This is a genomic window from Jiangella endophytica (assembly GCF_003427025.1).
In the GTDB taxonomy this organism is placed as follows: Bacteria; Actinomycetota; Actinomycetes; order Jiangellales; family Jiangellaceae; genus Jiangella; species Jiangella endophytica.
This window is the reverse complement of sequence record NZ_QVAI01000005.1, coordinates 54,915-111,711: the sequence shown is the minus strand read 5'-3', so window position 1 is coordinate 111,711 and position 56,797 is coordinate 54,915. Positions and strand designations below refer to the sequence as shown.

Annotated in this window: 54 protein-coding genes, 1 tRNA gene and 3 pseudogenes (2 of these 58 only partly in view); 30 read left to right on the top strand and 28 right to left on the bottom strand. The window is 71.2% G+C overall.

Annotated elements, in window-relative coordinates:
• The 6 genes from DZA62_RS12305 to DZA62_RS12280 form a co-directional block, all read right to left on the bottom strand.
• Positions 1-580, bottom strand: the 5' portion of a protein-coding gene (locus DZA62_RS12305) for a DUF6807 domain-containing protein (protein ID WP_116949202.1). Its footprint begins 353 nt before the window's first position; the window shows 580 of its 933 coding nt (coding positions 1-580); it begins with the start codon at positions 578-580; its stop codon lies beyond the left edge, outside the window.
• A gap of 292 nt (positions 581-872) precedes the next feature.
• Positions 873-1,934, bottom strand: coding sequence for a GDSL-type esterase/lipase family protein (locus tag DZA62_RS12300; RefSeq protein ID WP_157987623.1), 1,062 nt, complete (start codon positions 1,932-1,934; stop codon positions 873-875).
• 40 nt (positions 1,935-1,974) lie between these two features.
• Positions 1,975-2,907, bottom strand: a complete 933-nt coding sequence (locus DZA62_RS12295; RefSeq protein ID WP_157987622.1) for a C-terminal binding protein — start codon at positions 2,905-2,907, stop codon at positions 1,975-1,977.
• Positions 2,908-2,926: 19 nt separating this feature from the next.
• A complete protein-coding gene (locus DZA62_RS12290) occupies positions 2,927-3,856 on the bottom strand; it encodes a zinc-dependent alcohol dehydrogenase (RefSeq protein WP_198663685.1) in 930 nt (309 codons plus the stop codon).
• Positions 3,857-3,995: 139 nt separating this feature from the next.
• Complete coding sequence (locus DZA62_RS12285) at positions 3,996-4,700, bottom strand: SDR family NAD(P)-dependent oxidoreductase (RefSeq protein ID WP_269813871.1); 705 nt, start codon at positions 4,698-4,700, stop codon at positions 3,996-3,998.
• Positions 4,697-5,545 carry an SMP-30/gluconolactonase/LRE family protein gene (locus DZA62_RS12280; RefSeq protein ID WP_198663684.1) on the bottom strand — a complete coding sequence of 283 codons (849 nt, stop codon included), beginning with the start codon at positions 5,543-5,545 and terminating at the stop codon, positions 4,697-4,699. The genes DZA62_RS12285 and DZA62_RS12280 overlap by 4 nt, the downstream gene beginning before the upstream one ends.
• A 336-nt stretch (positions 5,546-5,881) precedes the next feature.
• Here DZA62_RS12280 and DZA62_RS12275 point away from each other — a divergent pair, with 336 nt between their 5' ends.
• Together DZA62_RS12275 and DZA62_RS12270 are read left to right on the top strand one after the other, a co-directional pair.
• Complete coding sequence (locus tag DZA62_RS12275) at positions 5,882-7,012, top strand: Gfo/Idh/MocA family protein (protein ID WP_116949197.1); 1,131 nt, start codon at positions 5,882-5,884, stop codon at positions 7,010-7,012.
• Positions 7,009-7,911 carry a sugar phosphate isomerase/epimerase family protein gene (locus tag DZA62_RS12270; RefSeq protein WP_116949196.1) on the top strand — a complete coding sequence of 301 codons (903 nt, stop codon included), beginning with the start codon at positions 7,009-7,011 and terminating at the stop codon, positions 7,909-7,911. The genes DZA62_RS12275 and DZA62_RS12270 overlap by 4 nt, the downstream gene beginning before the upstream one ends.
• Before the next feature lie 45 nt (positions 7,912-7,956).
• On the opposite strand, the gene DZA62_RS12265 is transcribed toward DZA62_RS12270, so the two are convergent.
• Complete coding sequence (locus DZA62_RS12265; protein ID WP_232827428.1) at positions 7,957-8,997, bottom strand: LacI family DNA-binding transcriptional regulator; 1,041 nt, start codon at positions 8,995-8,997, stop codon at positions 7,957-7,959.
• A 146-nt stretch (positions 8,998-9,143) separates the two neighbouring features.
• On the opposite strand from DZA62_RS12265, the gene DZA62_RS12260 reads away from it, so the two are divergent.
• From DZA62_RS12260 to DZA62_RS12220, 9 genes are all read left to right on the top strand, one after another.
• Entirely contained in the window at positions 9,144-10,418 is a 1,275-nt protein-coding gene (locus DZA62_RS12260; protein ID WP_157987619.1) for a polysaccharide pyruvyl transferase family protein, read from the top strand.
• Positions 10,415-11,407, top strand: coding sequence for an ABC transporter permease (locus DZA62_RS12255; protein ID WP_116949193.1), 993 nt, complete (start codon positions 10,415-10,417; stop codon positions 11,405-11,407). Before DZA62_RS12260 ends, DZA62_RS12255 begins: the two co-directional genes overlap by 4 nt.
• 89 nt (positions 11,408-11,496) lie before the next feature.
• Positions 11,497-12,300: a carbohydrate ABC transporter permease gene (locus tag DZA62_RS12250; RefSeq protein ID WP_198663683.1), complete on the top strand. Its 804-nt coding sequence runs from the start codon at positions 11,497-11,499 to the stop codon at positions 12,298-12,300.
• A 167-nt stretch (positions 12,301-12,467) separates the two neighbouring features.
• Positions 12,468-13,958, top strand: coding sequence for an extracellular solute-binding protein (locus DZA62_RS12245; RefSeq protein WP_157987618.1), 1,491 nt, complete (start codon positions 12,468-12,470; stop codon positions 13,956-13,958).
• Positions 13,959-14,000: 42 nt separating this feature from the next.
• Positions 14,001-15,620 carry a right-handed parallel beta-helix repeat-containing protein gene (locus DZA62_RS12240; protein ID WP_116949190.1) on the top strand — a complete coding sequence of 540 codons (1,620 nt, stop codon included), beginning with the start codon at positions 14,001-14,003 and terminating at the stop codon, positions 15,618-15,620.
• Positions 15,621-15,675: 55 nt separating this feature from the next.
• Positions 15,676-16,692, top strand: a complete 1,017-nt coding sequence (locus DZA62_RS12235) for a glycoside hydrolase 5 family protein (RefSeq protein WP_116949189.1) — start codon at positions 15,676-15,678, stop codon at positions 16,690-16,692.
• 87 nt (positions 16,693-16,779) lie between these two features.
• Positions 16,780-17,757, top strand: coding sequence for a 5-dehydro-4-deoxyglucarate dehydratase (locus DZA62_RS12230; protein WP_116949485.1), 978 nt, complete (start codon positions 16,780-16,782; stop codon positions 17,755-17,757).
• Complete coding sequence (locus DZA62_RS12225) at positions 17,754-19,022, top strand: glucarate dehydratase family protein (RefSeq protein ID WP_116949188.1); 1,269 nt, start codon at positions 17,754-17,756, stop codon at positions 19,020-19,022. Before DZA62_RS12230 ends, DZA62_RS12225 begins: the two co-directional genes overlap by 4 nt.
• Positions 18,997-19,911: an NAD-dependent epimerase/dehydratase family protein gene (locus DZA62_RS12220; RefSeq protein ID WP_116949187.1), complete on the top strand. Its 915-nt coding sequence runs from the start codon at positions 18,997-18,999 to the stop codon at positions 19,909-19,911. Before DZA62_RS12225 ends, DZA62_RS12220 begins: the two co-directional genes overlap by 26 nt.
• Here DZA62_RS12220 and DZA62_RS12215 read toward each other — a convergent pair whose 3' ends face one another.
• From DZA62_RS12215 to DZA62_RS12200, 4 genes are read right to left on the bottom strand one after another with little or no spacing between them, the layout of a single operon-like run.
• Positions 19,912-20,694: an SDR family oxidoreductase gene (locus DZA62_RS12215; protein ID WP_116949186.1), complete on the bottom strand. Its 783-nt coding sequence runs from the start codon at positions 20,692-20,694 to the stop codon at positions 19,912-19,914.
• 6 nt (positions 20,695-20,700) lie between these two features.
• Positions 20,701-21,531, bottom strand: a complete 831-nt coding sequence (locus tag DZA62_RS12210) for a 5-deoxy-glucuronate isomerase (RefSeq protein ID WP_116949185.1) — start codon at positions 21,529-21,531, stop codon at positions 20,701-20,703.
• Positions 21,528-22,595: a glycoside hydrolase family 88 protein gene (locus tag DZA62_RS12205; protein ID WP_116949184.1), complete on the bottom strand. Its 1,068-nt coding sequence runs from the start codon at positions 22,593-22,595 to the stop codon at positions 21,528-21,530. The genes DZA62_RS12210 and DZA62_RS12205 overlap by 4 nt, the downstream gene beginning before the upstream one ends.
• A complete protein-coding gene (locus DZA62_RS12200; protein ID WP_116949183.1) occupies positions 22,592-23,425 on the bottom strand; it encodes a FadR/GntR family transcriptional regulator in 834 nt (277 codons plus the stop codon). The genes DZA62_RS12205 and DZA62_RS12200 overlap by 4 nt, the downstream gene beginning before the upstream one ends.
• A 31-nt stretch (positions 23,426-23,456) precedes the next feature.
• On the opposite strand from DZA62_RS12200, the gene DZA62_RS12195 reads away from it, so the two are divergent.
• The gene (locus DZA62_RS12195) at positions 23,457-24,107 is read left to right on the top strand and encodes an RraA family protein (protein ID WP_408618757.1); all 651 of its coding nucleotides are present in this window, start codon (positions 23,457-23,459) and stop codon (positions 24,105-24,107) included.
• Between the two features lie 148 nt (positions 24,108-24,255).
• Positions 24,256-25,359 carry a lactonase family protein gene (locus tag DZA62_RS12190; RefSeq protein WP_157987617.1) on the top strand — a complete coding sequence of 368 codons (1,104 nt, stop codon included), beginning with the start codon at positions 24,256-24,258 and terminating at the stop codon, positions 25,357-25,359.
• 165 nt (positions 25,360-25,524) lie between these two features.
• Here DZA62_RS12190 and DZA62_RS35670 read toward each other — a convergent pair whose 3' ends face one another.
• From DZA62_RS35670 to DZA62_RS12180, 3 genes are all read right to left on the bottom strand, one after another.
• Entirely contained in the window at positions 25,525-25,680 is a 156-nt protein-coding gene (locus DZA62_RS35670) for a hypothetical protein (RefSeq protein WP_157987616.1), read from the bottom strand.
• Positions 25,681-25,909: 229 nt separating this feature from the next.
• Positions 25,910-26,953 carry an alginate lyase family protein gene (locus DZA62_RS12185; protein ID WP_116949180.1) on the bottom strand — a complete coding sequence of 348 codons (1,044 nt, stop codon included), beginning with the start codon at positions 26,951-26,953 and terminating at the stop codon, positions 25,910-25,912.
• A gap of 96 nt (positions 26,954-27,049) precedes the next feature.
• A complete protein-coding gene (locus DZA62_RS12180; RefSeq protein ID WP_116949179.1) occupies positions 27,050-27,289 on the bottom strand; it encodes a hypothetical protein in 240 nt (79 codons plus the stop codon).
• A 369-nt stretch (positions 27,290-27,658) separates the two neighbouring features.
• On the opposite strand from DZA62_RS12180, the gene DZA62_RS37205 reads away from it, so the two are divergent.
• From DZA62_RS37205 to DZA62_RS12170, 3 genes and pseudogenes are all read left to right on the top strand, one after another.
• The gene (locus DZA62_RS37205) at positions 27,659-27,781 is read left to right on the top strand and encodes a hypothetical protein (RefSeq protein ID WP_269813870.1); all 123 of its coding nucleotides are present in this window, start codon (positions 27,659-27,661) and stop codon (positions 27,779-27,781) included.
• 32 nt (positions 27,782-27,813) lie between these two features.
• Positions 27,814-28,668, top strand: coding sequence for a class I SAM-dependent methyltransferase (locus DZA62_RS12175; protein ID WP_157987615.1), 855 nt, complete (start codon positions 27,814-27,816; stop codon positions 28,666-28,668).
• Between the two features lie 296 nt (positions 28,669-28,964).
• Positions 28,965-29,368: pseudogene (locus DZA62_RS12170) on the top strand (GNAT family N-acetyltransferase).
• A gap of 20 nt (positions 29,369-29,388) precedes the next feature.
• Here DZA62_RS12170 and DZA62_RS12165 read toward each other — a convergent pair.
• Both DZA62_RS12165 and DZA62_RS12160 read right to left on the bottom strand, forming a co-directional pair.
• The gene (locus DZA62_RS12165; protein WP_157987614.1) at positions 29,389-30,204 is read right to left on the bottom strand and encodes an alpha/beta fold hydrolase; all 816 of its coding nucleotides are present in this window, start codon (positions 30,202-30,204) and stop codon (positions 29,389-29,391) included.
• 65 nt (positions 30,205-30,269) lie between these two features.
• A pseudogene (locus DZA62_RS12160) lies at positions 30,270-30,470 on the bottom strand (TOBE domain-containing protein); the annotation flags it as partial.
• A gap of 180 nt (positions 30,471-30,650) precedes the next feature.
• Between DZA62_RS12160 and DZA62_RS12155 the strand changes: the two are divergent.
• Complete coding sequence (locus tag DZA62_RS12155; protein WP_116949175.1) at positions 30,651-31,304, top strand: response regulator transcription factor; 654 nt, start codon at positions 30,651-30,653, stop codon at positions 31,302-31,304.
• Here DZA62_RS12155 and DZA62_RS12150 read toward each other — a convergent pair.
• Positions 31,282-31,443 carry a hypothetical protein gene (locus DZA62_RS12150; RefSeq protein ID WP_157987613.1) on the bottom strand — a complete coding sequence of 54 codons (162 nt, stop codon included), beginning with the start codon at positions 31,441-31,443 and terminating at the stop codon, positions 31,282-31,284. The two genes, DZA62_RS12155 and DZA62_RS12150, sit on opposite strands and share 23 nt — an antisense overlap.
• A gap of 191 nt (positions 31,444-31,634) precedes the next feature.
• Between DZA62_RS12150 and DZA62_RS35665 the strand changes: the two genes are divergently transcribed.
• The 4 genes from DZA62_RS35665 to DZA62_RS12130 are packed head-to-tail and all read left to right on the top strand — an operon-like array spanning position 31,635 to position 35,412.
• Entirely contained in the window at positions 31,635-32,060 is a 426-nt protein-coding gene (locus DZA62_RS35665; RefSeq protein WP_157987612.1) for a hypothetical protein, read from the top strand.
• Between the two features lie 16 nt (positions 32,061-32,076).
• Entirely contained in the window at positions 32,077-32,469 is a 393-nt protein-coding gene (locus tag DZA62_RS12140) for a response regulator (protein WP_116949172.1), read from the top strand.
• A 13-nt stretch (positions 32,470-32,482) separates the two neighbouring features.
• On the top strand, positions 32,483-34,438 hold the full coding sequence (locus tag DZA62_RS12135) for a sensor histidine kinase (RefSeq protein ID WP_198663677.1): 1,956 nt from the start codon (positions 32,483-32,485) through the stop codon (positions 34,436-34,438).
• Between the two features lie 23 nt (positions 34,439-34,461).
• A complete protein-coding gene (locus DZA62_RS12130) occupies positions 34,462-35,412 on the top strand; it encodes an aldo/keto reductase (RefSeq protein WP_198663676.1) in 951 nt (316 codons plus the stop codon).
• Positions 35,413-35,423: 11 nt separating this feature from the next.
• Here DZA62_RS12130 and DZA62_RS12125 read toward each other — a convergent pair whose 3' ends face one another.
• Together DZA62_RS12125 and DZA62_RS12120 are read right to left on the bottom strand one after the other, a co-directional pair.
• A complete protein-coding gene (locus tag DZA62_RS12125; protein ID WP_116949169.1) occupies positions 35,424-36,308 on the bottom strand; it encodes a serine hydrolase in 885 nt (294 codons plus the stop codon).
• On the bottom strand, positions 36,305-37,177 hold the full coding sequence (locus tag DZA62_RS12120; protein WP_116949168.1) for a LysR family transcriptional regulator: 873 nt from the start codon (positions 37,175-37,177) through the stop codon (positions 36,305-36,307). Before DZA62_RS12120 ends, DZA62_RS12125 begins: the two co-directional genes overlap by 4 nt.
• 84 nt (positions 37,178-37,261) lie before the next feature.
• Here DZA62_RS12120 and bla point away from each other — a divergent pair, with 84 nt between their 5' ends.
• Positions 37,262-38,203 carry a class A beta-lactamase gene (bla, locus tag DZA62_RS12115; protein WP_116949484.1) on the top strand — a complete coding sequence of 314 codons (942 nt, stop codon included), beginning with the start codon at positions 37,262-37,264 and terminating at the stop codon, positions 38,201-38,203.
• 108 nt (positions 38,204-38,311) lie between these two features.
• On the opposite strand, the pseudogene DZA62_RS37555 reads toward bla, so the two are convergent.
• The 3 genes and pseudogenes from DZA62_RS37555 to DZA62_RS12100 form a co-directional block, all read right to left on the bottom strand.
• A pseudogene (locus DZA62_RS37555) lies at positions 38,312-38,491 on the bottom strand (SIS domain-containing protein); the annotation flags it as partial.
• 302 nt (positions 38,492-38,793) lie between these two features.
• Complete coding sequence (locus tag DZA62_RS12105) at positions 38,794-39,522, bottom strand: NIPSNAP family protein (protein WP_116949167.1); 729 nt, start codon at positions 39,520-39,522, stop codon at positions 38,794-38,796.
• Between the two features lie 37 nt (positions 39,523-39,559).
• A complete protein-coding gene (locus tag DZA62_RS12100) occupies positions 39,560-40,438 on the bottom strand; it encodes an alpha/beta fold hydrolase (RefSeq protein ID WP_116949166.1) in 879 nt (292 codons plus the stop codon).
• Positions 40,439-40,497: 59 nt separating this feature from the next.
• Between DZA62_RS12100 and DZA62_RS12095 the strand changes: the two genes are divergently transcribed.
• Genes DZA62_RS12095 through DZA62_RS12085 form a run of 3 tightly spaced genes read left to right on the top strand, consistent with a single transcriptional unit; the run spans position 40,498 to position 44,145 of the window.
• The gene (locus DZA62_RS12095; RefSeq protein ID WP_116949165.1) at positions 40,498-42,456 is read left to right on the top strand and encodes an AfsR/SARP family transcriptional regulator; all 1,959 of its coding nucleotides are present in this window, start codon (positions 40,498-40,500) and stop codon (positions 42,454-42,456) included.
• Between the two features lie 9 nt (positions 42,457-42,465).
• Complete coding sequence (locus DZA62_RS12090) at positions 42,466-43,845, top strand: pyridoxal phosphate-dependent decarboxylase family protein (RefSeq protein WP_116949164.1); 1,380 nt, start codon at positions 42,466-42,468, stop codon at positions 43,843-43,845.
• 39 nt (positions 43,846-43,884) lie between these two features.
• Complete coding sequence (locus tag DZA62_RS12085) at positions 43,885-44,145, top strand: hypothetical protein (RefSeq protein WP_157987611.1); 261 nt, start codon at positions 43,885-43,887, stop codon at positions 44,143-44,145.
• Positions 44,146-44,158: 13 nt separating this feature from the next.
• Here the strand turns inward: DZA62_RS12085 and DZA62_RS36320 are convergent, their stop codons facing one another.
• The 4 genes from DZA62_RS36320 to xylA form a co-directional block, all read right to left on the bottom strand.
• Positions 44,159-44,539, bottom strand: a complete 381-nt coding sequence (locus DZA62_RS36320) for a hypothetical protein (protein ID WP_198663674.1) — start codon at positions 44,537-44,539, stop codon at positions 44,159-44,161.
• Between the two features lie 26 nt (positions 44,540-44,565).
• Positions 44,566-44,640, bottom strand: a tRNA-Ser gene (locus DZA62_RS12075).
• Between the two features lie 10 nt (positions 44,641-44,650).
• Positions 44,651-45,535, bottom strand: a complete 885-nt coding sequence (locus DZA62_RS12070) for an arginase family protein (RefSeq protein ID WP_198663673.1) — start codon at positions 45,533-45,535, stop codon at positions 44,651-44,653.
• A gap of 10 nt (positions 45,536-45,545) precedes the next feature.
• Positions 45,546-46,703, bottom strand: a complete 1,158-nt coding sequence (xylA, locus tag DZA62_RS12065) for a xylose isomerase (RefSeq protein ID WP_116949161.1) — start codon at positions 46,701-46,703, stop codon at positions 45,546-45,548.
• Positions 46,704-46,866: 163 nt separating this feature from the next.
• On the opposite strand from xylA, the gene DZA62_RS12060 reads away from it, so the two are divergent.
• Genes DZA62_RS12060 through DZA62_RS12050 form a run of 3 tightly spaced genes read left to right on the top strand, consistent with a single transcriptional unit; the run spans position 46,867 to position 50,533 of the window.
• Complete coding sequence (locus tag DZA62_RS12060) at positions 46,867-48,597, top strand: IlvD/Edd family dehydratase (protein WP_116949160.1); 1,731 nt, start codon at positions 46,867-46,869, stop codon at positions 48,595-48,597.
• Between the two features lie 23 nt (positions 48,598-48,620).
• A complete protein-coding gene (locus DZA62_RS12055) occupies positions 48,621-49,544 on the top strand; it encodes a fumarylacetoacetate hydrolase family protein (RefSeq protein ID WP_116949159.1) in 924 nt (307 codons plus the stop codon).
• The gene (locus DZA62_RS12050) at positions 49,541-50,533 is read left to right on the top strand and encodes a LacI family DNA-binding transcriptional regulator (protein ID WP_116949158.1); all 993 of its coding nucleotides are present in this window, start codon (positions 49,541-49,543) and stop codon (positions 50,531-50,533) included. The genes DZA62_RS12055 and DZA62_RS12050 overlap by 4 nt, the downstream gene beginning before the upstream one ends.
• Positions 50,534-51,072: 539 nt before the next feature.
• Here the strand turns inward: DZA62_RS12050 and DZA62_RS12045 are convergent.
• Positions 51,073-51,732: a haloacid dehalogenase type II gene (locus DZA62_RS12045; protein WP_116949157.1), complete on the bottom strand. Its 660-nt coding sequence runs from the start codon at positions 51,730-51,732 to the stop codon at positions 51,073-51,075.
• A gap of 39 nt (positions 51,733-51,771) precedes the next feature.
• Here DZA62_RS12045 and DZA62_RS12040 point away from each other — a divergent pair, with 39 nt between their 5' ends.
• The gene (locus DZA62_RS12040; protein WP_116949156.1) at positions 51,772-54,513 is read left to right on the top strand and encodes an ATP-binding protein; all 2,742 of its coding nucleotides are present in this window, start codon (positions 51,772-51,774) and stop codon (positions 54,511-54,513) included.
• Positions 54,514-54,666: 153 nt separating this feature from the next.
• Positions 54,667-55,980, top strand: a complete 1,314-nt coding sequence (locus tag DZA62_RS12035; protein ID WP_116949155.1) for an FAD-binding oxidoreductase — start codon at positions 54,667-54,669, stop codon at positions 55,978-55,980.
• Between the two features lie 89 nt (positions 55,981-56,069).
• Here the strand turns inward: DZA62_RS12035 and DZA62_RS12030 are convergent, their stop codons facing one another.
• On the bottom strand, positions 56,070-56,797 hold the 3' portion of the coding sequence (locus tag DZA62_RS12030; RefSeq protein ID WP_116949154.1) for an o-succinylbenzoate synthase. It continues 274 nt past the right edge of the window; only the last 728 of its 1,002 coding nucleotides appear in the window; the start codon falls outside the window, past its right edge — the gene reads right to left on this strand; its stop codon occupies positions 56,070-56,072.

Genomic DNA, 56,797 nt, shown 5'->3' with positions numbered 1-56,797 from the left:
CGCCGGTGAATGCGCGCGGGCCGCGCCAGAACAGTCCGCCGTAGCCGGCGTTCTCGCGTCCGGCGGTGGTGGGGCTGCCAAGCAGGATTGTGGCGTTTGTGCGGTTGGTCATGGCGGTGCCGAACCGCAGCGTCCAGGCGTCCTGGCCGAGCCGCGTGGCGACGGTGACATCCCTGTCCTCGTCGACGATGTGCCGGCCGGGCTCGGTGATCCAGGCGAGGTCGTGCCGCCACGTCACCCCGCCGGGCTGGGAGTCCAGCGTGCTGAACCGCCGGTGCCGCATCGCCCCGTTGTTCGGGAACTGGACGTAGCGCTGCTCGTCGCGCACGTAGGTGCCACCGCCCCAGAAATTGTCCGCACCCACGTGGGGCAGCGACCACGCCAGGCCCTTGTGCCACACATGGTCGTGCGGGCGGTTGACGGTGACCAGCTCGCCGGTGAGGGTCCGCAGCGGGTGGAAGTACGGCCGCGGCGCCTCCCGCTGCGGGTCGCCTGGCCCGTAGACGTAGCGCACCAGCTCGGCCCCGTCGTGGGTGACGGTCACCGACCTCCCGATGTCGTGCACGCAGCCGAGGTTCATCCACGTTCCTCCTGATCGGTTGCGGGATGGCGGGACAGCGCTCTAAGAATCGGCGGGGCGGGGGATGCGAAGGGGCCCCGGGCGCCGGACGAGACGAGATTGGACGAGTACTCGAACCGCTCGTCGCCCGTTGGGCCGCGACCTGGCCGTCCGCCGTCAGCGTTGTGGTCGCGCCACCCTCGTGCTTGAGCCGGCGCGGCCCGCTGAGCTTCTGGGCGTCGAGAGCGGGTCGTAGGGGTCAATCTGGCAGACCAGCGCGTCCATGTGCGTTCCCGGTGATAGTTCGGGGGCATCAGGGTCGTTGTTCGGGCGCGGCCACGGATGTTGCGGCGTGGGCATCCCGTGCCGCGAGTCCGCGCAGGCGCAGGTAGTGAGCGGTTCTCGCCGCCATCTGCCGATATCCGTCGGCGTCCGGATGGAGTCCGTCATGGAGGAGGTGGGCGTCTTGCTCTCCTATGAGGGCGAGGCCGTCGAGGACGTGGAGTCGGGTGTCGCCGTGCGCACGAAGATCGCCGCCCACGGTGTGGACCATCTCCCGGATGTCGCGGAGCGTCAGCTGGACTGGGTTCGGCGATGTCTCGCGGCGGGGGGAGTGGATCGGCGAGCTGACGACGATGTCGGCGGTTGGATGGGCGAGCCGGACTCGGCGTAGGAGTTCGGCGATCTGTCCTGGAAGTGTGCGCGCACCGTAGGTGGCTCTTCCGTAGATATTGATCCCCAGGCAGAGGCTGATCACGTCGGCGTCGAGGCTCTCGATCGTCCTGGCCGCCGCGGGGTCGAGGTGGCAGTTGCCCCCGAATCCCATGCAGGTCAGATCCCAGCCCAGTTCGCGCGCGACCAGAGCTGGCCAGGTCTCACTGGGGCCGTCGCTCGCCGCGCATTGGGTGATCGAGCTCCCGTAGGTGATCCACCGTGTCCCGGCTCGGGGAGGCGGCTCGACTGCGGCCGCACCGACCACGCCGGCCGCGGCGACGGTGACGGTGCCGTGATGGGGGAGCCAGACGTCGACTTCCGATCGGCGCCGCGGCAGATCGGCTATCACGTTGGTCGGGCCCGCAACGGGGTGTCGAGTGAGCAGTTCACCGTCCGCCAGGATGTCCACGGGAGCGCAGGGCCCCTCGCCCGTCTCCAGTTCGATTTCCAGGGTGCCTCCATGGATCACGGCAGACAGGCGCACACCCGCCGCCATGCGAGCCTTGTCGTACAACGGTTCGGCGTACGCGTAACGCTCCTCCTCGGGGAGCAACCGCCACGGCTGCGAGCGATCGCCGTGGATCGTCCACGCCACCGCACCACGCCAGAACTCTGGTCGCTTGCTCGGATCGAGGTCGAACCCCTGATGTCCGCTGCGCACAGCAGTCTCCGTTCCGGAATCGAGTACCTGATGGGTCGAGCTAGGCCTGTTTCGCGCTCGGCCTCGCATCGAGGAGGTCCACGAGCGTCGATGCCGCACGCGACCGCAGTTGCCGAAGCGAGTCAGGGCTGTAGTAGGCGACGTGTGGAGTGACGATCACCTGGTCGAGGTGGGCGATGCTGCTGTGCTCGTTCGTCTCCACGACATCCAGGGCTGCCGCAGCGAGATGCCCGGACACCAGGGACTCCTGCAGGGCGGGCTCGTCGATCAGCGCGGCCCGGGAGGTGTTGACGACGACCGCTCCCGGCGGCATAAGGGCCAGGCGGCTGCGGTTCACGAGGTGCCAGGTCTCCGTCGTCGCCGGGAGGTGCAAGGACACGATGTTCGAGGCCCGGAAGGTGTCGTCCAGCGACATCGGCTTGTACCCTGCGGCACGGATGGCCTGATCATCGATCTGCGCATCACAGATGACGACGCGGGCGCCGAAGGCACTGAGGCGCTGAGCAACGGCCCGGCCGATGCGCCCGAACCCGACGACTCCGGCCGTCATCGACGACAGCGTCGCCAGTATGCGCAGATCGGCCGGCGGCGGCCACGTTCCGGCTCGAACGAGCGCGGCCGCGCCAGCCACGTCTCGTGTGACCGAGAGGATGAGGGCGAGCGCGTGATCGGCCACCTCGTCCGTGCAGTAGTCGGCGACGCCCGACACCGCGACACTTCGGCGCTTCGCGGCGTGCAGGTCGATGACATCGAGTCCCACCCCGTATCGGACGACGGCTCGAACTGTCGGCGCTGCGTCGAGAACCGCAGCGGTCACGGGTGCGTACTGCGTCAGGAGGCCGACGGCACCGTCCGCAGCCGACATCGCATCGTCCTCGCTGTTGGCGGACGCGATTCGGCAGGCGTAGCCGGCGCCGGCCAGGATCTCGCTCTCGATCTCGCCTCGACCGAAGTCGCAGTCGAGGATCGCCACGGTTCCACGGTGAGACACGTCATGCTCCTTGCGCTGAGTCGAGCCGGATAACGACCTTTCCTCCGGCGGATCCGCCGCGTACACGCTCGAACGCCGCCTCCCACTCGTCGAGGGTGAAGACATCGGTGACCAGCGAACCGGGCCTGACCCGTCCGGACTCGACCAGCGAGATCACGTCGGGCCAGACACCCGGGCTTCCCAGCGAGCCGAGCAGCCGATGGTCATTGACGACGAGGGCGTCGACATCCATCGCCACTGTCTCGTGCCCGGTGAGCCCGACGACGACGAGCGTGCCGCCGGGTGACAGCGAGGCGTGTGCCAGCTCGAGGCCACCGGCCGATCCGGTCGCCTCGACCACCCAGACGTAGGTGCGTCCCGGATCGTGCGGACGCGCGCCGAGGGCGGTCGCTCGCTCGACCCGATCGGCTCGCCTGTCCGCCACGGAGACGTCACAGTTCAGGGATCGCGTCAGGACCGCGATGGCGAGCGCGCCGATCGTGCCGGCGCCCACGACGAGTACCGATTCCCCGGGCGGGATCCCGGCCCGCCTGACTGCTCGGTAGGCGACCGCGAGCGGCTCGATCAGCGCTGCATCGAGTGGGTCGACGTGGGGAGCTATGACGTGCGTAGCGCGGGCCGGCAGCCGCAGTTCGGTCGAGAGAGCACCGTCGAGACCGAGGATCCCGGTCTCACGCCGGCTCGGACACTGGTGGTACGCACCGGCCCTGCAGATGCCGCACACCGCGCAGCCGATCGAGCATTCGCCGACGACGCGATCACCCGGCCGGACTTCTGCGACCTCCTGGCCGACTGCGAGGACCCTGCCGGTCCACTCGTGCCCGGGCACAACCGGGTAACGCGAAGCGCCGGTGCGCAGGTAGATCAGCGTTCCGTCCAGTATCTCGAGGTCCGTGGCGCAGATCCCGACGGCCTCCGGCGCGACGACCACCTCTTCCGCGCCGAGTCGCGCCGGCTGCGATCCGGACCGGATCAGTGCTGCCGACCCCGCCGAGCTGACCTGAAGCTGCCGAATCAACGTTCACATCCTTGTCCGTCGTTCACGCGGGACTCGTCCTGGCGTGCCGGCGTCAGTCGGTGAGCCGGATGCCCGACAGGCCGCCGTCGACCGGCAGATCGATACCGGACACCTCGAGATCGGGGTCGGCTAGATAGGTGACGGCTCGCGCGACAGCACCGGCGGAGATCAACTGACCCAGTGGCTGGCGGCGACGCATCGATCGCAGGAATTGCTCGGGATCGCTGCTCAGACCGGCGTTGCGTCGAACCCACGGGCCGTCGACCGTCGCCGGGGAGACACTGTTGACACGGATGCCGCGTCGCGCCTCGTCGGCCGCGATGGCGCGGGTCATGGCGAGCAACGCACCTTTGGACGCGCTGTAGACCACTCGGTCGGCGAAGCCGACACTCGCGACGATCGAGCACGTGTTGACGATGGCGCCGCTCCCCGCCGCCCGCATGCTGGGCAGCACAGCAGCCGTCATGTGCGCGGCGCCGAGTACGTTGACTGCGAATACGAGCTGCCAATCCTCCGGCTCGGCCGACACCACATCGCCCGCCGCGCCGACGCCGGCGTTGTTGCAGAGCACGTCGACCCGGCCGTGCCGATCGAGGATCTCGCGAGTGGCCTGTCGGCAGGCGGCGGGGTCGGTGACGTCGAATCCGGAGGCGATGTCGAGCCCCACGACGACGTCACCCAACTCCTCGAACGCCTTGGTGATCTCCGTGCCGATGCCTCCCACGGCACCGGTGACGACGACGACACGCGCGTTCACACGCCCTCCTGGATGGTCGGACCCGACGCCGATGCGCCGAACAGGGTCACCGGTCTGCCGCGGTGGCCCGTCCTGGCGGAGAAGATGTGACCGGCGCCCGGCTGGGAGCGGAGTTGTTCCGCCGTGAGGTTCTCCCGCGAGGTACTGATGTAGAGCTGATCGAGTTCGGGCCCGCCGAAACAGCACGACGTGACCAGGCGCGCGCCGGGAACCTCGACGATCAGGTCCAACGCGCCGGCCGCGGTAAAGCGGCGCACTTGCCCGCCGCCGTACAGAGCGACCCACACCCCGCCTTCGGCGTCGACCGTGAGTCCGTCCGGCAGACCCGCCCCGTCCTCGATAGTGGCGAACTCGCGGCGCCTCGACAGCTCTCCGGCGTCGAGGTCGTAGTCGAAGGTATCGATCCTGAGGGTCGGGCTGTCCACGTAATACGCCGTTGCTCCATCCGGAGACCAGTCGATGCCGTTGCTGATCGTGACGTCGGTGAGGACAGTCGTCAGCTGCCCGTCCGTGTCCAGTCGGTACAACCTGCCCGCGCCGTCGGCGAAGTCGTAGGCCATGGTGCCGACGAGGAGCCGGCCGCGCGGGTCGACGTTGGCGTCGTTCATCCGCGCCCCCGGAGACTCGGCCAGCGGCGCGGCGAGCATCCGCAATGACCCGTCGCGCACCATCGCCACACCTTCCCTGACCGCGACCACCAGACCGCCGCCGACGGCCGGATGCCCGTAGCTCAGCTCATGCTGGAATTCGGTCGTGGAGGTGCGACCGTTTCGCGGATCGTGACTGAACAGCCGGCCGGTCGGAATGTCCACGAAGAGCAGTCGTTGCGCGATCGCGTCCCACACGACCGCCTCCGCATGCTCCGCGCCGACCTGGACTGCGATCGCCGCTGGCAGAGACGTGCTCAACGTCTTGCCTCAGAGCGTGTCGGGCGCGGGCCGGGGACACCGCGGGACCGTGGTGGGGGAGTCGCGATCCGCTTGACAGCGGTGATAAATCCATTAATCATGTCCGCAGCATAGCGCGTTCGGAGGACCGGTGTGACCCGGGAGGCGGCGCCGGTGGCGATGCCGACGACAGGACCGCGTGTGCCAGGCGCCGAACGGCCCGACTCGATCGAGCCCGCCGTGCGCTCCAGCGGTTCCTGCTTGTTCTGATCAGGGCTACAGAGCGGAGACTTCATGAGGAACGAACCCTTTCGAGTGATGATCGTCGGCGGTGGTGTCGTCGGCAGACACCACCAGAAGGTCATCGAACGTCATCCACGCTTCGACATCACCGCGCTCGTCGACGGGGATCCCGCATCTCTCGAGGCGTTCATCGCCGACCGCGAGACCGCCGGAGCGCCACCGGCATGCTTCGCCGACCTCGAGAGCGCGGTGGCGAGTCGCGAAGCCGACGTCGTCGTCATCTGCACGCCGAGCGGACTCCACGCCGAGCAGGCCTTGACGGCGGCTTCAGCGGGTCTCCATGTCCTCATCGAGAAGCCACTCGACGTCACGGTGGCCGCGGCCGCCGATCTGGTCGACTACGCACGCTCGCGCTCCGGGTCGGGCCAGGTGCTCGCCGTCGTCAGCCAGCACCGCTTCGATCCGGCCAGCGCGGCCGTCAAGAAGCTCATCGAGGACGGTGCTCTGGGCCGGGTCACCTCGGCCACGGCCACCATGGGCTGGTACCGCAGCCAGGAGTACTACGACAAAGCGGGCTGGCGAGGCACCTGGCGGCTCGACGGTGGCGGCGCCGCGATGAACCAGGGGGTGCACACCATCGACCTGCTCCGATGGCTGGTCGGCCGGCCGAGGAGGATCAGTGCCTACACGGCGTTGGTCGGCCACGGCGGAATCGAGGTCGAGGACACCGCGGTCGCCATCGTCGAGTTCGCCACCGGAGCCCTGGCGACGCTGCATCTGACGACGTCGGCCTTCCCCGGATCACCGGTTCGGATCCAGATCCATGGCACGCACGGTACGGCCGTGATCGAAGACGACCGGCTCGCCTCTGTGCACTGGTCGACCGACAACAGTCAGGAAGCCGTCGCGGCGGCCAAGGCCGACGACAAGGCGGCGACCCTGGTGCCGGCGGACGAGCTCACCTCTGCCGGCCGGCACGACGATGCGTACGTTCGCGGCCATCTGCGGCAGTACGACGATCTGGCCCGGGCGATCGACACCGGCACGACGCCGTGCGTCGACGTGCTCGACGCACTCGAGTCACTGGCACTCACTCGCGCCATCTATCGGGCGGCGGAGAGCGGGAACAGCATCACCTTCGACTCCGAGCTCGAGCCGCTGAACGCGGGGTCGACCCGATGAGCGCCGCCGGCGGTGACGCACTCAGCCGGGCGCCCGTGGGATCGCCCACGATCGGCGTCCAGGCGATGATGCTGCGCGAGCAGGTCCGGGAGCAGGGCGCCTTCCCCGTGTGGAAGCGCCTGGCCGATCTCGGCTTCCGTTCGGTCGAGGTCTCCCAGATCCCGCTGACGCCGGACACCGTGCGCGACATCCGGCGCGGTGTCGACGAGCTCGGGATCCGGGTCGCCGCCATGTCGGCGCGCATGGGGCCGGCCGGAGGGCCGAACGATTCGTTGATCGAGCAGTTCGACAAGGTCGTCGCCGACTCGCGGGCGCTGAGCACCGACATGATCCGCATCGGGATGATGCCGATGGAGGCTCTGGAGTCGCTCGACGCCCTCCTCGCCTTCAGCCGCGCGACCGAGGAGAAGGCGCGGGCACTGGCGGACGAAGGCATCGGGCTTTGCTACCACAACCACCACATTGAGTTCGCCCGGATCGAGGGCCGGCACCTGCTCGAGATCATTCGTACGGAGGCGCCCAGCCTGCGGTTCGAGCTCGACGTCCACTGGATCCACCGTGGCGGCATGGACCCGGTCCGGGTGCTCGCCGACTATGCGGGCGTGGTCGACCTCGTGCACCTGAAGGACTACCGGGTCTCGATTCCTCCAGCGGAGGCGTTCGCCGCCCTGTCGGCCGGCGACCGGGCACGCTGGAACGAGCACTGGTCCACGATCGTTCAGTTCGCCGAGGTCGGAGCGGGCAACCTCGACTTCACCGCGATCATCGATCAGGCGCTGGCCAGCGGCGCCCAGCACCTGCTGATCGAGCAGGACGAGCTGTACGGTCGCGACATCTTCGACTGCCTCGCCGACTCGCGCGATCGCCTTGTCGCGTTCGGGTACGCCTCATTGCTCTGAGCTGAGCGGGCATCGGCGATCCGCGATGGCACCACTGTTCGCAGGTCACGTGCGACGACGGTGCCGCGTTCTGCTCGGCGGTGCGGTCGATTGACGCTGGATCACCACGGGAGGAGGATCCGATACGAGCACGGACTCGGCCGGCTCGCCGGCGATGAGACGCAACAGGGTCTCGAGTCCCTTCCGTCCTGCCTCCTCGACGGGCATCTTGACGGTGGACAGGGACGGGCGCGTCAGGCCTGCAGCGTCGATGTCGTGGTAGGCGATCACGGACACGTCGTCAGGTACCCGCAGGCCGAGGTCGACCACGGTGGCCATCGCAGCAGGAGCTGCGACGACGTTGTCGACGACGATCCCGGTGGGCGGCGTCGCTGCCTGGAAGAGCTTCCGGATCGCGGCGGCGATCTCCGCTTCGCCGTAGCCCACGGCGAGGATGCTCTGCGAGGTAAGTGGGAGGTCGTGCTCTGCCAGTGCGGCGCGGAAGCCTCGGGATCGAGCAGCGTCATCGGGGATATCGTGGCGCGGCCCGCCGATCATCGCGATGTGCTCGTGGCCCAACTCGATCAGATGCTCGGCCGCGGCGCGCACGCCGGGCTCGTCGTCGACCCAGACACAGACATGGTCGTGGCCCGGGAACGGTTCGTGCAGGATGACGAGTGGAACCCCGCGTGCGGTCAGGTCGGCCACAGCCTCGTTGCCCACGGAGGTCGTGCGGACGATGAAGCCGTCGACGATGCCCGTCCCCGAGAGCCGGGTCATCAGGTTGCTGACCTTCCCGTCGGCGACGATCCAGTTCGCATCGGTCAGCATCAGGACGAGACCCTCGTCCTGGGCCAGTTGCTGCATCCCTTCCATCGCCCGGGCGAGCACCGCGTTCGTCACCCTCGGGATCACGACCGAGATGACACCGGCGTGCGAGGAGCGCAGGGCGCGCGCCGCGTGGTTGCGGCGGTAGCCGGTGGCTTCGACGGTGCGCAGGACGCGCTGCCTGGTCTCCTCGCTGAGGCGCACGTTGCCCGACCCGCCGGAGACCACCGCCGAGACCACGGCGACGGAAACGCCGGCCTTCGCGGCTACCTCACGCATCGTCACCACCCTCGGATGATACTGCGGCGCCCAGTCGATGCGTCCTCCGCCCGGGACCGGCCCGAGTTGTGTCAGCTGCTGCGATGACGTCTTGACAGAGTTGATAAATCCATTAATCTGCTGGAAATCGAATTTGGAGGACAGGCGTGACCCTTCGGCTCCTGTTGGTCTGCGGATGGCAGGTCATCAACATCGGCGACGTGGCGCACACCCCCGGCGCCCTCCACGCGTTCCAGGAATTCGGTGACGACGTCGAGATCCGGCTGTGGCTCTGGGGCGAGGTCGACGACCGGGAACGGGCGATGTTCGCGAAGCACTTTCCGGACGTCACCGTGATCGACGGCGGGCTCGACGCGACCGGCCGCCCGTCGCCGCAACTTCTCGAGGAGTTCGAGCGTGCCGACATCCTCGTCCATGGCCCGGGCCCGCTGCTGGTCGCCCGTGACGCACTGCTCGCCTGGCGAGGAAGGACCAAGAAGCCCTACGGCATCTTCGGTGTCACCTTCGACCCGATCGCGCCCTACCCGGCGACGCTCACCGATCTGGCCGAGATGGTGGCCCGGATCGACGGGCAGATCCTGAGTCCGACGGACCAGGCACTGCTGGCGGGGGCGGAGTTCATCTACTGCCGGGACTCGCTCTCCGTGGACTTCCTCGAGCGCCAGCAAGTCGGGGCGCCCATCATCGAGTTCGGCCCGGACGCGACGGTGATGATGACCAGCGCCGACGACGCCGCGGCGGAGGAGATCCTGGCGACCTACGGATTGGCACCGGGAAACTACCTGTGCCTGGTGCCGCGGATGCGGTACAGCCCGTACCACGACCGGCGGAAACGCCCGCTGGACACCGAGGACCACCGGAAGTCGGCCATCACGCAGTTCCATCTGGATCGCGACATGGCCTTCCTCGCGGACGTCGCCACCTCCTGGGTGCGTGAGACCGGCCGGCCGGCATTCGTGGTCCCGGAGATGACCTACGCCGTCGCGCTCTCCGCGCGGTTCTTCGACCACACGCTCGCCGCCGATGTCGCGGACTCGATCCACGTCCTCCCGCGGTTCTGGTCGGTGACCGAGGCGGTTGCCGTCTACGAGCGGGCTGCGGCGGTGGTGAGCATGGAGTGCCACTCGCCGCTGCTGGCGACGGCGGTCGGCACACCCGCGATCTACATCCGGCAGCCCACCGACACGATCAAGGGCCAGATGTATCACGACCTGGGTCTGGTGGACGAGGTGCACGAGATCGACGACCTCATGACGCCCGCGGCGGTGGCCACATGGGTCAGTTCGGTCGGCGCCGACCCGAGCGCGGCCCGGGCGCGTGCGGACGAAGCGCGCAGCCGGGCCTGGCGGAGGCTCGCCGGCATGGTGGAGTCCGTACAGGCCACTGCCGTGCGCACCATGCCCAAGGGATCACGGCAATGAAGCCGGGCCTGCTGGTGCGCAAGCGCTCCGTGGAACCCAGAGCGCCGGCCCCTCGGCCGAATGACGCGACGACAGTGTCCGGGCACCGGCGATCCCGCTGGCGGAAGGACCGGGTCCTGATCGGGCTCGCGGCTCCGGGATTCCTGGCAGTCGTTCTGTTCAACTATGTGCCACTGCTGGGCAACGTCGTCGCGTTCCAGGACTTCCAGCCCTATCTCGGCGTCGCCGGCTCCCAGTTCATCGGTTTCGACAACTTCGACATCATCATCTCCGGCGATGCCGAGTTCCTGAACGCCCTGCGTAACACGCTGGTCATCACCTTCATCCAGGTGGTTCTCGTGTTCCCGCTGCCGATCTGCTTGGCGCTGCTCCTCAATTCCTTGATGAACGACCGCGTGAAGGTGCTGGTCCAGTCGGTTCTCTACCTGCCTCACTTCCTGTCCTGGGTGATCGTGGTGGCGCTCTTCCAGAACATGTTCGGAGCGACCGGTCAGTTCAACAGCATCCTCGCGGCGACGGGTCTCCCAGGGGTCACGATCATGGGGGTGCCCGAGCTGTTCAAGGCCGTGATTACGAGCCAGGTGATCTGGAAGGACACGGGCTGGTCGGCGATCATCTATCTCGCGGCGCTCTCACGGGTGGACACGAATCTGTACGAGGCCGCGGCGCTCGACCGCGCGGGGCCCTGGCAGCGGTTGTGGCATGTCACGCTGCCGGCGATCAGGCCCGTGATCATCCTGCTGCTGATCCTGAAGCTGGGTGACGCGCTGAGTGTCGGATTCGAGCAGATCCTGCTGCAGCAGGCCCCGGTGGGCACGTCCGTGAGCGAGGTACTGGACACCTACGTCTACAACAACGGAATCGTCGGTCAGAACTGGGGCGTCGCGGCGGCGATCGGTCTGGTCAAAGGCATCGTGGGCGTCATCCTGGTGCTGGCCGCGAACCGCGTCGCTCATGTGTTCGGCGAGCGCGGGGTGTATCAGCGATGAGGCGAACCGAACGTCCCGTCTGGATGGGACCCGTCTCCTGGCCGGCGGTTGTCCTGCGTGCGGCCGTACTCCTCGTCGCGTGCCTTGCCGTGTTGCTGCCGTTCCTGTCGGTCGTCATGACGAGCCTGGCCGGTCAGGAGGAGATCAACGAGGCCGGAGGGTTCGTTCTCTGGGCGGCGGAACCCACCCTGAATGCCTACCGGGCGGTGCTGTCCGGTGGGGTGGTCACCCAGGCCATGATCGTCTCGATCGGAGTGACGGCCGTCGGCACCGCGGTGTCATTGCTGTCGACGATCGGCCTGGCGTACGGGCTGTCGCGGCCGGGATCGCTGGGCCACGGGCTCATGCTGCGCGTCACCTTGTTCACGCTCTTCTTCACCCCCGGCATCATCCCGATGTATCTCCTGGTGCAGCATCTCGGCCTGATCGACCAGTGGGCCGCGCTGATCCTGCCCGTGATGGTGAACGCCTTCAACGTCATCGTGATGCGATCGTTCTTCCTCGACATGCCGGGCGAGCTGATCGAGGCGGCGAAGATCGACGGCGCCAGCGAGTTCGCCACGCTGGTCCGGATCGTCCTGCCGCTGTCGCGTGCGGTGGTCGCCGTCGTCGGACTCTTCTACGCAGTGGCGTACTGGAACGCGTTCTTCACGGCATTGCTCTACATCCAGTCCCCGGAGAAGTGGCCACTGTCCCTCGTGCTCCGGACCTTCGTCGTCGACCAGACGCCCATCGGCGCCGACGAACTATCGGCGGGCAGCACCGCGCTGCCGCCGCAAACAGCCATCCAGACCGCCATCATCGCGCTGTCCGTCATTCCGGTGCTGGTGATCTATCCATTCCTGCAAAAGCACTTCAGGGCAGGACTGCTGGTCGGGGGAGTCAAAGGCTAGACAAGGATCGCTGAGAATCGGAGGAGACAATGATGTTTCTCGACGCGCCGCTGTCTCGGCGCACCTTCCTCAGAGCCATGGGCGCTACGGCTGGAGTAGCCCTGGTGGGAGGACCCCTCGCGGGGTGCTCGAACGGACCGAGTTCGTCCGCCCCTGCCGCCGGCTCGGTGGAACTGCCGACGTACCAGCCGGGCGCCGGCCCGGTACCGGACCTCACCAGCAAGCACGCGCGGGGTTCCGGCGCCTTCCTCACCTACCCGAGCGATCGCAAGTGGGTGTACTCCAAGCCGCCGCTGAACGGCGACTTGGTGCGGGTCCAGACGTACACGTCCGACCCAGTCGCGCCGCCGCTGGAGAAGAACGTCATGTGGCAGGCGATCAACGAGGCAGCCGGCGGCGAGATCGACGTGCTCTACACGCCGTCGGCCGACTATCCGCAGCGGTTCGCCACCCTGATCGCCGGCGGTGACCTGCCGGACATGGTCAGCATCCAGGTCAACTCGGTGCAACAGCTGCCGTCGTTGCTGAAGGCCAAGTTCAGCGACCTCAGCGAGCACTTGTCGGGCGACGCCGTCACGAAGTACCCGAGTCTGGCCGGCTTGCCTGCCGAGGCCTGGCAGTCGGCGATGGTGGACGGCAGGATCTGGGGAGTTCCGATCACTCGTTCGCCTCTGGGCAACACGCTGTACATTCGGGCCGACTTGCTGGCCGCCCGCGGCCTGCCCGAGCAGCCCAAGGACTTCGACGAGTTTCGTGCGGTGCTGATCGGGATGACCGACGAGCGCGCGCGCCGCTGGGCCGTCGCGGAGCCGACGGCGATGCTGGCCTTCCTTGCCTCGACGTACGGCGTCGCCGTGCCATGGCACTCGATCGACGGCAAGCTGGTGCACAGCATCGAGACGCCGCAGTACCAGGAGGCGCTCGCCGACGGCCGGGCGCTGGTCGAGGCGGGCGTGTTCCACCCGGACGGCGTGGGGTCGTCCAACAACCAGCGCAACGACTGGTTCACCAGCGGGACAGTGGCGATGACGCTGGCTGGGTACTCGGGGTGGAGCAAGTATCCAATGTGGGGCGAGGGCATTCCCGGCTACCGGATGGGCGGCATGGCGCCCTTCGGGCGGAACGCGGGAATCCAGCCCGACATCATCGGTGGCCAGGTCGCCGGAACGATCACCGCGATCGCCAAGGGCAGCCCGGTCGAGAAGATCCTCCCGCTGCTGGACTGGCTGGCCACGCCATTCGGAACCAACGAGTACCTGTTGCGGCAGTACGGGATCGAAGGAACCACCTTCTCCTGGCAAGGGACCGAGCCGGTCCTCAACTCAGTCGGCGAGAACCAGCGACTGGTCCCGTTCTGGTCCATCAGCTCTGGACCGTGGGTGCTGTACAACCCCGGCAAGCCCGACGTCACGCGGGCGCAGTTCGACTACCAGGAGCAGGCGATCGGCCTCCTGAAGGATAACCCGACCACTGGCCTGTACTCGGAGACGCAGGTAGCAAAGGGAGCGCAGCTGACCAAACTCATCACCGATGGCGTGGGTGAGGTCCTCCTCGGCCGCCGGCCGGTCTCTGCCTGGCCGGAGATCGTCGAGAACTGGAAGAACCGCGGGGGCAACGCCGCCCGCGACGAGTACCAGGAGGCCATGGCGAATGGCTGAGCTGCGAATCCACGCCGCAACCGTCCAGGAAGAGGTGCCCAGATGATCAATCGCAGGTCGTTCCTCGCCGGGGTCGGAGCAGCGGCGGTCACGGTCGCGACCCCGGCCGGCGGCAGTGCGTCGGTCTCCGGGCGCTCGCCGCGTGGCATGTGGCAGTCGTCGATCGTGAGCAGGTCGGGCGGCACCCTGGCGTACGTCCGCGATTCCGAGGGCAACCGGGTACCTGACTTCTCCCGGGCGGGTTATCGCAGCGGGCCGGCCGAGCCGGCTCACGTTCCGGCGGCCATCACGGTCCAGCCGGTGGCAGGCGACAACGCCGCGCATCTGCAGGCCGCGATCGACTCCGTGGGTGCCCTGCCCGTGGGGCCGGACGGTTTCCGCGGCGCGGTTCAGCTCGCGCCGGGAGTGTACGAGCTCGCCGGCACGCTCCGGCTGCGGCACAGCGGCGTCGTGCTCCGGGGCAGCGGAGACGGTGACGATCCCGCCGAGAACACGATCCTCAGGGCCGTCGGCGTCGATCCCGCCCGGGGGGTGGTCGTCATGGTCGGCAAAGGCCCCGGAGCCGAGTGGAAGGACGTGCTCAGCGGATCGCGGATCGACATCACCAGCGACCTCGTCCAGGTCGCCGAGGACACGTTCACCCTCGCCTCCGCGGGCTCGCTGGTGCCGGGGTCGCAGATCATCGTCGAGCACCCCTGCACTCAGGCGTGGCTCGACGCGATCGGCGGCGGGGGCACCGCCACGGATGCGCCGTGGTCGGTCGGGCTGCTGCCGATCCGCTTCCACCGCTACGTGGAGGACCTTGACGGCACGACCGTTCGCCTCGATGCGCCGGTGTTCAACCACCTCGACCGGAGCCTCAGCCAGTGCAGCGTCTACCAGCTCGCCGATCCGAGCGTCGTGCGGGAGGTCGGCGTAGAGAATCTCCGGGTCGATGTGGAGATCTACACGGATCCGGACGTCAACGGCGCTCACGCCAAGGTCGCCATCCGGCTCCATGGCGCCGAGAACGCCTGGGTTCGTGATTGCACCATGGTCCACTTCGGCTTCGCCGGCGTGGAGACGATCGAGGCGACCAGGTCGACGATCGAGAGGTGCCGGGCACTGGATCCCGCCTCGGCGATCACCGGCGGCGATCGGTACAACTTCAACGTCGCGCGGAATTCCCAGCTGATCCTGTTCCGGGACTGCCACGCCCGCGCCGGCCGCCATTCGTACGTCTCGAACGGAACGAGCACGGTGTCCGGCATCGTCTTCCAGCGCTGCGTCTCCGAGGGAAGCCTCAACGCGAGCCAGCCGCACCGGCAGTGGAGCCAGGGCATGCTGTACGACCAGCACAGGGAGGTCGACCCGGTGTTCTCGGTGACGCTTACGCTGCACAACCGGGGGGACTTCGGCACCGGCCACGGCTGGACGACCGCGCACTCCGTCGCCTGGAACTGCGACGTCGCCGGGACGACGCTGGTCGTGCAGAAGCCGCCTACCGCACAGAACTACGCGATCGGCTGCCAAGGCAACGTGACCGGCGTCGGTTCGTTCGTCCAGCCGGCCGGCTGGATCGAGGGCGTCAACCAGCCCGGTCTGTGCCCGGAGTCGTTGTATGCGGCCCAGACGGCGGCCGCGGCCAGGTCGCGGGGCGCCGGTCGCCGGCCGTTCGCCTGAGCGGCGGTCACCCGGCACAGGAGCACATGGCCATGCAGATGCGAAGGAGACATGGGTGGCACTCGAGGCACGGGACTATCGAGGCTTCAACTATTCGGGCTCATGGGGAACCAGTGGTCTCGATCTGTGGCAGCACCACGACCACGGCTTGATGGCCACCGAAGTCGCACGCGGCAAGCGGTACTTTCCGCAGTGGAATGTTGCGCGATGGTGGCTCTCCTACGAGGCGTTCCAACGCGATCCGGGGCGGTTCCTTGCGAATTTCGACGCGGGTCTCGGCGTCTTCGCCCAGCACGGTATCGAGGTGATGCCCGTGGTTTTCAACCGCTGGCGGGATCCGACCTGCGACTTCGGCGGGGTCTCGCTGGAGCACATCGTGCCGGGCTACCGGCACGGCAACACGCCGGACATGTGGACGGACCCCGATCCGTCCCGGGTCGATGTGCCGCGAGTCCAGATGCTCTTCGGCCGGTACCTGACGCGGGTCGTCGGGGCGCACGTCGATGATCCGCGCATCGTGGCCTGGGACATCTGCAACGAACCGTTCTCGGGACCGTATCTCAAGGACGACGATTCCGAAGTCCGTGCGGCCGAAGTGCGCTGGCTGACCTGGTGCCACGACGTGATCAGATCCCTGGCTCCCACTCAACCGCTCACGATCAGCAACCTCTTCACTCCGATCTCGATGCGCCTCACCGAAGCGATCAGTGACGTCATCTCCGTCCATGCCTACTACCGAGGCGACCTCACGGACCGGGAGAGGACGGCCGCGTGGGAGGACAGGCTCGATGAAGCGGTCTCGCTGGCGAAGGACAGCGGGAAGGACCTGGTGGTCACCGAGACCATCTGGGGTGCCACGGACGATGCGGTGCGCTCGGCGCTGATCGAGTACACGCTCGGACAACTCCAGGCTCGCGACATTGGATTCATCGTCCACGCGCTGCACCACAGTCTCGTCGCGGACCTGCACGGGCCCGAATACGGACCGGTCGGCGAGCCGGAGACCATGCACTTCATCAACCCGGACGGTTCGCTGCGCCGCGGCCACGACGCCTTCAACCGTTTCGCCTGAGCCACGAACCGCTCGACGATCGCGATCGTCGAGCGGTTCGTAGCGACCGGCGGCCACACCCGTATTCGATCTTGGGACGTGATGATGATGTTTCCGCCGGGGCTGCTCGCCTTCCCCCTGACACCGTTCGCCGACGACGACACTGTCGCGTCTGACGTCTTCGCTCGACACCTGGAGCGTCAGCTGGACGCGCGGAGGCCGATCGGCGACGAGGCGTCGAGCCCGTCGGCCTGGTTCGTGGCGTGCGGGACGGGTGAGTTCAGCGCGTTGTCGATCGCCGAGTATCGCGAGCTCGTGCGCACGGCCGTCGAGGTGGTCGACGGCCGAGCGCCGGTCTACGCCGGAGCGGGAGGAGGCCCGCAGTTGGCACGGGAGTTCGCCCGTATAGCGGCCGAATGCAGGGCGGACGGCCTGCTTCTTCTACCGCCATACCTGGTCTCGTCAACGCCTGCGGGCGTGGTAGAGCACGTGCGCTACGTCGCCGCGGCCACGCCGTTGCCGATCGTCGTGTACAGGCGGGCCAACGCCGTCATCGATCCGGCCGCCGCGATAACGCTCATGGACATCCCGAACGTCGTCGGCATCAAGGACGGCGTCGGCGACATCGACGCGATGTCTCGGCTCGTGGCCGCTGCACGCACGAGCGGACATGCCCGTGCCGCGACCTTCGGATTCCTCAACGGACTCCCCACCGCTGAGGTGTCCGCGCCGGCCTATCGGGCGATCGGGGTGGACAGCTACTCTTCCGCGGTCCTGTCGTTCGCTCCCGACATCGCCCTGGCCTTCTACGACGCCTTGGTCACGGGCGCTACGGACGTACGCGAGCAACTGCTCGAGGCGTTCTACCTGCCGCTCACCCGGCTGCGTGACCAGGTCCCGGGATATGCGGTCGCCTTGGTCAAGGCCGGCGCCAGGCTCGACGGCGTGCCCGTCGGTTCGGTTCGCCCGCCGCTGGTCGAGGCGACCCCGGAGCACATCGACCGGCTCGGCCGGATCATCGACCAGGGCCGCGCTGTGCTGCGTGCCAAGTCGCTGAACCCCGAGGTCGCGGAGGCGACGAAATGACCGGCGATCTGCGCGTGACCGACGTCGAGGTCACGCCGATCGCGTTCCCCGATCCGCCGTTGCTCAACGCCGCCGGCGTCCACCAGCCTTGGGCGCTGCGAGCCATCGTCCAGGTCCGAAGCCGCGACGGGCTGGTCGGCCTCGGCGAGACATATGGAGATGCCGCGCACCTCGCTCTGCTCGATCGGGTCGCTCCGGCCCTCACCGGGCTCGACCCTTTCAACCTCTCCGACCTCCGATCCCGCATCGCCGCGGCACTCGGATCGGCCGACGCCGCTGACCGTCATGGGCTCATCGGGGCGTCCAGCCGGAGCAAGACCAGACAGCGCGTGCTGGCGTCGTTCGAGGTCGCCTGCCTGGACCTTCAGGGCCAGGTCGTCGGCCGTCCGGTGTGCGATCTTCTCGGCGGGAAGGTCCGCGACCGAGTCCCGTTCTCGGCGTACCTGTTCTACAAGTGGGCCGCCCATCCCGGCGCCGAGCCCGACGAATGGGGCGAGGCGCTCGATCCCGCCGGCATCGTCGCCCAGGCCCGGGCGATGATCGATCAGTACGGCTTCGGCTCGATCAAGCTCAAGGGCGGCGTCTTCCACCCCGACGAGGAGATCGCGGCCATCCGCGCACTCCGGGATGCCTTCCCGGACCATCCGCTCCGGCTGGACCCGAACGCCGCCTGGACCGTGCAGACCTCGATCGAGGTCAGCGCTGAGACCGACGGCCTCCTCGAATACCTCGAGGACCCCACCGCCACCATTCCCGGCATGGCCGAGGTCGCAGCCCAGGCGCCGATGCCGTTGGCCACCAACATGTGCGTCGTCGAACTCGATCACATCCCCGAGGCCTTCACCACAGCGGCCATCGGTGTCCTGCTCGCCGACCATCACTACTGGGGCGGGCTCATGCAGTCGACGCACGTCGCCACGATCTGCGAGACCTGGGGGGTCGGGGTGTCCATGCACTCCAACAGTCACCTCGGGATCAGCCTCGCGGCGATGACGCATCTCGGCGCGGCCATGCCCGCCCTGACCTACGCCGCGGACACGCACACGCCGTGGCAACTCGGTGTCGACGTCGTCGAGCACCCGCTCGCCTTCGCCGATGGCGCCGTCACTGTGCCGGGCTCGCCCGGCCTCGGCGTCACACTCGACCACGACGCACTCAGCCGGTTGCACGAGAACTATCTCAAAGCCGGGATCACGACGCGGGACGACACCGGCTACATGCGGTCCATCGATCCCGCGTATGACCGTCGGCGGCCGCGCTGGTGACGGCGGCGACAGCGACGGGGGAGACCCACACGTGACCGCGCAACGCGTTCTGATCACAGGCGTGTCGGGCCGAGGTGGCCGGCTCCTCGTACCCCGCCTCAGCAGGCCGGCCCGCAGCCTGCGCCTGCTCGACCTGGAGGCACCGTCGCCGCAGATCGTCCCCGCCGGTGCCGACGTCGTGATCGCCTCGGTCACCGACCTCGAGGCCATGACCGCCGCCTGTTCCGAGGTGGACGCCGTCGTGCATCTGGCCGGGCAGGCCGACGAGTCCACCTTCGACGTCGTCGTCGACCGGAACATCCGGGGCACTCACACAGTCCTGGAGGCCGCCCGCCGCACTGGAGCGCCTCGCGTCGTCCTTGCCTCGTCCCACCATGCCGCGGGCTTCCACGTACATGACGACCACGCCGATGCCGGACTTCCGGCCGACGCCGTGGGCCGGCCCGACACGCTCTACGGCTGGAGCAAGGTCGCCGCCGAGTCGCTGGGACGCCTGTATGCCGACCGATTCGGCATGCAGGTCATCGGCCTGCGCCTGGGCGGGTTACGCGCCGTCCCGGAGTCGCTCCGCGACCTGGCGGTGTGGCTGTCGCCGGACGACGGCGCCCGGCTGGTCGAGGCGGCTCTCACCACGACGGCGCCGGGGTTTCATCTGGTCTGGGGCATCAGCAGGAACACCCGCCGCTGGTTCACCCTCACCGAGGGCCGGCGTATCGGGTACGAACCTCGCGACGACGCCGAAGCTTATGCCGACGCCCTCATCGCCCGGTTCGGTGAGCCCGACTTCGCCACCGACCCGGCGCTCCGGCGTCTGGGCGCGGGGTTCTGCGATGCGCCCCTCGGCGTCCCGATGCACCGGAACCGGCCCGCGCTCGGCCGGAGCCGGTGATCAACGGCTGAGCCAGCCGCCGTCGACCGGCAGGACGACTCCGTGTACGTAGGCCGATGCCGCCGAGGCGAGGAAGACGGCGGCACCGGCGACGTCGCCGGGCCGGCCCCAGCGGCCGGCGGGGATGCGGCTGCCGATGGCGGACGAGCGGTCCGGGTCGGCGAGGAGATCGTGAGTGGCGGCGGTCTCGATGTAGCCGGGAGCGATGGCGTTGACGTTGATGCCCAGTGAGGCCCATTCGTTGGCGAGGGCCCGGGTGAGGCCGGCGAGGCCGCTCTTGCTGGCGGTATATCCGGCGACGTTGATGCCGCCCTGAAAGGAGAGGAGGGACGCGATGTTGACGATCTTGCCGCGGCACTGGCCCGCCGGCACGTCGCGGGCGGCGAAGTGGCGGCCGGCCGCCTGGGACAGCAGGAACGTCGCGGTCAGGTTCGTGTCGAGCACCGTCCGCCAGTCGCGCAGGGTCAGATCGAGACCGGGAGAGCGGGCGATGATGCCGGCGTTGTTGACCAGGATGTCCAGGTGCCCGGCCCGAGCGACCGCGGTGCCGATGATCTGGGTGCCTCCGTGGGCGTCGACATCGGCCAGATCGGCTTGGATCCCCACGAAGCGGCGTCCGGTGCTCTCGACCGCCTCGGCGGTGTCGTCGGCATCCCGGCGGTAGACGCCGACGACGTCGGCGCCGGCCTCGGCGAGAGCGACGGCGATGGCCTGTCCGATGCCGCTTCCGGCACCGGTGATCAGTGCGACTCTATCGGTGAGCTGGAACGACTCCAGGCCCATGCCAGGTCACCGTCCGATCGTCCGGCGCAGGTGGCCGATGGTGGTCTCCGCCTGGTGGTACCAGGCGTGGTCGGCATCGGTGAGTGGGCCGGCCTGCTTCCGGTCGCCGGCGAACAGGGCGAGGTACCACACCCGGTAACCGGGCGCGGCTGTGACGGTGTGGTAACCCGCGGGCATCTTGTGGATCGTGTTGTGCCGGACGATGAAGGCGTTGTCGCCGCCGACGCGGTCGCCGTAGAGCGCCGCGAGACCGAATCCGGTGGAGGGCTGTACGCGGTAGAAGTACATCTCTTCCTGGAAGACCTCGCCGGTCTCGGGGTCGTCTACCTCGTGGCGGTGCGGCGGGTACGTGGCCCAATTGCCGCTGGCCACGGTGACCTCGGCGACGAACAGCCGCTCGCTCGGCCGGCTGGCGTCGAGGAGGAAGTCGTAGTCGCGGGTGGTGTTGAAGACGCCCCAGGTGCCGGAGTGCACGTCGTCCGGAGCGACGACGTACGGCTCGATGACGGTGGCGCTCGGTGCCGAGCACAGTGCGAGCTCGGTGCCGACGGCGGTAGTGATCGTGACGTCCTGACCGCACGGTGCGTAGACCATCGACGGCTTCCCGGCGAACACGTCGGATCGGCCACCGACGTCGGCGAACGTCCGGTCGCCGACCTCGAGCGAGGCGGTCCCGGTGAGCACCACGACCGCGTACTCGCGATCAGTCGTGGCGAAGTGGTGCTGCTCGCCGGGGCGCAGTGTGATCAGTGTGAAGTCCAGGACCCGGCACGTGTTGTGCGCGAGCGTCGTGACGCCGGGCCGCGCCTCGAGCCGTTCGAAGTACGCGCTGCTCATGCCGTGGTACCGAGGAGTCCGGCTGCCCGCAGCTCGGCGGCGAGGCGGAGGAAGGCGCCGTTGCCGTACGTCCGCTCACCCATGCCGGAGCGCTTGTGGCTCTCCCAACCGCCGCGTCCGGCCGGCGTCTGGCAGCCCCGGACGGCACCGGCGCCGTCGACCCAGGTCACGACCTCGTGCCAGGTGCGGATGACCCGGGTAGCGGCGGAGCGGTTCAGCCAACCCTCGGCCAAACCGACCGCGATGCCCGTGGCGATCATCGTCGAGCCACTGGTCTCGAGGTGGGACTCGTCGTCGTCGGGTGTGATTCGCCAGAGGCCGGTCGGGTGCTGGAAACGGAGCAGCCCGGTGACCAGCGACCGGTACAGCTCCAGGAGTTCGGACCAGCCGGGTGTGTCGGCGGCAGTGTGTCGCAGGACGTCGGCGAATGACATCGCAACCCAGCCGTTGCCTCGCGACCAGAGCGAGCCCGTGTGTACGCCCGTGGCGGGATCGGTCTCGTGGAAGAAGCACCCGGTCAGCGGGTCGCGCAGGTGCCTGGCGTGCAGGAGGCATTGCCGGACGGCCTCGGTTGCGTACCTGCGATCTCCGAGGACGGCGTAGGCCCAGGCGAGCGGTGCTGCCGCGTAGTAGAGAGTGTCGACCCAAGGAGCCGGCGCCCAATGTCCGTGCGCGATCGTGCCGTCGTCGAGCCGCAGGCCTCCGTCGAGGATGTGGTCGGCGACCAGGCGGACAGCATCGAGGAGGCGCTCGTCCGGCTCATGTCGGTGAAGGGCCGCAAGAGCCATGGCGACACCCCAGTCGCCGCAGTACGTCGTCAGGTAGATGCCCTGCCTGTCCTCGCCGGAGTGTTGCCCGCTGAAGCCGGTCTCGGGTCGCGTCGTTGGTTGAGCGTCGAGGTGGTGGTCGGCCCACTGCCGAGCCCAGGACACCATCGCCTCGTCGTGCAAGGCGCCTCCGGCGAGCGTCAGCCCCAGTGGGACCAGCGTGTCCTCCCAGCCGGTGTTGAGCTCGCTGACGTCTCGCGACATGCAGCGCTTGGCCACCGCGTCGATGGCGGTCACAGGTCCTCCTCGGCGGAGCGTCGGGCGGTGATGGTCGTGATGGCGACATCGAAGTGCCGAGCCATGGCTCGTTCGGCGGCGTCGGCGTCGCCCGCGGCGACAGCGTGCAGGATGTCGTCGTGGATGGCCTGGACCACCTTGCGCGCGGCCGGCTGGTCGCGTGTCTCCAGGCCACGGCGGACGGCGTTGCGCAGCGCGCCGCGGATCGACTCCACCAGGAGGGCCATCATGGTGTTGCCGGTGGCCCGCGCCAGCTGGACGTGGAACTCGACGTCGAGATCGATGTAGTGCTCCTCGTCGTCGAGGTGATCGGCCATCGCCCGCGTGACCTCGGTGAGGCGTGCCAGGTCGTCGTCGCCACGTCGGCGAGCGGCGAGCGCGGCGGAGGTGATCTCCAGGCCGCGCCGGACCTCCAAGAGTTCCAAGACGGTGTCGTCGGCGCCGACGAGCGTGGCGCGATCGAAGAAGCCCAGCAGCGGATCGATCTCCACCGGCCTGATGATCGCCCCGGCCTGCCCATTGACGACATGGACGATGCCTTTCCCGGTGAGTTCGCGGATGGCCTCGCGGACCACGGGCCGACTGACGCCGAAGTCCTTGGCGAGCTGCACCTCGCTCGGTAGCCGGCTGCCCGGCCCCAGGCCCGCGTGCTCGATGTACCGCATGAGCTGGGCTGCGACCTGGTCTGCGCGCGTGTGCACCCGCACCTTCTCCAGAGGGGGTACGTCGCTGGTCGTCGGCATGCTGGACAGCATAGCCGCAGCTGTTAACCTGTCAAACAGCTTGATAGATTGGCTCGATGAGGACAGTGAGGAGCTCGATGTGGCCATCAGGGACGAGCCGTTGTCAGACGTTGAGGTGATGCGCCGAGAGCTGTTCACCGCCGTGGTCGGCGATGTGATGGACGCCGCCGGTCTCACCAGCCAGTTCCTGCCGCCGCAGGTGCGCCCCCTCCGTGACGACATGGTGGTCGTCGGGCGCGCCATGCCGGTGCTGGAGGCGGATTGTGCGGACACCTACGTCGCACACGAGGGGCGGGCCGAGCCGTTCGGGCTGATGTTCGACGCGCTCGACGATCTGCGGGCTGGCGAGGTCTACGTCTGCAGCGGCGCATCGCCACGTTATGCGCTGTGGGGCGGCTTGATGACGACGCGCGCCATGCGGCTCGGCGCGGTGGGGGCGGTCGTCGACGGCTACTCCCGGGACACCCGGGACATCCTGGCGATGCCCGGCTTCCCGACCTTCTCTCGGGGCCCGTACGCCCAGGATCAGGGCGTACGTGGACGCGTCGTGGACTATCGGTGCGCGGTGCGCTTTTCCAACGGGACAGTCGTGCGTCCCGGCGACCTGATTTTCGGCGACGTCGACGGCGTGCTGATCGTGCCTCGCGCCCACGAGGCTGACATCCTGGCGGCGGCGCTCAAGAAGGTCCGCGGCGAGAAGCGGGTGCGTGCGGCGATCGAGGCGGGAATGTCCGCCCGTCAGGCCTACGACATCTACGGGATCATGTGAGCGTCGCGGACTGCGGGATGTTGCCCGACGAGCATGACCGCCCCGGCCCCTGTGCTCCTGACGCGTTCCTCGCGGTGCGTTCGATCAGGACCGGAAGCACCTGAACCCCCTTACTCTCCGAACGGCGATGGGCTGAACTGTGAACAGCATGCGCGTGTATATCGGTGCGGCTACGTCCAGCGAAAGGGGCGGTCGGGCCGACGGCGTCGTGATCGCCGACATCGACAGCGACACGGTCACTCCTCTTGGCATCGGCGCCCGCGGAGTCGAGAACCCGATGTACCTTGCGTCGTCGGCCGACGGGCGGGTCGTCTACATGTCGCACGCGGTCGCCGGCGCACACGTCAGTGCGTGGGCTGTCGACGGGACCACGCTCCGACGGCTCGGGCGGCAACGATCAACCGGAGGCTCAGGGGCATGCCATCTCTCGCTCGACCCGAGCGGCCGCCATCTTCTCACGGCCAACTACGCGTCCGGCACGGTGAGCGTGCATCCACTACGCGGCGACGGGTCGCTGGGGGAGCGCACCGACACCGCTCACCATGTCGGCTCCGGTCCTGATGCGGCCAGGCAGGCAGGCCCACACCCGCACATGGTCGTCGTGGACACGACCTCGGGTGACATCCTCGTCCCCGATCTCGGAACGGACACGGTGTACAGGTATGCGTTGGACGAAGCATCCGGCTCCTTGACACTCCGCGACGAGATTCGCCTTCCCGCGGGCGCTGGTCCGCGACACCTCGTCGTCCGCAACGGATTCGCCTATGTGGCCAACGAGCTCGCGTCGACGGTGTCGATCGTCGACCTGACGATCCCCGAGGTTCTCCGCACCGTGCCGACCTATGTCGGCGACGAGCAGGGTGCCAGTCAGCCGTCGGCGATCCGATTGAGCGGAGACGGACGGCATCTCTATGTGGCCAACCGTGGCGACGATGACATAGCGGTTCTCTCGGTCGACGGCGCGGACGTGCGTCTTCAGGCGACCGTGGACTGTGGCGGGACCCACCCACGCGACATGGTTCTGGGCCCGGACGGACACCACCTTTACGTGGCGAACCAATTCTCCGACACCATCACGTCATTCCGGATCGACGAGGGCAGCGGCATCCCGGAGCGATTGACCGGCACGCTGGATACCCCGAGCCCCAGCTGCATCCTCCTATCGCCGGTCAAAGTTGAGGCACCCCACGCGGCGGATCGATACTCCGGTGGTGCGGGTCCGGTAGCACCCGGCCCTCGAGCGGACTCGTGAGGGCAATGGCGGCGTACCGCCGATCGGGTGCGCGTCAGCAGGCGACCGAGTGCGTTGTCCGGCCGTTCTGCTCGTACGCGGATCGAGCACGGTGCGGAGCCAGCCGCAGAGCAGGTTGATGGCCAGTGTCGCCATCAGCATGACCCCCGGCATGGTGGCCACACATCAGCCTGTGTAGAGGTAGGTCGGCGCTCGGCGATCAGGCCGCCCCACGACGGCGTGGGGCGGCTGGATGCCGAGGCCGAGGAAGGACAGGGCCGCCTCCGTCATGATCATGTCGGAGACCAGCAACGTGCTGACGGCGATGACCGACGGCAGCACCTTGGGGCCGCAGGTGCCGGAACGTGACGCAGGACCTGCGGCCTGACGATCTCCGGTCCGTCGCCGCACACCGGCGAAGTTCTGGCCGCTGATAGGCTGACGTCACCCCGGCCCCGTGGCCGGCTGCCGGCGGACGGGAGCGGCCGCCCGGCGCCGACTCGGTGATTCAGCTTCCGCGGCACTCTCGACCGCTGTTCCCGTGCCGCGACCCTGGCAACAGTCGTTGGGACTATTCGTTGAGGGCGGCCGCCAGCGGGACCTCGGGAAGAGGGAGTTCGCGCTCTCGCAACTCCAGTGCGAAGGACGAAAGCGCCTCGTCGTTGTAGGCGGAGGCTGCTTCGATCGCCAGCCAGTAGGCGGTTCGGTCAAGATCATTTGGGATTCTCGGCCAGGTCCAGTTCCGTTCGTCTCGGGCATGGTCTGCCCAGAATCGGTAAGCGTCAACCAGGCGTCCGCGACCGGGCGCCGCCGCAGAGTTCCACAGGTCCGCCCCATAACCGGCGGCCACACGGCTACAGACGGCGAAGGCGCGCAGGCCGTAGATCGTGTAGTGCAATGAGCTTGGTCGAGCCAGCTCGCGTGGCAGCGTTCCGCCGGGGGCGATCTGTCGGAGTCGGCGGTCGAACAGGCCGGTGATGTCCTCGATGGTGCGCTGATCATCAGTGAAGGAGGCGTAGCGCAGCACCTGGGCATCCCACCAGACGCCGTGATTACTGGTTGACGATTCCTCCTTCCGACCGAGGTCACTTGTCCGCATCCAGCTCATCAGGTCGGCGAACCACGATCGAAGGTTGTCCACCTGTCCGGTGAACCAACCGGACTTCAACAGCAGTTCGACGTGATCGAGTAGGTCGATCAGGTAGACCGCCTCGATCAGACCGATCGACGCCCCGTCGTGAACTCCGGGTTGAGCGGCGCCGTGGACGAAGTTGGGCCGCATCGCTACTTCTGGGTCGAGGAACCACCGTTCGAGGCGCCTGACTGCCGAGTCAGCAAACCGATCCTCACCGGTTCGGATGTGGGCTTGCACGAGGGTGTTGACCGCGGCGATGGTCTGCCAAAACCGGTGTTTGTCGTAGCGGTCGCTCAGCGTCGCCACGTTGCGTTGGCAATCGCGCCTGACATAGGGCAGTCCATCCGGCGTATCCGGGTTCGGCCAGGAGTAGAAGCCCACCGAATAGTAGTCGCGGGGGTGACCGCGCCATTCAGATGGCGTGCGGTCGGTGATCGCGAAAAGAGGCAGCGCTAACGCCTGGTCGGCGGTGAGCGTCATTACCGTAGGTCTCCTTCACTTATCGCCGGTTGTATGTCGTCTAGGATGCGGGCCAGAGGTAGTTGAGACCGATTCGTCACGGTCACCTCCAGAGGCTCAGGCAAATTCGTTGATGACCTCGCGGCCGCGCCGCTTGGAACCGCCGCGCCAGCCATGGTCGTCCAGCGGCAACGCCCTCGCGGCGTCGATCGCCGCCTGCGGATGGTCTGTGTTGTCGCCTGCCACGGGTGCGACCTTGATCACGCCAGGCGGGCGGGGATACAGGCGGTCCGCCAGGTAGCCGGCCCGGGAGAAGTCGATCAGTCGGTTGCCTTCGGAGTCTCGGACGTAGGTCAACTCGCTGGCGGTCTCGGTGGCGAGCGAGGAGGACCAGCCGCAGTCGCGGCGACGGTGTTACTCCGGCATCGCCTGTGCGGGAGCCAGGACGTCGAGGCCGGTGGTGGCGGCTGTGGACAACTTGGTACGACGAGTGGTCACGGGTCCTCCTTGACTGGTGATCGGTTTGGTTGACCGGATCAGCGATGACCACCGTCTCGATGCCAGCCACCGACGAGCAGCACCCGCTGCGTGCCCGAGGTCTCCCGAAGGCCACAATGTCCTCCCAGATCTGGCCATCTCGAGCCATGATTAATGGATTCATCATCGGTGTCAAGTACCCGAGCGTTAGAGCCGGCTGGGTGGCGTCGGTGCGCGACAGGGCGGGTCGTGATCGGCGCCGTCACCCAATGGAGCCTGGCGATCGCGGCGTTCGGGTCCGCCACGGAACGGTGGCTCGCGCTGACCCTGCTCGAGCTCGCCGACGTCGGGTCGAGCGTCAATTTCGGTTGATCCGGTTGCTAGCAGCTGTCACTGTGCAGCCCGTGACGGACACCGGGCTGGTGCAGGACCTGTTCGATGAACTGGCTCACGAGTATGACCAGCACATCCCGTTCTTCGCCACGTTCGGCCGTGATCTCGTGGCCTGGTGCGGCCTGCAGCCCGGTCAGCGAGTCTTGGACATCGCCGCTGGACGTGGCGCCATCGCCGGGCCGGCCGCCTGGGCAGTCGGAGATCGCGGTGAGGTCGTCGCCATCGATAACGCCCCGAACATGCTCGATGCCCTGGCCGCCGACCATCAGGATCTCCCGCAGCTAACCAACCGAGTCATGGACGCCCACCAACTCGACATCCCAGACGCAAGCTTCGACGCCGTGACGTGCGGGTTCACCCTGCACTTCCTCGACGATCCCGCGCAGGCCATCGCCGAGGCATACCGGGTGCTCCGCCCGGGCGGCCTGCTGGCCTTCTCAGGTCCGCCGAGCAATCACGTCGTCGATGATGAGGCCGAAGGATCCAGAAAGCCACGGGACGAACGGTGGGACTTCTACGGCGAGCTCATGCGTGACATGGCCGGACGGTCCAGCCCGACCAGGAGGCCCGACCCGTTCACCCCGCCACCGCGCCCCTTGCCCGACCTCTGCGCGGAAGCCGGGTTCATCGACATTGAGCAACGCACCGCCCGGGCGTCCTTCGAGATGCGAGACGCCCAGCATCACTGGGAATGGAACATGTCCCACGGCTTCCGAGGATTCGTCGAATCTCTCGGCCCTGAACTCGCTTCGGAGTTCAAGACTCGGATGTTCGCAGGGCTCGAAAACATCCACGCCAGCGGCGGCATTACTGTCAACGCCAAGGTCGCCTTCAACCGCATGCGCAAACCCTCGGCCGCATCCTGAGGACTGTCAGCACCCCAGATGAGTAGCAAGCTTTCCGGTGCGAGCACCACGAGATGACGGACGTGACCTGCGCAGATGTCATCCCAGTGCAACGGACGACAGCAGCCAACACGTCGTCACAGCGTTCGGGACGAAGAGGTCGCGGGTTCGAATCCTGTCACCCCCGACCAGCCAACATCGCAGCTCACGAGCCCTCTGCGGAGGGCTCCTTCCGTGTCTTCTGGGTGTCTCGGCGGCCCGACGTCGGGTCGGTGGGTTGATCGGTGCGGGCCCGTTGACCGCCGTCGAGCCTGCTGATGGGGTTGACCGGCACGAGCGAGCTCGTACCCTTCGCCTGGCCGCCTGCCCCGATCCGGACCGAGCGGCTCGTGCTCCGCGAGCCCGAGGGCGCGGGATCGTCACGATCGAACGGCGCTACGTGGAGGGCCGCCCCCGCCAGGTCGACGGGAAAGTCGAGCTCAGCTACCTGCTCCTGCCGGAGGTCTGGGGTCGCGGGTACGCCACCGAAGCGTGCACGGCGGCACTCGACTGGTGCGCCGGGGCGCTGCCCGGCGCTCTGTACCCAACCGCCAACGACCGCTCGACGCGGCTGGCGGGGAGGCTGGGGTTCACCGAGGCGGAGCGGTTCCAGGCGTTCGGCGCCGAGCAGTGGTTCGGCGTGTGGTCCTCGGCCACGCCGTCCGGTCGGCCGGCGCGATGATCGTGGGGCGCCGCCCGTGATCAGGTGGGGCGGACGTCGCGCAGCCAGGTCAGCACGTCGGGCCACTGCGCGGCGATGTCGTGGCCGGCCTCTGGGATCACCGTCACGGTCGCGCCGGGTATCCGCTGCGCCATCCAGGTGACCGCTGCCAGCGGGATGTTGTCGTCGAGCTCGCCGTGCCAGATGCGGGTGGGCGCGGCGACCCGGCCGAGCGCGGGCGACCAGTCGCTGTGGTTGAGGAGGTGGTCCTCGACGTAGGCGGCGTGACCCTGACGGAACGCCTCGGCGAGCATCCGCAGCCACCAGTCGGACCGGGTGATGCCGACCGCGGCGAAGAACGCGTCGGGATCGTCGCGCAGCCACTGCTCGAACTGCCGGCCTCGGGCCACGAGCCCTTCTTCGTCGAGCGGCACGACGTCGCCATGCACGGGAGCGGTGGACGGCACTCCGGAGGCGACGAGCGCCAGGCCCGCGACCCGGTCGGGCAGCGTGGCGGCGGTCGCCACGGCGTAGGGCCCGCCACCCGACGAGCCCAGGACCGCGACGGCCGGCAGGTCCAGGGCGTCGAGCAGCTGCCGCGCGTCGTCGGCCCAGTCGACGACCGCCCGGCCCGGCAGGGGGTCGGACAGCCCGAAGCCGGGACGTTCCGGCGCGATGACGCGTACGCCCAGGGCGAGCGCGACCTCGTGGTCGTCGGGATGCGGGATCCGTGAGTGCGGAGTTCCGAGGCAGGACAGCACCGGCACGCCGTCGGGGTCGCCGATGTCGGAGTAGGCGAGGACACGGGAGTCGCCCAGCACCACCCGAGCGGTCTCATTCGCTTCGCCAGAGGCCATCGGGTCACCCTGCATGTGTTGATCCGCCTTGTCCAGAGCGACTCGCGGGCGTGGTGTCACTCGACGGCGAGGGCGACCTCGGTCGACTTGATGAGCGCGGTGACCGCGCTGCCTTCGGCGAGCTCGAGATCCTCGGCGGCCTCCTTGGTGACCGAGGAGGTGAGGATCTGGCCACCGTCGAGGCGAATCTTGACGACGGCCATGGCCTCGCCGGTGGTGACGGACACGACCGTTCCGGCCAATTGGTTACGGGTCGAGAGCTTCACGATGGATCCCCCTTCGCTACCACGTCGTCTCGACCGTAGCGGCGCCAGGTGCGCAGCGCATCAGGTCTGCGCCCGCGACCAGGCAGGCCCTCCGAAAAGCAGGACGACCGGATCCGCCGGTTCGCTGTCAAACTGGGGGTGAGGGCCCGCGTGCGGGCCCGAGGGGGCCGAGGTGACCGGATGAGCGAGACACGGGTCGTCATCGCGGACGACGATGTTCTCCTGAGGGAAGGGTTGGCGAGCCTGCTCGATCGCTCCGGCTTCGCGGTCGTCGGGCAGGCCGGCGACGCGCCCGAGCTGATCGACCTGGTCAACGACCTGGCGCCCGACCTCGTGATCGTCGACATCCGGATGCCGCCGGAGCATGCGACGGAAGGGCTGGAGGCGGCGCACGCGATCCGGCGCGACCACCCGGCGACGGCGATTCTGGTGTTATCGGCGCACGTCGAGGTGGAGCACGCGATGCAGCTGCTGGCCAGCGGCGAGGGCATCGGTTACCTGCTGAAGAGCAGGGTGACCGACGTGGCGGAGTTCGTCGACACGGTGGAGCGGGTGGCCCGCGGCGCGAGCGTCGTCGACCCGGCGTTGGTGCAGGAGCTGGTCGGCGCGCACCGGCGGCACGATCCGCTGGCGGTACTGACGGAACGCGAGCGGGAGGTGCTGGCGCTGGTCGCCGAGGGACGGTCGAACGCCGGGGTGGCCCGGCGGCTCTGGGTGACCGAGGGCACCGTCGAGAAGCACGTGCGCAGCATTCTCACCAAGCTCGACCTGCCGGAGACCGACGAGGATCACCGGCGGGTGCTGGCGGTGCTCACGTTTCTCGAGCAGCGGTGACGTCCACGGCGGTCCGGACGGGGAGACGCGCGGCCAGTAGCCGTCCGGCCTCCTCGACGACGGAGGGCATGGCCTCGAGCGGCACGTTGAGCATCGAGGCGAGATCGCGGGTCGACAGGTCCTCGCGGTGGGCCAGCATGATTCGGCTCCTTTCACCCCCCGGTTCTTCGAGCATCGCTCCGGACGGCCGGCCTGTCGTCGACGCCAGCGGGTGACCCGTCTACCGGCTAGCAGGAAGCCCGGAACTCCTGCTGGCCGCGATGTGCCGGACGGCCGAACGGAGCGAGGCTCACTGGAAGCGTTCGTTCGAGTGTGCGAGGAGGTCCGGCGATGAGCCGAGTGGTCTACGCATTCCATGGCCCGGCGACGGCCGTCGCGACCCACGCCCGGCCGGACCACCCCCATGATGTCGTGGTGCCCGGCCGGAGGCCGGAATCCCCCGACGCTGACCCCTGGCGCCACGACTCCGCAGCCGGCACCCCCCGCGCCGGCTCGCCACTGGCCGGCGCCCCCCTCGATGCCGGCCCACTTGCCGCCGTCCCCACGGCCGACCCTCGCCTGTCGGCGACCGTGAACGGCGAACACCACACCGGTCTGCTGCGGGTTCGGTTGACCGGGGACGGCGGCGAGGTGGCGGAGTACGACCTGGACGTCGAACAGGCGCTGCAGCTGTCGCAGCGGCTGCACGACGCTGCCGCGGCGATGCGCGAGTTCCTGTCGGTGCGGACCTTCGGCCCTGGCCGGGTTTCCGGTTAGCAGTAATGCCTGGCTGATGCTCTGGTGCAATGCTGGTGCTGTGGTGCGGCGTTGTGTCATCGTTGATGACAACGAGAGATTCCTGGCCGTGGCGCGTTCCAGCCTCGAACGCGGCGGCCTCGAGGTGGTGGGGACCGCGACCACGACGACACAGGCCCTCGAACTGATCGGCGCCCTGCGACCGGACGTCGTGCTGGTGGACATCGCGCTCGGCACCGAGAGCGGCTTCGATCTCGTCCACCGGATCGTCGCCGAGTCGTCCGCCCGTCCGCACGTGGTCCTCATCTCGACGCGCAGGGAAGACGACGTCGCGGAGCTGGTGTCGGCCAGCCCCGCAGCCGGGTTCGTCTGGAAAGCCGATCTGTCGGCGAGGGCCGTGCGAGATGTGGTGGCGGCCGGAGAGCAGTGAGGCCTCAGGACCGTTGACCGGCCCGCCGCTGCAGCGGTGGGTGGGTGGAGCCCTCATCGGCGCCGGCCTCATCGGCCTGGTGACCGGGCTGGTCGCGATCCTGAACCTGCACCTCCCGCCGCGTGGGCTGCTCATCCTGTACCTGCTGGCCGTCGTGCCGGTGGCGATCTGGTGGGGAGCGGGTCCGGCGGCGCTGATCTCGGCAGCGAGCGTGATCACGTTCGTGCTGCTCATCGCGCCGCCGCAGAGCGAGGGCACCTCGGTGGTGGCGTTCGCCGTGTTCGTGGCGACGGCGCTGGTGGTCGCCGGGCTGGCCGCGGGGTTGCGGCGCAGCGTCCGGCGGTCGCAGGAGTTGGCCGCGGAACAGTCGGCGCTGCGGCGGGTCGCGACGCTCGCGGCCGAGGGCGTGCCGGCGACGGAGTTGTTCGTGGCGGTGACGCGCGAGGTCGGCGAGCTGTGCGGGGCCGACCTCACCCGGCTGGGACGCTACGAGGACGGCGGGACGGTGATCCGCGTGGCCGCCTGGACCCGGATGCCGGCGCGGCTGCCGATCGGCGGGCGCGTGCCCGTGGAGGAGACGCGGGTCGCGCGCGACGTGCTGCGCGCGGGGGCGCCGGTCCGGGTCTCCGGCACCGACGCGACCAACGGCGCGGGCGGGCCGCTCGCCCGTGAGCTGGGCATCCGCTCGTCGATCGGCTGTCCGGTCGTGGCCGGGGGCAGGTTGTGGGGCGTGGTCGTGGTGTCGTCGCGGAATCCGCGGGCCTTCCCGCCGGAGACGGAGGAGCGGATCCTGCACTTCACCGAGCTGCTGGCCACGGCCGTCACCAATGCCGAGGCCAGCGCGGCGTTGCTGCGGAACGCGGACGAGCAGGCCGCGCTGCGCCGGGTGGCGACCCTGGCGGCGCGCGGCGGCGCCGATCCGGGTCCGGTGTTCCGGTCGGTCGCCGACCAGGTGGGTGGGCTCCTGGGCGCGGACTGCACGTCGGTGCTGCGGTTCGAGAGCGACCGGACGGCGACGTATCTCGCGGCGCACGGCTGGCGCGACACACGGCGTCGCGGGCCGGGCGCGCGCTGGCGGCCGGAGACGCCGTCGGTGATCGAGCAGGTGCAGCGCACCGGCCGGTCCGCCCGGCTGGACTACGCCAGTCTCGGCGAGCAACCGCCCAGCCTGGACGGCGAGGACGTCACGTCGACGGTGGCCAGCCCGATCGTGGTGGAGTCGCGGCTGTGGGGCAGCATCGGCGTGGCGTCACGGACCGGGCCGCTGCCGCCCGACACCGAGGATCGCCTGGTCGCGTTCACCGAGATCGTCGCGACCGCCATCGCCAACACCGAGAGCCGGGCGCAGCTGGCGGCGTCGCGGGCACGGGTCATCGCCGCGGGCGACGCCACCCGCCGCCGGCTCGAACGCGACCTGCACGACGGCGCGCAGCAGCGGCTGGTCTCGCTCGCGCTGGAGCTGCGCAACGTCCAGGCGGAGGTGCCGGACGAGCTGTCCGGACTGAGCGCGGGCCTCGGCCGGCTGGCCGCTGACGTCACCGCGGTGCTGGACGAGCTGCGCGAGCTGTCGCGCGGCATCCACCCGGCGATCCTCTCCGAGGGCGGACTGGGCCCGGCGCTGCGCACCCTGGCCCGCCGCTCACCGGTCGCGGTCGAGCTGACGCTTCGCCTCGACCATCGCTACGCCGACGCGGTGGAGGTCGCCGCGTACTACGTGGCCGCGGAGGCGCTCACCAACACCGTCAAACACGCGAACGCGACGCATGCGGAGCTGGCCGTCGAGGAGTACGACGGTGAGCTGCGCCTGCTCGTTGTCGACGACGGCGTCGGCGGCGCCGTCCCGACCGGCGGCACCGGGCTGACCGGCCTGTACGACCGGGTCGAGGCGCTCGGCGGCACGATCCTGGTGAGCAGCCCGGGCGGCGGCGGCACGCGCATCGAGGTCGCGTTGCCCCTGCGGGCGGGGTGAGGCCGCGTCGTTACGCTGGCCCGGTGACGACGCGGGGAGAACGGCCGGCGGTGCGGGGCATCGGGCTCGGGCTGGCGGCACTGGGCCGGCCCGGGTACATCACCCTCGGTCACGGCGGCGACTTCGGTGACGGCGCGACGGTGGACGACCTGCGCGAGCGCGCCCACGCGGTCCTCGACGCGGCGTGGGCGGCGGGCGTGCGGTACGTCGACGCCGCCCGGTCGTACGGGCTGGCGGAGCGGTTCCTCGGCGAGTGGCTCGCCGCGCATCCCGGGCGCCGCGACGAGCTGACGGTCGGCTCGAAGTGGGGCTACACGTACACCGCCGACTGGCGCATCGACGCCGACGTGCACGAGGTCAAGGACCACTCCGTCGCGACGTTCGAGCGGCAGTGGCAGGAGACCCTCGACGCGCTGGGCGGGCCGCCCGACGTGTACGTGGTGCACAGCCTGACCTCGGACAGCCCGGCTCTCGACGACGCCGGCCTGCTGGCCGCGCTCACCGCTCTCGCTGACGACGGTGTCGCCGTCGGGTTCTCGGCCAGCGGCCCGAACCAGGGCGCCGTCATCGATCGCGCACTGGCCATGACGACGGCCGGCCTGGCGCCGTTCCGCGCGGTGCAGGCGACGTGGAACGTGCTCGAGCCGTCGGCCGGTCCGGCGCTGGCCCGGGTCCACGACGCCGGCTGGTTCGTCGTCGTCAAGGAGGCGGTGGCGAACGGGCGGCTCACCGGCCGGGGCGACGTCACGGGGTTCCGCGCCGCGGCCGGCGCCGCCGGCGTCGCGCCCGACGTGCTGGCGCTGGCCGCGGTCCTCGACCAGCCGTTCACCGACGTCGCCCTCAGCGGTGCCACCACGGTCGACCAGCTGCGGAGCAACCTCAGGGCCACCGCGACCGCTCCCGTGGCGCTGCCGGACCTCGCCGAGGATCCGAAGGCCTACTGGGCCACGCGGTCCGGCCTCGGCTGGAGCTGAGGCCGCGACGCTCAGCGCCCGCGTAGTTCGTCGTGCAGGCCGCGGGCGATCCGGCCCATCGCGATCTCCGCGGCCGGCTGGGCGGCCGCCGCGACCCGCGACCGGGTCAGCGCGACGACGACGAACCGGCCGCCGTCGGCGTGTTCGACGACACCGGCCTCGTGACGCAGGTTGAGCAGCGTGCCGGTCTTGGACGACCAAGCCGAGGCGTCGCTGACGAACTCCGGCGCGAGCCGGTTGCGGTGCACGTTGGCGGCCAGCAGCTGCCTGAGCCGGGCCGTCACACCGGGGTCGATCGCGTCGCCGGTCCAGATCGCGGTCAGCAGGCCGGCCAGCGCGCGCGCCGTCGCGGTGTTGGCGCGTGCGACGTCCAGCTCCGCGATCGGGCTGCCGCCGCCGCGCCCGGTGACGCCGATGGCGAGGTCGTGCCGCAACCCGCCGTCCAGCGCCTCGGCCGGCGTCGCCATGAGCACGTCCATCCGGTGCCGCAGCGTGAATCCGTCGACGCCCAGCTCCCGCAGCACGGCGCTCACCTGTGTCGGCGGCGTGAGGTCGAACAGGGCGTCGGTGGCGGTGCTGTCGCTCAGTGACGTGCTCAGGTAGACGAGGTCGTCGACGGCGACGCGGGCCGGGTGCCGGAACCGCGTGATGCCGGTCGGCCCAGGCGTGTCGACGCGGCCCGGCGCGACCTCGACCGGCTCCGCGCCGTCCAGCTCGCCGCGTCTGACGCGCTCCAGCGTCGCGAGCGCCAGCGGCAGCTTGACCAGCGACGCGATCGGCAGCTCGACGTCGGCGTCGAGGGCCAGCTCGGAGCCGTCGTCGAGGTCGCGGACGAGGAACGACCCGGCCAGGCCGGCGTCGTCGAGGCGCTCGCGCCACTCGCGCGGCGACGTCACGACGGCTCCGCGCCGAGGCAGCGGGCCAGCAGCGGCCCGAGTGTCGCCGTCGTGCGGTCGGCGTCGAGGATCGACGCGGCGGCGACGGCGTACCCGCGCACCAGCGGCGCGTCGCCGAGCGGTCGCCAGGTCAGCCCGGTGCCGGCCGCCTCGCGCGGCGTACACAGCAAGGCGTCGTCGGTGCGGATCACCTCGGCGACGGCGCCGGCCAGTGACGACACCCGCAGCTGCGACGGACGCAGCCCGGCGGCGACGGCGAGCCGGGCCAGAGTGTCGCCGACGTGCGGCACGTCGTCCTCGGGCCGCAGCCAGATGCGCCGGTCGGGCGTCCCGGCATCGCGCCGCGGCCTGAACTCGGCGAGGAACACCCGCCGGGCGTCGGACGGATGCAGCGTGGCCAGCCCGAGCGGCACCGTCCACCGCGCCTCCGGCTCCGGCACCGGCAGGACGGCGGCTCGGACCGCGCGGTCGCGGACGAGTTCGCGGCGGCGGTCGGGCTCGGCGTGGTCGACGACGAGGGCGACGCCGGCGTCGCGGGCGTCGGCCACGAGGTCGACGAGAGCGGGAAGCGGCAGGTCGACCGGCAGCGCGAGACCGACCGGCGCGGCACCGGCACGGGCGGCGCCGGTCCGCAGGTCGTCGGCGGCGTCGAGGACGCGGCGCGCTGCGGGCAGCATGGCCCGGCCGAAGTCGGTGAGGGCCGCGCGGCGGGTGGTGCGGTCGAAGACGACCCCGCCCAGGTGCTCCTCGAGGGCGGCGACCCGGCGGCTCGCGACCGGCTGCGGGATGCCGATGGCGGCCGCACCCTGCGTGAAGCTGCCGCGCTCGCTGACGGCGACGAACGCGGCGCACGCGGCAACCAGATCCACACCGGCACCGTACTATGCCTGATTCGCATGAAACCGCCGGGATCCGTCTTTGCGCGCATGATCCGGGACGGCGAGGCTGACGGCATGCGATTCACCAGCCTTCCGGTCCTTGCCGCCGTCACCGCCGTCGTCCTCGCCGGCTGCGGCTCGGACGACGATCCCTCGACGCCGGCCGGCACCGCGCCGGCCGGGACGACGGCGAGCACGAGCGCGCCGGCCGAGACGACGCCGCCGACGACGGATCCGGCGGCGGTGGCCGCCCTGACCGCGCTGGAGGGCGACTACGACGCCCGGCTCGGTGTCTACGCGGTCGACACCGGGACCGGCGAGATCGTGGAGCACCGCGCGGACGAGCGGTTCGCGTTCGCGTCCACCCACAAGATGCTGTCCGCCGCCGCGATGCTGCAGGCCACCGAGACCGCGGACCTGGAGCAGGTGATCCCGATCGACGCCGCCGACCTGGTCGGGTACTCGCCGGTCACCGAGCCGGCCGCCGGTGCCGGGCTGACGCTGCTGGAGATCATCGACGCGGCCGTCACGGTCAGCGACAACACCGCGGCGAACCTGCTGTTCGAGCAGCTCGGCGGGCCGGACGGGCTCGAGGCCGTGGTGCGCGGCTTCGGCGACGAGACCACGTCGTTCGACCGCATCGAGCCCGGCCTCAGCGACTGGGTGCCCGGCGAGACGCGCGACACGACGACGCCGCGGGCGATGGCGGCGAACGTCCAGGGTCTGCTGCTCGGCGACCTGCTGGCCGAGGAGGACCGGACGCTGCTGCACGACACCATGCGCGCCAACACCACCGGCGACGAGCTCATCCGGGCCGGTGTGCCGGACGGCTGGGTGGTCGCGGACAAGACCGGCTCGGCGACGCACGGCGGCCGCAACGACGTCGCCGTCATCGAGCCGCCCGGCGCCGCGCCGATCGTCATCGCCGTCTACTCCAACCGGCTCGACCCGGAGGCCGAGTCCGACCCCGCGCTCATCGCCGCCGCCACCGAGATCGTCATCGGCGCGCTGGAGTGAACGGCCGGGCCGCGGACGGGCTGTCGCGGGGTTCTGATTGTGCTCGGCCGACGTGATCGCGATGACGGGGTGCCCGCCGGCCTTGGTCAGCCGGGCCAGCTCGACGACGGAGCCGTTGCCGCGGGAGTTCGACGTGATGACGAAGACGTCGCTGGGGTGGATCTCGGCGAGGTCGAGGATCCGCTGGGCCAGCGCCGGGTCGCGCTCGACGGTGGGGTCGAGGATCTCCCGCGGGTCGGCGCCGCCGTACATGACGAGGTCCTTGATCGACAGCGCGTTCGCCGGCACCAGCCCGCCGGCCCGGCCGACGATCTCGGCGGTGATCGAGCGGGAGTGCCGTGGTCGATGAGCTCCAGCAGGCGGCCGCGCACTTGTGCGACCTTGCCGGTCGCCGACCCGAAAACGTCGTTCGCCATGTCGTGAGCTCCTCGACGTGAGGTGAGGTGCGCACCTTGATAGTCCGTTGCGGTGGACCGCACCAGAGCGTCGGCGAAGCTCGACTAGACCAGTCGGCCGCGCCTTTCCGGCGGCGATGCCGCAGGCCACGGGCTTTTGTGTGCAGGCAGGCCGCAACTGGTCCAAACGAGGGTTCAGCGCAGCAGCGACCGCGCCGTGGGCGCCAGCCGCAGCTCGGTGGGCGTGGCGGACAGCCGCCGCCGCAGGTCGGCGTGCAGGTGCGGGAGCCGCTCCCAGGCGATCCGGTGGGTCGCATGCGCGGCGGCGTCGTCGAAGCGGGCGACCCACACGAACGCGTTGGCGCTCTCGCGCACCGGCAGCGCCGGGAAGGTGTTGGGCGACGGGTCGGTCTCGAGCCGGGCCAGCGGGGACACGCCCAGCGTCGGCTCGACCTCGGCGGCGAAGAACCGGCCGAACTCGCGCAGGTCGCCGGCGACCGGATAGACCACCACACCCACCACCGACGACGGCGTCAGGGTCGCCCCCGCGGGCGGCCGGGCCGGGACCTCGCCGCCGACGCCGGGGAACGGGAAACCCGACCCGGCGTCGGCGGGGTGCAGCAGGTAGACGTCGTCGACGTCGATCATGGTGACGTTGGCGGCCTGGCCGTATCGCTTCCAGACCGGCCCGGAGTAGAACGCCGTCAGCGCCTCGTGCCGGGTCGCCATGTCGGCGAAGCCGCGGATCCAGACGAACCGGCCGGGCGCGTCGAGGTCGCGGAACTGACCGATCAGCCGCATGCCCAGCGACTCCTGCGATTCGACGAACTCGCCGTCGAACAGCGTGACGAGATCGTCGCGGCGCTCCGGGTGCACGGTGTACTGCCGTAGTTCGACGATGGGGCAGCACAGGTCGCTCGTCATGGCCCGCACCGTAGTCGCCGGCACCGACAACGCCGGCTCAGCGGTCCAGCAGTGCCCGTAGTTCGGCGATGATCGCGGCCGGGTCCTGCTCGGCCATGAAGTGACCGGCCGTCGTCGTCGTGTGCCGAAGATCCGGCGCCCACGCGCGCCAGAGCCCGGCCGCGTCGTAGCCGAGCGCCGCGCCCCAGTCCTGCTGGACGACGGTGACCGGCATCGTCAGGTGCCGGCCGGCCGCCCGGTCCGCGGCGTCGTGCTCGACGTCGATGCCGGCGGAGGCGCGGTAGTCGGCGACGATGGACGAGACGGCGGCCGCGGAGGCCCGCAGGTACTCCGTCCGCACGTCGGCCGGGATCGCGTCCGGGTCGGCGCCCCACTGGTCGAGGAAGTAGCCGAAGAACTCGTCCGCCGACGCGGCGATCATCCGCTCCGGCAGACCGGGCGGTTGCGCCATCAGGTAGAGATGGAACGCGACCGCCGCCGACGCGCCGTGCAGCACGTCCCACATGTCCAGCGTCGGCAGCACGTCGAGGATCGCGAGGTGGGTCACGCGGTCCGGGTGGTCGAGCCCGGCCCGGACCGCCACCAGCGCGCCGCGGTCGTGGCCGGCCAGCGCGAACCGCTCGTGGCCGAGCCGGCGCGCCAGCGCGACGACGTCGGCGGCCATGGTCCGCTTGGAGTAGGTGTCGTCGCTGGTGGCGGCGGGCTGGCCGCTGTCGCCGTAGCCGCGCAGGTCCGGGACGACGACGGTGTGGTCGGCGGCCAGATCGGCCGCGACGTGCCGCCACATCAGGTGTGTCTGCGGGAACCCGTGCAGCAGCACGACCGGGCTGCCCGTGCCGCCGACGGCGACGTTCAGCGTGACGCCGTCGGCGACCGCGACGCGCCGGTACTCGAATTCGGGGATGGTGGGTGTCATGACTTCTCCTTGGGCGAAGCTGAGGTATGTCCAGGTTCCGGCCCGCCGATGAGCGTTCGATGAGCACGCACTTCGGCGTGCTCGGCCCGGTCGTCGCGTGGACGGGCGCCGGCGCCGGCGTCGACCTCAAGGGGCCGCGGCACCGCGAGGTGCTGGCCCGGCTGATCGCGGCGCGCGGCCGGGTCGTCCCGGTGGAGCGGATCGTCGCCGACCTGTGGGAGTCGCCGCCGGACGGCGCCGTCGTCGCCGTCCGCACATTCGTCGCCGCGCTGCGCCGGGCCCTGGAGCCGGACCGCGCGCCGCGCGAGCCGGCCCGGCTGCTGGTCACCGACGGTCCGGGCTACGCACTGCGGGCCGGGACGGACGCCGTCGACGCGTGGCGGTTCGCGGCCGCGGTCGAGGCCGTCGGCGGTGCGGCCCCGGCGGAGGCGCTGCGGCTGCTCGACGACGCGCTCGCGCTGTGGCGCGGCCCGGCCTACGCCGACTTCGCCGCGGCCGGGTGGGCGGCCGCGGAGCGGTCCCGGCTGACGGAGCTGCGGCTGACGGCGGTGGAGCGGCGGGCCGAGACGCTGCTGACCCTGGGCCGCGCCGCCGACGCCGTCCCGGACCTGGACGCGCACGTCGCCGAGCATCCGTGGCGGGAGGACGCGTGGCGGTTGCTGGTGCTCGCGCTCTACCGCACCGGACGGCAGGCCGACGCGTTGGACGTCCTGCGCCGGGCCCGTTCCCTGCTCGGCGACCAGCTCGGCGTCGACCCCGGACCCCGGCTGCGGCAGTTGGAGACCGACCTGCTCCGGCAGGAGCTGCCGGTGGACGCCGTCGGGCAGGTGTGGGCGGACGCCGCCGCTGCCTACGACCAGACGGTCGCCACCGGCGCCCCCGGCCGGCTGGAGTCGACCGTCGGGCTGCTGCGGATCCTCGCGCTGACCGGCGGGCGCGGGCTCGCGGCGGCCCAGGAGCAGCGGGTCGCCGCGATCGCGGCGGCCGAGCAGTTGGGCGATCCGGAGCTGACGGCACGAGTCATCGGCAGCTATGACGTGCCCGGCGTCTGGACGCGGTCGGACCATCCGGACCGCTCGGCCCTCGTCGTCGCGGCAGCCGAGCGGACGCTGGGCGCACTCCCCCCGTCCGCCCCGCCCGCGACCCGTGCCCGGCTGTTGGCGACCGTCGCCATGGAGTCGCGCGGGACCCGCTCGCCGCATCCTGCGGAGGCCGCCGCCGAGGCGGAGTCGATCGCTCGCCGGTCCCACGACCCCGCGTTGCTGGCCTTCGCGCTGAACGCGAGGTTCCTGCAGACCTTCCAGCGGGCCGGGCTCGCGCCGGAGCGCGACGGCGTCGGCGCCGAACTGGTCGCGCTGTCCGCGGCGCACGGTCTGTCGACGTTCGAGATCCTCGGCCGGCTGGTCCGCATGCAGGCGCACGCCGCGCTGGGCGACTTCGTCGCCGCGGACGAGCACGCCGCCGCTGCCGACGACCTGGCCAGGCGGCACGACCGGCCGCTCGTCGACGTGCTCACCCGGTGGTACCGGGCACTGCGGCTGGCGGCGGTCGGCGGCGCCGACGCGGCCGAGGAGGCCGAGGCCGCCTACCGTGCCGCGGCGGACCGCCTCGAGGGCGCCGGCATGCCCGGCCTGGAGCGCGGGCTGCTGCCGCTGGCGCAGCTCTGCCTGCGGGTCTGGCACGGCCGGCCCCTGGAGTTCCCCGACGACACCGACTGGGGCCCGTACGCACCGTGGGCCCGGCCGCTGCTGTTGCTGGCCCGCGGCCGCCGCGACGACGCTGCCGCGGCGCTGCGGCGAGCGCCCGAACCCCCGCGCGACCTGCTGTTCGAGGCGTCGTGGTGCCTGACCGGACGGGCCGCCCTGGCGGTCGGCGACCACGGGCTGGTGGCACGGGCCCGGGACGCGCTGACGCCGGCGGCCGGCGAGCTGGCCGGGGCCGGCAGCGGTGTGCTCACCGCCGGCCCCGTGGCCTTCCACCTCGCCGCGCTGGACACTGGAGTGTCACCTCGGGGGTAGGGGGTCGGGATGAGTGCTCCACGCGATGACTTCGATGCCGCACTGGACGTCGCCAGTACGCGGGCCCGGGCCTGGCTGGACCGGCTGGACGAACGGGTGGTGCGCGCCGAGGCGAGCGCCGACGACGTGCGGGCGGCACTGGGCGCCGACCTGCCCGACGGCCCCGCCGACCCGGCCGACGTGGTGCGGCTGCTGGCCGACGCCGCGGAACCGGGACTGGTGGCGACGCCGTCGGGGCGGTTCTTCGGATTCGTCATCGGTGGCACGCTGCCGGCGGCGCTGGCGGCGGACTGGCTGGTCAGCGCGTGGGATCAGAACGCCGCACTGCGGGCGGCGAGCCCGGCCGGCAGCGCCGTCGACGACATCGCGGCGGCCTGGCTGCTGGACGTCCTGGGGCTGCCGGGCAACGCCGGGGTCGGGTTCGTCACCGGCGCCACGATGGCGAACTTCGCAGGGCTCGCGGCCGCTCGCGACGCCGTCCTGGCCCGGGCCGGCTGGGACGCCGGCTCGCGTGGGCTCAGCGGGGCGCCGTCCGTCCGGGTGCTGGTGGGCGCCGAGCGGCACGACTCCGTCGACGTCGCCCTCCGCTACCTCGGGCTCGGCGCGCCGGAACCCGTCGACGTCGACGACCAGGGGCGGCTGAGCGCCGCGGCGCTGGAGGTCGCGCTGGCCGATGACGGTGGCCGGCCGACGATCGTCTGCCTGCAGGCCGGCAACGTCCATTCCGGCGGCTTCGATCCGTTCGCCGCGGCGATCCCAGCCGCGCACGCCGCCGGCGCCTGGGTCCACGTCGACGGCGCGTTCGGCCTCTGGGCGGCCACCTCACCCCGTACCCGCGGGCTGCTCGACGGCGCCGCGGCGGCCGACTCCTGGGCGACGGATGCGCACAAGACCCTGAACGTGCCGTACGACAGCGGCGTCGTCGCGGTCCGCGACCCGGCGGCGATGCGGTCGGCCATGAGCTATCACGGCGACTACCTGCTCACCGACGCGGCGTACCTGGAGCCGTACGAGCGGGTGCCCGAGACGTCGCGGCGGGCGCGGTCGGTGCCGGTGTGGGCGGCGCTGCGATCACTCGGCCGGTCCGGCCTGTCCGCGCTGGTCGACCGGCTGTGCCGCCACGCGGCCGCCTTCGCGGCCGGAGCCCGGGACGTCCCCGGCGCCGAGGTTCTCAACGACGTCGTGTTCACCCAGGTCTGCCTCGCCTTCGGCGACGACGACCGCACCCGCGAGGTGGGCCGGCGGCTGATGGCCGACGGCACGGTGTGGATGACCGGCTCACGGTGGCGGGGCCGGGAGGTGCTGCGGATCTCGGTGAGCAACTGGTCCACGACCGACACCGACGTCGCCCGCGGCCTCGACGCCCTGGCCCGCGCCGCCGCGGACTGACGAGGCTCGAGGCCCGGCGCGACGGAGGAGAGGCGGACGATGCGACGGTTGGTCATCCGGCTGGCGGTGCCGGTGGTCGCGATCGCCGGCTCCACGGTGGCGCTCGCGGCCACGGCGCCGTCCGGCGCCGATTCCCCGCCCGTGCCTCCGGCCGGCGAACTCCAGGTGGTCCTCAGAGTGATCGATCCCGACCGCGACTCGGTCGCACCGCCGCTGCTGCCCGACGGTCGCGGGGTCGACCCGGTCGAGCCGTACGGCAGGATGACCGTCGACTCGCGCGACGACGACCTGGAGGAGTAGCGGGTCGGCGTCGTCAGCCTTCGCGAGCCGGAGCACCGGTGAGGTACCAGTGCGGGCCGGCGGCCCAGCCGAGCAGGCGTCGCCCGGTGCCGCCGCGGACCGTGCCGCCCGGCTCGATCCGGCCGCCGCCGGCCACGTGGGCGAACCCGTCGACGGCCGGACGGAAGCGGGTCAGCGCGGCGTCGTCGGCCAGCTCCCGCAGCCGGCCACCGGTGTGCGCGACCTGACCGTCAAACCGGCCGTCGGCCATGCCGTCGAGCACGGTGCGCCAGCGGGCCGCCTTGGCCCGGGCCCGCTCTCGTGCCGCCGGGTCGTCGTGTTCGGCGGCCATGCGCAGGGCGCGTTCCAGCTGACCGAAGGCGTACCCGGGCGAGGCTTGGTGCTCGTCGGCCACGAGGACTCCGTCCGGTCCGGCTGACGTGGACATGGAGGCAGGAATCGAACCCGCGCCCTCCGGGTAAGCAGCCGGGCGATCTGCCACTGATCTACGCCATGAGGCGCGCGCTCATCGTACGATCCCGCGCAGCAGCTCCACGATGCGTTCGGCGTATTCACCGGACGGGTCGAGATCGGCGCGGAAGTCGGCGACGCTGACGCCGAGGAGCCGCGGCGACGCCGCCAGCGGGGCCAGCGCCGCGGCCAGCTGCTCCCACGTCGGCCCGCCCGCCTGCGGGTACGACACCGCCGGCAGCGCCGACGGATCGAGCACGTCGAGGTCGACGTGCAGCCAGCCGCCGGCCGTGCCGCCCGCGTCGTCGAGCAGGTCGCGTGCGCCGCGCCCGGCCGCCGCGGGATCGGCCAGCAGCTCCGGCGCGGCGATGCGGTGCAGCGCCGCGGGTAGCCGGTCGACCTCGGCCGCGGAGCCCGGGTCCAGACCGGTGGTCCGGTGCCCGAGCAGAACGACGGCGGAGGGCTCGACCATCGGGACCGTCCCGCCCAGCGACACCAGCGCCGGCGCGCCGTCGCCGGTGAGGATCGCGAGTTCCATGTCGGCGGTCTCGCCGGTGTCGGACGCCGCGCCGTCGAGGTAGTCCGGGTGGCCGTCGGCGAACCACAGCCCCACCGGGCCGGCGACCGCCAGCAGCGCCGGGACCACGCCGAGCAGCAGGCTGCAGTCGCCGCCCGCGACCAGCGGCCGTGACCCTGGCCGGTCCCGCAGCGCGGCGACCAGGGACGCCGTCAGGGCGCGCGCCGCCGCCACCGTCGCGGGCAACGCCAGCACCCCGGTCTCCGGGTCGCGCGTCGCGCCCTCGATGACGGTGCCGGCGTCGCCCAGATCGGCCTCGACCAGCTCCGCCAGCCCGGCCGCCCGCAGCGCGGCCGGCGCCGCGGCCTCACCCCGGCGGGACGCCGAACAGTCCCACGGAGCGCCGAGCAGGAACCAGCTCACCCCACCGATCTCAGCGCACGCCGTACAGATAGTCCAGCGCCAGCTGGTCGAGCCGCTCGAACGCCATGCCGCGCTGCGCCGCCTCCTCGGGGTCGAACTCGTCGGCCCGCAGGGAGTCGACGGTCTCGCCGGGCGCCGCGGTCGGCGTGGCGAGCTGGTCCAGCCGGGCCGCGGCCAGTGCCTCCTGGACCTCCGGGTCGGCGCGGAACGCGGCGGTCTTCTCGAGCAGGATCAGGTAGTTGCGCATGCAGCCCGCGGCCGACGCCCAGACGCCGTCGAGGTCCTCGGTGCGCGGCGGCTTGAAGTCGAAGTGGCGCGGGCCGTCGTAGCCGCCGGACTCGATGACGTCGACGGTCCAGAAGGCGCCGCGCGCGTTGCCGGCGCCGAACCGGAAGTCCTGGTCGTAGCGCGGGCCGGTCTGGCCGTTGAGGTCGATGTGGAAGAGCTTGCCGTGCCAGAGCGCCTGGGCGATGCCGTGCGCGTAGTTCATCGACGCCATCTCCTCGTGCCCCACCTCGGGGTTGAGGCCGACCAGCTCGGGGTGCTCGAGCTCGTTGATGAACGCGATGGCGTGGCCGATGGTCGGCAGCAGGATGTCGCCGCGCGGCTCGTTCGGCTTCGGCTCGATGGCCACCTTCATGTCGTAGCCGCGGTCGAGGATGTACTGGCCGAGGAGGTCGAACGCCTCCTTGTAGCGGTCCAGCGCGGCCCTGACGTCCTTCGCCGCGCCCGACTCCGCGCCTTCGCGGCCGCCCCAGGCGACGAACACCTTGGCGCCCAGCTCGGCGCCGAGGTCGAGCTGGTCGGCGGCCTTGCGGATGGCGAAGCGGCGCACGTCGCGGTCGTTGTTGGTGAACCCGCCGTCGCGGAAGACCGGGTGCGAGAACAGGTTCGTGGTGACCATCGGGACCTGCAGGCCGGTCTCGTCGAGGGCCGCGCGGAACGGCTTCAGCGCGGCGTCGCGCTCGGACGGCGACGCGCCGAACGGGATGACGTCGTTGTCGTGGAACGTGATGCCGTAGGCGCCCAGCTCGGCGAGCTTGTGCACGGCGACCGCGGGGTCGAGCCGCGGCCGGACGGCGCCGCCGAAGACGTCCACGCCCTCCCAGCCGACCGTCCAGAGGCCGAAGGAGAACCTGTCCTCACGGGTGGGGGTGTAGTCGTTCATGCGCGCGGCCTCCAGCCGAAAGTTTCTTGAGATACGTCGCCACACTAGGCCCGTGTCGAGCGGGCCGCAAGGGTCGGACGTGGGTTGATGTGTCGCCATTGACGTGAGACTGTGACGCTCGTTACGGTGGCTGTTCCGAAACTTTCGGCCGTTGGAGTGATTCGTGACGCACGACGACATTCGCCGTAGCCGGGCCTGGTTCGGCGCGGCCGGCCGGTCCGGCATGATCTACCGCTCCTGGATGCGCAATCAGGGCTTCGGCGCCGAGGTGTTCGACGGGCGGCCGGTCATCGGCATCGCGTCGACGTGGTCGGAGCTGGCGCCGTGCAACGCGCACCTGAACCGGGTCGCCGAGGCGGTGAAGCGCGGCGTCTGGCAGGCCGGTGGGTTCCCGTTGGAGTTCCCGGTGATGGCGACCGGCGAGACGCTGATCCGGCCGACGGCGATGTTCTACCGGAACCTGCTGGCCATGCAGGCCGAGGAGCTGATCCGGGCCAACCCGCTCGACGGGGTGGTGTTGCTGTCGGGGTGTGACAAGACCACGCCGGGTCTGCTGATGGGCGCGGCCAGCGTCGATCTGCCGGCGGTCATGGTCACCGGCGGGCCGATGCTCAACGGCAAGTTCCGCGGCCAGGACGTCGGCTCGGGCACGCACGTGTGGAAGTTCGAGGAGGATCTCAAGGCCGGCCGGATGACCCAGGACGAGGTCTTCGAGGCCGAGGGTTGCATGGCCCGGTCCAGCGGGCACTGCATGACGATGGGGACGGCGTCGACGATGGCGTGCGTGGCCGAGGCGCTGGGCATGCAGTTGCCGGGATCCGCGACGTGGCCGGCGGTCGACATGCGCCGGTTCGAGGTGGCGCAGGAGGCCGGCCGGCGCATCGTCGCGCTGGTCGAGGACGACCTGCGGCCGAGCGCGATCATGACGCGTGCGGCGTTCGCCAACGCGATCCGGGCCAACGCGGCCATCGGCGGGTCGACGAACGCGATCATCCACCTGCTGGCCATCGCGGGGCGGCTGGGGGTGGAGCTGTCGCTGGACGATTTCGACGAGCTGGCCCGGCCGGTGCCCACGGTGGTCGACCTGATGCCGTCCGGGCGGTTCCTGATGGAGGACTTCTGTTACGCCGGTGGGCTGCCGGTGGTGCTGCGCGACCTCGCCGAGGCGGGGCTGCTGGACGGCGACGCGCTCACCGTCACCGGGCGGTCCATCGGGGCGAACGTCGCGGCGGCGCGGTGCTGGAACCGCGAGGTGATCCGGCCGCTGGGCGAGCCGTTGCAGCCGGCCGGGTCCGGCACCGCGGTGCTGCGCGGCAACCTCGCGCCGGGCGGCGCCGTGGTCAAGCAGTCGGCCGCCTCGCCCGAGCTGCTGCGGCACACCGGGCGGGCCGTCGTGTTCGACACCCCGGAGGCGTATCACGAGGTCTGCGACGATCCCGCGCTCGATGTCGCGGCCGACGATGTCATCGTCATCCGTGGCGCCGGCCCGCGTGGCTACCCGGGCATGCCCGAGGTGGCCAACGTGCCGATCCCGACGAAGCTGCTGCGCGCCGGCGTCACCGACATGGTGCGCGTCTGCGACGGGCGCATGAGTGGCACCGGGTACGGCACCGTCGTGCTGCACGTGGCGCCCGAGTCCGCGGTCGGCGGGCCGCTGGCGTTCGTCCGCACCGGCGACACCGTCACGCTCGACGTCGCCGCACGTACGCTCACCCTGGACGTCGACGACGACGAGCTGGAGCGGCGGCGCGCCACGTGGAAGCCGCCGGAGCCGGCGCACGGCAGCGGTTACGGCTGGCTGTACACCCAGCACGTGCTGCAGGCCGACCGTGGCGCCGACTTCGACTTCCTCGTCGGCTCTCGCGGCGCCGCCGTGCCCCGCGAGTCCCACTGAACCCCGTCCGGACGGAGCCCCACGTGCTGCTGGTCAGATTCGCCACCCCGACGTCCCCCGCCGCGAGTGTCGGCGTCCTCGACGGCGACACCGTCACGACGCTGGACGGGGTCGCGTCGCTCGGGTCGTTGTGGCGGCTGCCGCTGGCCGAACTGCGCACGGCGGTCGAGGGCGCGTCGGGGCCGTCGTTCCCCGTGGCAGACGTCTCGCTGCTGCCGCCCGTCGACGCCGCCACCGAGGTCTGGGCCTGCGGCGTCACGTACAAGGTGTCCGAGGAGGCACGGGTCGAGGAGAGCGAACGGGCCGCGTCGGTCTACGAGCTGGTCTACGACGCCGAGCGCCCGGAGCTGTTCTTCAAGTCCGTCGCCTGGCGGGTGGTCGGCGACGGCGAGCCCATCGCCGTCCGCGCCGACTCCCGCATCGACGTGCCGGAGCCCGAGGTCGCGGTCGTCGTCACCGCCCACGGCGAGATCGCCGGGTACACCGTCTGCAACGACGTCTCCTCGCGCACCATCGAGGGCGAGAACCCGCTCTACCTGCCACAGGCCAAGGCCTACCTCGGCGCGTGCGCCGTCGGCCCGGGCGTCCGGCCGGCGTGGGAGGTGCCCGACCCGTACGCGTTGCCGGTGTCGATGCGCATCGAGCGCGACGGCGCGGACGACTGGTCGGGAACGGCGAGCACGAGCCAGCTGCGCCGCCGGTTCGACGAGCTGGTCTCGTTCCTCGTGCGCGCCGACGCCTTCCCCGACGGCGCCGTGCTGTCGACCGGCACCTGCCTGGTGCCGGCGGCGCCGTGGACGCTGCGCTCCGGCGACGTCGTCCGCATCGAGATCGGCGGCGTGGGCGAGCTGGCCAACCCGGTCGTCGAGGGCGTCGAGGCGATGTCGTGGCTGGTCGACGCCCGCGACGACGTCCGGCTGCGGGTCTCGGGCAGGCCGGCGCCGTGACGAACACCCGGGTGACGATCGCGGAGATCGCCCGCGAGGCCGGTGTCTCGGAGGCCACGGTCAGCAAGGTGCTCAACGGCCGGACGGAGGTCGCGCCGGCCACCCGCGCGCGCGTCCAGGATCTGCTCGACGCCCGCGGCTACGAGCGCCGCGGCACCCGCGTCGAGGAGCGCACCGGCCTCATCGACCTCGTCATCTCCGAGCTGAACACGCCGTGGTCGATGGACGTGCTGCGCGGAGCCGAGCAGGAGGCGCGCCGCGCCGGCGCCGCCGTCGTCGTCACCTCCACCGAGGGCCGCGACGACGCCAGCTGGGTCGACCGCGTCACCGCCCGCCGCTCCGACGGCGTCCTGCTCGCGCTGGCGCCGCTGCCGGCCGGGGGCGCGCGCCGGCTCACGGCGGCCGGCATCCCGTTCGTGCTGGTCGACCCGGTCGGCGGGTTCGATCCCGCCATCCCGACCGTCGGTGTGACGAACTGGGCCGGTGCGCTCGCCGCCACCGAGCACCTGATCGGGCTCGGGCACCGGCGCATCGGCGTCATCACCGGGCCGCCGGAGCTGGTCTGCAGCCAGCAGCGGGTCGAGGGGTACCGCGCGGCGCTCGGCCGGGCCGGGCTGCCGGCCGACGACGCCCTCGTCCGTTACGGCGACTTCCGCCCCGGCGGCGGGGCGGTCCAGGCGCGGGCGCTGCTGGACCTCCCCGAACCGCCGACCGCCGTCTTCGCGGGGTCGGACCTGCAGGCCACCGGCGTCTACGCCGAGGCGCACCGGCGCGGGCTGCGGATTCCCGACCAGCTCAGCGTCGTCGGCTTCGACGACGTCGCGCTGTGCGAGTGGGTGTCGCCGGCGCTCACCACGGTGCGCCAGCCGCTGATGGAGATGGCCCGCATCGCGATCCGCACCGTCCTCGACCCACCCGGCACCGATCGGCCGCTGCGGATCGAGCTGGCCACCAGCCTGATCACCCGCGAGAGCACGACCACGCCGTAAATGAGTGGCCCGACTGTCGATGGTGGGGCAGCAGCGTGCTGGTGGACCACGATGATCATCAACGATCGCGTACAACACCAGGCGTTCTCCCGCTCCACCAGGCATGCATGCCTCGTGATGCACCAGGACGCCTCATGGCCCCGCCTCCGGTGGAGGCACCTGGGAGACCAGCGTGCCGAACAAACACTTTCTCCTCGCTCACCACCACGAGAGATCAATCGGACTGATCCTCTGGATGAGTGAGTCCGAAGGGGTTCTTCGGCGGTTTCGCGGTTCTGATCGCGCCGGTGGCGTCGGCCGGCCCGGCGTGCGGTGTGGGATCGCCGCCCCTCAGCCCCCGGCGCACCCGGTTCGAGCCTGATCACCTGCCCCGGGCACGGCACGGCAGTTCATGGCGCTGTCAATCGTCATCAACGACGAAGGGCCGGGTCACATCGTCACGCCGTGGCGCCGACGCGACAGCTACCCGTGCGGCGGACCCGTCCGTCCCGCCATCGACTCCCGACCTGCCGTCCTCACCACCATTCGGACTCACTCATCTAGCAGCCGAGCTGGGTGGCGAGGTCGTCGAGGCCGGTCGCGGTCAGGTCGAAGGCGTCCTCCGGAGCGGGCGGGTCGCCGACCGGACGCTCGACGTAGGCCGTGCGCATGCCGGCCGCCTGCGCGCCGCGCAGGTCCCAGGCGTGCGCGGCGACCATGAGCAGGCGTTCCGGCGGGCAGCCGGCGTTGTCGATCGCGAGCCGGTAGACCTCGGCGGCGGGCTTGTACGTCCGGGCCTGCTCCGCCGAGAGCAGCTGGTGCCAGCGCAGCCCCGCGTGCGCGCTGATGCGGGTGAGCGCGGCGGCACTGGCGTTGGAGAGGCCGACGACGGGGAAGCGCGCGGCGATCCGGTCCAGCGCCGCGACGGAATCGGGCCACGGCTCCAGTCGCCGCGCGGCGGTGGCGAGCTCGCCGGCCACGTCGGCCGCGACCAGGGCGGCCGCCTCGCCGTCGATGACGGTGCTGGCGGCGAAGGGCCGGCGGCCCGCGAGGATGTCCTGCTGCTGCACGTCGACGTGCAGCAGCCAGCGGTCGGCGGCCGCCGCGTCGTCGGCGTCCGGGAGTGACGAGCGGATGGCCCGCCGGATGCCACCGGGTTCGTCGACCATCGTCCCGAGGATGTCGAAGACGACGAGGTCGATGTCGGGGCGCGGCGTCATGGCCAGCACCTTAGAAGGTGCCTGGGCCACAATGTGCGGGTGGTGGTTCCGGAGATCTCGGCGCGCGAGGCCGAGGTGCTCGCGGCGCTCGGCGAGCATCTGACGAACGCCGAGATCGCCGCCCGGTTCGTGATCTCCGTCCGCACCGTCGAGAGCCACGTGTCCGCGCTGCTGCGCAAGTTCGGCGCGAGCGACCGGCGAGCGCTCGCCGCGCTGGCGCCGTCCGTGGTCTCGGCCGGGCCGGCCGCGCCCGACCTGCCCGCGCCGCTGACCTCGTTCGTCGGGCGCGACACCGAGCGCGCCGCGCTGCTGACCGCCGTCACTTCGCAGCGCCTGGTCGTGGCGGTCGGTCCCGGCGGGGTCGGCAAGACCCGGCTGGCGCTCGCCGTCGCGGCCGACGTCTCGGACCGCTTCGACGGCGGCGTCTGGTACGCCGACCTCGTCCCGGTGCCCGACGACGACGCCGTCCCCGCCGCGGTGGCGACGGCGCTGGGCCTGGGAGAGCAGCCGGGCCGGGGCGCATCGGAGACGGTGGCCGGTTGGGCGCGCGGGCGGTCGGCGCTGCTGGTGCTGGACAACTGCGAGCACGTGCTCGACGGCGTCGCCGGGTTCGTGGAGCCGCTGCTGGCCGCCGCGCCGGGGCTGACGGTGCTGGCCACCAGCCGGTCACGGCTGCTGCTGCCGTTCGAGTGGGTGGTGCCGGTCGGCGGTCTCGGCGCCGATGCCGACGCCCTGTTCGTCGAGCGGTCTCGCGCGGCCGGAGCCGTCGTGCCCGAGGGGTCGGCCGAGCGGGTCGCGGCGATCTGTGCCGCGCTCGACGGCAGCCCGCTGGCGATCGAGCTGGCCGCCGCCCGGCTCCCGGCCGTCGGGCTGGACGGGCTGGAGAGCGGACTGGGCGACCGGCTCCGGCTCCTGGACGGTGCGCGACGCGGCGGCGGGCGGCACGGATCGCTGCGCTCGGCGCTGGACTGGAGCCACGACCTCCTCGACGACGAGGGACGGACGGTGCTGCGGCGGGTGTCGGTGTTCGCGGCGCCGTTCCGCGCCGACGCGGCCGCGGTGGTCACCGGGCTGGCGGCGTCCGGAGTACTGCCCGCGCTGGCGGACGACAGCCTGCTGGTGCCGGTCGCGAGCGGCGACGGGACGCGGTACCAGGCGCTGGAGACCATCCGGCAGTACGGCGCGGAGCTGCTGGGCGCGTCCGGCGAGACCGCCGACGTCCACGCCGCTCACCTGCGCTGGTGTGTGGCGGAGGGGACGGCGCTGCTGGCGGCCGACCCGGCCGTCCCGGACTGGCGCGGCCGCTTCGACCTCCTCGCTGACGACCTCCGCGCCGCCCTCGCCCGGGCCGCCGCCTCGTCGGCCCCGCCTCCGGCGACGCCCTCTCCCACCGCGGCGGAGGCGGCGTCGTTGCTGGGCCGGCTCTGCCACGGTCGCGGCCTGCTGGCCGAGGCGCAGCGCCGGTTCGAGCAGGCCGCCGGTCTCGCACCGGACGACGCGGGCAAGGCCGCCCAACTGCGGCTCGCCGCCGGATCGGCACGGGCCCGGCTGGCCGGGGACGACGCGTTGCGGCTGCACCTCGCCGCGGCCGAGGCGGCGGAGCGCGCCGGCGACCCCGTCCTCGCCGCTCACCAGTACGCCCACGCGGCCGAGCTGGTGCACCGCTCGGCGGGCATCCTGGCCGAGGTCCCACCGGCCGCGGCCGCGGCCGAGTGGCTCGCCACCGCGCGGCACCTGGCCGGCGACCATCTCGGCGCCCGAGCCCGCTGCGCCGTCGCCGAGGCGTTCGCCGCCACCGACGACGAGCCGGCCACCGTCGCCGTCACCGAGCGCGCCATCGAGCTGGCCCGTGAGAGCGGCGACCCGGTCGTCGAGAGCGCTGCCCTCGACCAGCTCACCGGGCTGCGGCTGGCGCTCGGCGAGGCACGGGCCGCGCTGGAGAGTGCGCTGCGGCGCACCGCGCTGCTGGCCGGTCCACCGGCCCCGGAGCAGGGTTTCGAGCTGTCCGACGCCTACGGGATGGCTGCGGAGTCGGCCATCGCGGCCGGCGACCTCCGGCAGGCCCGCCAGGCCGCCGAGCGGCTGCGCGACCTGCCGTCGCAGCGCGAGGTCTCGCACGTCGGCGCCGCCCGGCTGATCGTCGTCGAGGTGCTGAGCGGCGACTGGACCGAGGCGGTCGCCGTCGGCGAGCTGTTCCGCGAGAGCTGGGAGCGGGCCGGCCGGCCGCGCATCCCGTCGCTGCGCCGGGTCGCCGCCGCGCTCGGCGCGGTACACGGCGCACGGGGCGATGCCGCCGCGCAGGCCGTCTGGCGCGACGTCGAGGCGGGCGTGGGCGCCGCCGAGCGGCGCCCGCACGACCAGCGCTCCGTCGAGAGCTTCTTCGCCGCTCTCGAGGCGCTGCACCTGGACCGGCCGGCCGACGCGGTCGCCGTCCTGCAGCGGCCGCCGGAGGAGTTCCGCAGCTGGTTCGAGCTGATCTGGCGGCCCTGGTACACGGCGGCCTGGGCCGAGGCGGGGGTGCTGGCCGGCCTGCCCGACGCCGGTGAGCGGATCGGCCGCGCCCGGCCGTTCACCACCGACAACGTCGTGGCCGCCGCCGTCGTCGACCGGGCCGCCGCGCTGGCCGCCGATGACCGCGACGGCGTGCTCGCGGCCGCCGAGACCCTCGATGCCGCCGCCTGCCGGTACCAGTGGGCACGCAGCCTGCTGCTGGCCGGCGGCGACCACCGGTCCCGCGGCACCCGCGCCCTCGCCGACCTGGGCGCACCCACCGCCCACTGAGTGCTTTCCGTGGTCGATCCGTGCTCGGCACGGATGTCCGGGCCCGCCTCCCGCGGCGATCGTGAAGTCATCGCAGAAAAAAGTTCCGCCGCGGATGTCGAGAACGGGTTCCGCGCATCGACGTACCGGGTGAGACCGCCCGAAGGAGACACGATGACGATCACGATCCAGCACCTGCAGACCTCCGCCGCCACCGCCCTGCGCGGCGCCATCGCCGGCACCGTCCACGAGCCGGGCGACGCCGGGTACGACCAGCACCGCAAGCCGCTGCTGCCGACGCTCGACCCGCGGCCGGAACTCGTCGTCGAGGCGCGGTCGACCGCTGACGTGCAGGCCGCGGTGCGGGTGGCCCGCGAGCACGATCTGCCGTTCTCCGTCCAGGCGACCGGCCACGGCACGTACGTCCCCAACGACGGCGGGCTGCTGCTCAAGACGACGGCGATGTCGGCCGTGTTCGTCGACCCGATCCGGCAGGTCGTCCGCGTCCGGCCCGGCACCGTGTGGGGCGACGTCCTCGCCGCGACCCGTCCGTACGGGCTGGCGCCGCTGTCCGGCTCGTCGCCGGCGGTGGGCGTCACCGGGTACACGCTCGGCGGCGGCATGGGCTGGCTGGCCCGCAAGCACGGCTTCGCCGCGGACAGCGTCCTCTCGGCCGACATCGTGACCGCGGACGGCACGCTGCTCACCGTCAGCGCAGACCGGCACCCGGACCTGTTCTGGGCGATCCGCGGCGGTGGCGGCGGCTTCGGCGTCGTCACCTCGCTGGAGTTCCGGGTCTACCCGGTCGCGCAGGTCTACGGCGGCATCTCCTGGTTCGACGTGGACAACGCCGCGAACGCGCTGCGGGTCTACCGCGACTGGGCCGCGGCCGCGCCGGACGAGATGAGCAGCGCGGTCATGCTCTCGCGCATCCCCGACGTCGAGTCGGTGCCCGCTGAGCTGCGCGGCCGCCGTGCGCTCGGCATCAAGGCCCTCTACACCGGCCGCGCCGACGACGCCGAGCGGCTGCTCCGCCCGCTGCGGCTGGCCGCCGGGCCGGCGCTGGTCGACGGCTACCGGAGCATGGACTACGCCGACGCCGCGATGGGCGGCACCCCGGCCCGCTACTTCGACTTCTTCCCGGTTCTCGGCGACGAGGTCGTGGACACCGTGGTCGCGGCGGCCGAGGGCGGCTCCGCGGTCGAGATCCGGCACTACGGCGGCGCGACCGCCCGCCCCGGCCCCGACGCCGGTCCGGTCAGCCACCGCGGCGTGCCGTTCAGCGTCATCCTCGACACCCCGGCTCCGGAGTTCGTCGACCCGCTGCGGCCGCACGGCATCGGCGGCGCGTTCCTCAACTTCCTCGCCGACACCACCCGTACCGCTGCCGCCTACGCCCCGGCCGACTACGCCCGGCTCCGCTCGGTGAAGGCCGCCTACGACCCGGCCTGCTTCTTCGGCCAGGGCCACGCCGCCCTCGGCGCCTGACCCGCCGCCACCCCACCTCCCGCGTTGATCTTGGAGTTGTTCGGCCATCTATCGGACATTTCACCTACGGATGCCGAACAACTCCAAGATCAACGCGGGAGGTGGGGGTGGGCGAGGGCGTGGACGCGGGTGAGGCGGTCGCGCCACCACGCCTCGCGACCGGCGTCCGCCAGCCGGAACTCGGCCAGCTTCGCCGGGTCCGGGGCCGGAGGAGCGGCGGGGACGGGGAGCGCCCCGCCCACGGGCCGCAGGCCGGCGTCGTCGCCGACGAGGTCGCCGGTGAACAGCGAGAGGGTCCCCAGCCCGCAGGCGTACGGCAGCTCCGGCAACGCGGCCGCGAGCGCCAGCTGACCGGCCAGTCCGACGCTGGTCTCCAGGGCCGACGACACGACGCACGGCAGACCGGCCGCCTCCGCCACCCGCAGCGCCCGCCGCACCCCGCCCAGCGGCGTCCCCTTGATGACGGCGACGTCGGCGGCGCCCGCGACGGCGACGCGGAGCGGATCGTCGGCGCGGCGGATCGACTCGTCGGCCGCGATCGGGACATCGACCGCCCGCCGCACCGCCGCCAGGTCCTCCAGCGTCGGGCAGGGCTGCTCGGCGTACTCCAGCCCACCCGCCGCCCGGTCCAGCAGCCGCAACGACCGCACCGCCGTGTCGACGTCCCAGACGGCGTTGGCGTCGACCCGGACCCGTCCCGCCGGACCGAGCGCCGCACGGACCGCCTCGACCCGGGCCAGGTCCTCGGTCAGCGCGTCGGCATGGTCGGCGACCTTGACCTTCGCCGTCGTGCAACCGGACGCCGCGACGATCGCGT

Excerpts from the sequence above, each read along its gene's own strand:
- DZA62_RS12275 (WP_116949197.1), top strand. The coding sequence starts at position 5,882 with ATGAGGAACGAACCCTTTCGAGTGATGATCGTCGGCGGTGGTGTCGTC.
- DZA62_RS12270 (WP_116949196.1), top strand. The coding sequence starts at position 7,009 with ATGAGCGCCGCCGGCGGTGACGCACTCAGCCGGGCGCCCGTGGGATCG.
- DZA62_RS12265 (WP_232827428.1), bottom strand. The coding sequence starts at position 8,997 with ATGCGTGAGGTAGCCGCGAAGGCCGGCGTTTCCGTCGCCGTGGTCTCG.
- DZA62_RS12255 (WP_116949193.1), top strand. The coding sequence starts at position 10,415 with ATGAAGCCGGGCCTGCTGGTGCGCAAGCGCTCCGTGGAACCCAGAGCG.
- DZA62_RS12240 (WP_116949190.1), top strand. The coding sequence starts at position 14,001 with ATGATCAATCGCAGGTCGTTCCTCGCCGGGGTCGGAGCAGCGGCGGTC.
- DZA62_RS12230 (WP_116949485.1), top strand. The coding sequence starts at position 16,780 with ATGTTTCCGCCGGGGCTGCTCGCCTTCCCCCTGACACCGTTCGCCGAC.
- DZA62_RS12225 (WP_116949188.1), top strand. The coding sequence starts at position 17,754 with ATGACCGGCGATCTGCGCGTGACCGACGTCGAGGTCACGCCGATCGCG.
- DZA62_RS12220 (WP_116949187.1), top strand. The coding sequence starts at position 18,997 with ATGACCGTCGGCGGCCGCGCTGGTGACGGCGGCGACAGCGACGGGGGA.
- DZA62_RS12215 (WP_116949186.1), bottom strand. The coding sequence starts at position 20,694 with ATGGGCCTGGAGTCGTTCCAGCTCACCGATAGAGTCGCACTGATCACC.
- DZA62_RS12210 (WP_116949185.1), bottom strand. The coding sequence starts at position 21,531 with ATGAGCAGCGCGTACTTCGAACGGCTCGAGGCGCGGCCCGGCGTCACG.
- DZA62_RS12200 (WP_116949183.1), bottom strand. The coding sequence starts at position 23,425 with ATGGCCACATCGAGCTCCTCACTGTCCTCATCGAGCCAATCTATCAAG.
- DZA62_RS12195 (WP_408618757.1), top strand. The coding sequence starts at position 23,457 with ATGCGCCGAGAGCTGTTCACCGCCGTGGTCGGCGATGTGATGGACGCC.
- DZA62_RS12190 (WP_157987617.1), top strand. The coding sequence starts at position 24,256 with ATGCGCGTGTATATCGGTGCGGCTACGTCCAGCGAAAGGGGCGGTCGG.
- DZA62_RS12185 (WP_116949180.1), bottom strand. The coding sequence starts at position 26,953 with ATGACGCTCACCGCCGACCAGGCGTTAGCGCTGCCTCTTTTCGCGATC.
- DZA62_RS12165 (WP_157987614.1), bottom strand. The coding sequence starts at position 30,204 with ATGGCCTCTGGCGAAGCGAATGAGACCGCTCGGGTGGTGCTGGGCGAC.
- DZA62_RS12155 (WP_116949175.1), top strand. The coding sequence starts at position 30,651 with ATGAGCGAGACACGGGTCGTCATCGCGGACGACGATGTTCTCCTGAGG.
- DZA62_RS12150 (WP_157987613.1), bottom strand. The coding sequence starts at position 31,443 with ATGCTGGCCCACCGCGAGGACCTGTCGACCCGCGATCTCGCCTCGATG.
- DZA62_RS35665 (WP_157987612.1), top strand. The coding sequence starts at position 31,635 with ATGAGCCGAGTGGTCTACGCATTCCATGGCCCGGCGACGGCCGTCGCG.
- DZA62_RS12140 (WP_116949172.1), top strand. The coding sequence starts at position 32,077 with ATGCTCTGGTGCAATGCTGGTGCTGTGGTGCGGCGTTGTGTCATCGTT.
- bla (WP_116949484.1), top strand. The coding sequence starts at position 37,262 with ATGCGATTCACCAGCCTTCCGGTCCTTGCCGCCGTCACCGCCGTCGTC.
- DZA62_RS12105 (WP_116949167.1), bottom strand. The coding sequence starts at position 39,522 with ATGACGAGCGACCTGTGCTGCCCCATCGTCGAACTACGGCAGTACACC.
- DZA62_RS12100 (WP_116949166.1), bottom strand. The coding sequence starts at position 40,438 with ATGACACCCACCATCCCCGAATTCGAGTACCGGCGCGTCGCGGTCGCC.
- DZA62_RS12095 (WP_116949165.1), top strand. The coding sequence starts at position 40,498 with ATGAGCACGCACTTCGGCGTGCTCGGCCCGGTCGTCGCGTGGACGGGC.
- DZA62_RS12090 (WP_116949164.1), top strand. The coding sequence starts at position 42,466 with ATGAGTGCTCCACGCGATGACTTCGATGCCGCACTGGACGTCGCCAGT.
- DZA62_RS12085 (WP_157987611.1), top strand. The coding sequence starts at position 43,885 with ATGCGACGGTTGGTCATCCGGCTGGCGGTGCCGGTGGTCGCGATCGCC.
- xylA (WP_116949161.1), bottom strand. The coding sequence starts at position 46,703 with ATGAACGACTACACCCCCACCCGTGAGGACAGGTTCTCCTTCGGCCTC.
- DZA62_RS12045 (WP_116949157.1), bottom strand. The coding sequence starts at position 51,732 with ATGACGCCGCGCCCCGACATCGACCTCGTCGTCTTCGACATCCTCGGG.
- DZA62_RS12035 (WP_116949155.1), top strand. The coding sequence starts at position 54,667 with ATGACGATCACGATCCAGCACCTGCAGACCTCCGCCGCCACCGCCCTG.